Genomic DNA, 42687 nt, shown 5'->3' on the forward strand with positions numbered 1-42687 from the left:
TCGGGCCCGTGGCGAGCCAGGTCGCGATCAAGATGCTCGGCACCAACGGCGGCGGCTTCTTCAACGCCAACGCCGCGCACCCGTTCGAGAACCCGACCGCCCTGTCGAACTTCATCCAGATGGTCTCGATCTTCGTGATCGGCGCCGCGCTGACCAACGTCTTCGGCCGCATGGTCGGCGACGAGCGCCAGGGCTGGGCGATCCTCTCCGCCATGGGCGTGCTGTTCCTGGCCGGCGTCGTGGTCGCCTACGCCGCGGAAGGGTCCGGCACGCCGCTCCTGCACGGCCTCGGCCTGGAGGGCGGCAACATGGAGGGCAAGGAGGTTCGCTTCGGCATCGCCGCCTCGGCGCTGTTTGCGGTGATCACCACCGCCGCCTCCTGCGGCGCGGTCAACGCGATGCACGACTCGTTCACCGCGCTCGGCGGCATGATCCCGCTGATCAACATGCAGCTCGGCGAGATCATCATTGGCGGCGTCGGCGCCGGCCTCTACGGCATGCTGATCTTCGTCATCATCGCGATCTTCGTGGCCGGCCTGATGGTCGGGCGCACCCCCGAATACCTCGGCAAGAAGATCGAGGCGAAGGAGGTCAAGATGGCGATGCTCGGCATCCTGTGCCTGCCGCTGATGATGCTCGGCGGCACGGCGGTGGCGACGGTGGTCGCGGCGGGGCTTGCCGGTCCGGCCAATGCCGGCCCGCACGGCTTCTCGGAGATCCTCTACGCCTACACGTCGGTGGCGGCCAACAACGGCTCGGCCTTCGGCGGGCTGACCGCCAACACGCTGTTCTACAACACGACGCTCGCCGTCGGCATGCTGGTGGGGCGCTTCTTCGTGAAGATCCCGGTGCTGGCCATCGCCGGGGCGCTCGCCGCCAAGAAGACCGTGCCGGCGTCGGCCGGCACGTTCCCGACCCACGGCGGCCTGTTCATCGGCCTGCTCGTCGGCGTGATCCTGATCATCGGCGGGCTGACCTTCTTCCCGGCGCTGGCGCTCGGACCCATCGTCGAGCACCTCGCAGGCGCGACCGGCCAGACCTTCGCGACGGGGGGCTGAGATGCGCCATCTCCTGTCCCCCCGCGTCGCGGCGCGGCGGGCCACCATGCGCCGCGCGCTGGCCCTGCATCGGCCGCGGCCGCCGGTCTGGAGCAGGGTTCCGCAGGAGCAGGGGCGCGTGCGCCTCTCGGACATCGTCCTCGCCCTGCTGAGCCTGACCCTGCTCGGCGCCCTCGGCCTCATGGCGGGCGCAGCCCTCCTCGGCCACGCCCTGGCGCCCTGAACCCTCGGCTCGGCGCGACCCGCGCCGGCCCCTCCACGACCCTCATTCCGGACACCCGCAATGGCCCGCCAGAATTCGACCAGCCTCTTCAGCGCCGCCCTCGTCGGTCCGGCGCTCGTCGGCGCGCTCACCAAGCTCGACCCGCGCAAGATGATCAAGAACCCGGTGATGTTCGTGGTCGAGGTGGTGGCAGCCCTCACCACGATCCTGTTCGTGCGCGACGTGCTCACCGGGGGCGCCAACCTCGCCTTCTCCGGCCAGATCATCCTCTGGCTCTGGTTCACCGTGCTGTTTGCCAACTTCGCGGAAGCCGTCGCCGAGGGGCGCGGCAAGGCGCAGGCCGACAGCTTGCGGCGCACCCGCACCGAGACGATGGCCAAGCGCCTCAAGGGCGAGGGCCGGGACTACGACACCGTGCCGGGCAACGGCCTGAAGGTCGGCGACGTGGTGCTGGTCGAGGCCGGCGACATCATCCCGTCGGACGGCGAGGTGATCTGGGGCGTGGCCTCGGTCAACGAGGCGGCGATCACGGGCGAATCCGCCCCAGTGATCCGCGAATCCGGCGGCGACCGATCGGCGGTGACCGGCGGCACGCAGGTGCTTTCCGACGAGATCCGGGTGCGGATCACGGCGGCGGCCGGCTCGACCTTCGTCGACCGGATGATCGCCCTGGTCGAGGGCGCCTCCCGGCAGAAGACGCCCAACGAGATCGCGCTGAACATCCTGCTCGCCGGCCTGACCATCATCTTCGTCTTCGCGGTGGCCTCGATCCCGAGCTTCGCGTCCTACGCCGGCGGGTCGATCCCGCTCATCGTCCTCGTGGCGCTGTTCGTGACGCTGATCCCGACGACGATCGGCGCGCTACTCTCGGCCATCGGCATCGCCGGCATGGACCGGCTGGTGCGCTTCAACGTGCTCGCCATGTCGGGCCGCGCCGTCGAGGCGGCGGGCGACGTCGACACGCTGCTCCTGGACAAGACCGGCACGATCACGCTGGGCAACCGGCAGGCGACCGAGTTCCGCCCCGTGCGCGGCGTCACCGAGCAGGATCTGGCCGACGCCGCCCAGCTCGCCTCGCTGGCCGACGAGACGCCGGAGGGCCGCTCGATCGTCGTGCTCGCCAAGGACAAGTACGGCATCCGCGCCCGCGACATGGCGAGCCTGAGTGCGACCTTCGTGCCGTTCACCGCCCAGACCCGGATGAGCGGCGTCGACATGGAGGGTGCCTCGATCCGCAAGGGCGCGGTGGACTCGATCATCGCGTCCGTGAGCCCGCAGCCGGCCGCCACGCGGGGCTCGAACGCGGCGCTCGCCTTCAGCCCGGGCGTCGCCACCGAGACGGTCCGCGAGATCCAGGCCATCGCCGAGGACGTCGCCAAGGCCGGCGGCACGCCGCTGGCGGTCTCGCGCGACGGGCAACTGCTCGGCGTCATCTACCTCAAGGACATCGTGAAGGGCGGCATCCGCGAACGCTTCTCGGAATTGCGCCGCATGGGCATCCGCACGGTGATGATCACCGGCGACAACCCGATGACGGCAGCCGCCATCGCCGCCGAGGCCGGCGTCGACGACTTCCTCGCCCAGGCGACCCCCGAGGACAAGCTGGCGCTGATCCGCAAGGAGCAGGCGCAGGGCAAGCTCGTCGCGATGTGCGGCGACGGCACCAACGACGCGCCGGCGCTCGCCCAGGCCGATGTCGGCGTGGCGATGAACACCGGCACGGTGGCCGCCCGCGAGGCCGGCAACATGGTCGACCTCGATTCCGACCCGACCAAGCTCATCGAGATCGTCGAGATCGGCAAGCAACTGCTGATGACCCGCGGCGCGCTGACCACCTTCTCGATCGCCAACGACGTGGCGAAGTACTTCGCCATCATCCCGGCGATGTTCCTCGTGCTCTACCCCCAGCTCCAGTCGCTCAACGTCATGCGGCTGGCCTCGCCCGAGAGCGCGATCCTGTCGGCGATCATCTTCAATGCGCTGATCATCGTCGCGCTGATCCCGCTGGCCTTGCGCGGCGTGACCTACCGGGCGGTGGGCGCCGGCGCGCTGCTGCGGCGCAACCTCCTGATCTACGGCCTGGGCGGAATCCTCGTGCCCTTCGTCGGCATCAAGGCGATCGACCTCGCGGTCAGCGCCCTGCACCTCGTCTGAGCCGTCCCATCCTCCCGACACGCGAGACCCGTCCATGTTGAGCCAGCTCCGCCCCGCCCTGGTGCTCCTGATCGCCCTGACCCTGCTCACCGGCCTCGCCTACCCGCTCGCCATGACCGGCATCGCCGGGCTCCTGTTCCCGGCCAAGGCCGCGGGCAGCCTGGTGGAGCGGGACGGCAAGCCGGTCGGCTCCAGCCTGATCGGGCAGTCGTTCACCAGCGACCGCTACTTCCAGGGCCGGCCGTCGGCGACCAGCGCCGCCGACCCGGCCGATGCGACCAAGACCGTCTCGGCGCCCTACAACGCCGCCAACTCGTCCGGCTCGAACCTCGGCCCGACGAGCGCGGCGCTGGCCGAGCGCCTCAAGGGCGACGTCGACAGGCTCAAGGCCGAGAACCCGACCCGGCCGGTGCCGGTCGACCTCGTCACGACGAGCGGCTCGGGCCTCGACCCGGACATCTCGCCCGACGCCGCCCTGTTCCAGGTGCCGCGCGTGGCCAAGGCGCGGAGCCTTCCCGAGGACCGCATTCGCGACCTCGTCGGCACGCAGGTGCAGGGCCGCCTGCTCGGGCTTCTCGGCGAACCGCGCGTCAACGTGCTGGCCCTCAACCTCGCCCTGGACGGCCTTGGCCGGAAGTAGGCGGAGCGGGTAGGATCGCCGCGCATGCCGAACCCGTCCCGCGATCCGCAAAGACCCTCCCCCGACGCGCTGCTGGCGGCCGCGCGCCGGGAGAACCGGTCGCGCGGCCGGCTCAAGGTCTTCCTCGGCGCGGCGCCCGGGGTGGGCAAGACCTGGGAGATGCTCACGGTCGCCCAGGCCAAGCGGAAGGCGGGCCTCGACGTGGTGGTGGGCGTGGTCGAGACCCACGGCCGGGCGGAGACGGAAGGCTTGGTCGCGGGGCTGGAGATCGTCCCGCGCCGGGTGGTCGCGTACAAAGGCACCCGGCTCGACGAGATGGACCTCGACGCGCTCCTCGCCCGCCGGCCGGCCCTGGCGCTGGTCGACGAGCTCGCCCACACCAACGCCCCGGGCTCCCGCCACCCGAAGCGTTACCAGGACGTCGAGGAACTGCTCGATGCCGGCATCGACGTCGACACCACGCTCAACATCCAGCACGTCGAGAGCCTGAACGACGTCGTCGCCCAGATCACCCGCATCCGGGTGCGCGAGACGGTGCCCGACTCGATCCTCGACCGGGCCGACGACATCGAGGTGATCGACCTCAACCCCGACGACTTGATCCAGCGCCTGCAGGACGGCAAGGTCTACGTCGCCAAGCACGCCACTCGGGCGCTGCAGCACTACTTCTCCCGCGGCAACCTCACGGCCCTGCGCGAACTGGCGCTGCGCCGCACCGCCGAGCGGGTCGACGACGAACTCCTCAGCCACATGCGGGCGCACGCGATCGCCGGTCCGTGGGGGGCGGGCGAGCGGGTGCTGGTCTGCGTCGGCGAGGACCCGCGCGCGGCCGGGCTGGTGCGCTACGCCAAGCGCCTCGCCGACCGGCTGCACGCCCCCTGGACGGCTTTGTCCGTCGAGGGCCCACGCACCCTGCGGCTTACCGAGGTGCAGCGCGACCGCATCGCCGACACGCTGCGCCTCGCCGACCGGCTCGGGGGCGAGGCGGTGACGATCCCGGGGGGGCGGCGCATCGCCGACGACCTCGTCGCCTACGCGCAGGGCGCCAACGTCACGCACATCATCGTCGGCAAGTCGGCGCGCTCGCGCCTGTTCGTGCTCGTGCACGGGTCCGTCGTCGACGACCTCGTGCACCGCGCAGGCAGCATCAGCATCCACGTCATCGCCGGCGAGACGGCCGAGGCCGAGACGGTCCCGCGCAAGACCGTGCGCACGGCCGCCCCCGCCCCGGCGCGGAGCCCGTGGCCCTATGCCGTGGCGCTCGCCGCCGTCGCCGCGGCGCTCGGGATCGCGCTCGTCGTGCAGCCGATGCTCGGCATCGAGAACGCCGACCTCGTCCTGCTCACCGCCGTGGTCGCGGTGGCGGTGCGCTTCGGGCTCGGGCCCTCGCTCGCCGCGGTCGTGGCCGCCTCGCTGTCCTACAACTTCTTCTTCCTGCCGCCGATCTACACCTTCACCATCGCCGACCCGACCAACGTCGCCGCCTTCTGCCTGTTCACCGTCGTCGCCGTGCTGGTCTCGAACCTCGCCGCCCGGACCCGCCAGGAGGCGGTGGTCTCCCGGGCGCGGGCCGGGGCCAGCGAGCGGCTCTACGGCTTCAGCCGCAAGCTTGCCGGCTGCGGCACGCTGGACGACGTGCTCTGGGCCACCGCCTTCCAGATCGCGTCCATGCTCCAGGTCCGCGTCGTCCTGCTGCTGCCCGACGCGGGGACGGTGGCCGTCCGGGCGGGCTACCCGCCCGAGGACTTCATCGACGCGGCCGACCTCGCCGCCGCCAAGTGGGCCTTCGACAACGACCGGCCGGCGGGGCGCGGCGCCGACACGCTTCCGGGCGCCAAGCGGCTGTTCCTGCCGATGCGCACGGGCCGCGGCACGCTCGGCGTCGTCGGCCTGGACGCCGACAAGCCGGGGCCGATCCTCACCCCCGAGGAGCGCCGGCTGCTCGACGCGCTCTCCGACCAGGGCGGGCTCGCCATCGAGCGCGTCCGCCTCGTGGAGGACCTCGACCGGGCCGAGCGCGCTGCCGAGACCGACCGCCTGCGCCAGGCGCTTCTGACCTCGATCTCGCACGACCTGCGCACGCCGCTCGCCGCCGTGCTCGGCTCGGCGACGACGCTGCGCGACCTCGACGGCGCCCTCGATCCCGCCTCCAAGGCCGAGCTGCTCGCCACCATCATCGACGAGTCCGAGCGCCTCAACCGCTTCATCGTCAACCTGCTCGACATGACCCGCCTGGAGGCCGGCGCGGTGATCCCGACCTTCGGCCCGCACGACGTCGCCGAGATCGCCGACACGGCGCTCCGGCGGACCGAGAAGGTGCTGGCGGGTCACCGCGTCGTGGTCGACCTCGCACCCGGCCTGCCCCCCTTGAGCCTCGACCCGGTGCTGTTCGAGCAGGTCCTGGTCAACCTGTTCGACAACGCCGCCAAGTACGCCCCCGAGGGCTCGATGGTCCGCCTCCTCGGCTGGCGGCACGGCTCGGCCGTCTGCCTGCAGGTCTGGGACGAGGGCGACGGGTTGCCCGAGGACGACGTCGAGCGGGTCTTCGACAAGTTCTACCGCGCCCGCAAGGGCGACCGGGTCCGGGCGGGCACGGGTCTCGGTCTCGCCATCTCCCGCGGCTTCGTCGAGGCGATGGGCGGCACGATCGTGGCGGCCAACCGCACCGACCGGAGCGGCGCCGTCTTCACCGTGACCCTGCCGGTCCCGGCGACGTCCAGGAACACGGCCCCGGGCATCGCCGCATGAGCCTGAGCATCCTCGTCATCGACGACGAGCCGCCGATCCGCAAGCTCCTGCGCATGGGCCTGACCACGCAGGGCTACGCGGTCGTCGAGGCGCCCAACGGCCGGACCGCCCTCGACGTCCTGTCCCGCGAGAGCGTCGACCTCGTCATCCTGGACCTGGGCCTGCCCGACCTGCGCGGGCACGACCTCCTGCGCACCGTCCGCGAACGGCATCCGAGCCTGCCGGTGATCGTCCTGTCGAGCCGCGACGACGAGCCCGGCAAGGTCGAGGCGCTGGATCTCGGGGCCGACGACTACATCACCAAGCCCTTCGGCATGGGCGAGTTGCTCGCCCGCATCCGTGCGGCCCTGCGCCACCAACTCGCGGTGCAGGGGGAACGCCCGGTCTTCCAGGTCGACGGGCTGTTCGTCGACCTCGTGCGCCGCATCGTGCGGAAGGACGAGCACGAGGTGAAGCTGACCCCGCGCGAGTACGATTTCCTGCGCGTGCTGGTGCAGCATGCCGGCAAGGTCCTGACCCACGCGCAGTTGATGAGCGAGGTCTCGAACTCGTCCGACACGCAGTACCTCCGGGTCTACATGCGCCAGCTCCGGCAGAAGCTGGAGGCCGACCCCGAACGCCCGCGCCTGCTCCTCACCGAGACCGGCGTCGGCTACCGCCTGCGCGCGCCGGAATGAGGCCGTGTCCAGTCCTTCGCCTCGGGAGGCTCATCGGGTTGACGCACTGCATCCCTTTCTGCGACGGCCCGAGGCCATGACCATCACCGAACTGCTCGCGCCGGATCAGGTGTTGCCCGGCCTGCGGGCGTCCACCAAGGGCGCGGTTCTCGAGGACCTCGCCCGCCGTTCGGGCCTCGCCCTCGGCCTGGACAGCGACGCGATCCTCGCGGCCTTGCGCAAGCGCGAAGCCCTCGGCTCGACGGGCGTGGGCAACGGGCTCGCCATCCCGCACGCCCGTCTGGACGCGCTCGGCAAGCCGTTCGGATGCTTTGCCCGGTTGCGGTCGCCCATCGCGTTCGACGCGGTGGACGGGGGCGCGGTCGATCTGGTGTTCCTGCTGCTCCTTCCCGCCGCCGACGGCGGGCCGTTGCACGCGCTTGCCTGCGTATCCCGTCGCTTGCGCGACCCGGACGTGACGGCGACGGTCCGCGGCGCCCGCGACGCGGCGGGCTTGTACGCGGCGATTTGCGGGACCTGATACCGAGCCTCGATGCCGATGATGCATTAAGGCTCGGTATCAGCACGCGTCAGGTGATGGAGCGGCGCTGCCGCCGCCGGATCTTCGGGCTGGTCCCGGGGCGGGACCGCCACCGGCTCGGCGCTTGATCCGCCGCCTTCCGGTACGCCGGCGCGAACCGGGGCTGTCCGCGACGGCATTGTCGGGTAGGTCGTTCCGAACCGGCGCCGCATCCGCCTGCCGGGCATCCCCGGCCGCGACGCATGACCAACCCTTCCGCACCCTCGATCGGCCGCCTGATCCTCGTGCTCGCGGTCGCGGGCTTTGCCAGCACCTTCGCGTGGCGCTCGGTCGAGCCGCTCGTGGGCGTGCTGGCGCGCGACCTCGGGAGCGACGCCCACACCGTGGCGCTGCTCTCGACCGCCTTCGCGCTCCCCTACGCGCTGATCCAGCCGATCCTCGGGCCGGTGGGCGATGCGGTGGGCAAGGAGCGGATCGTCACCGCCTGCCTCGGGGTGCTCGTGATCGCGCTCGCCGGCTGCGCGCTCGCCACCGATCTGCGCCTCCTGTTCGGCCTGCGCATGATCGCCGGCGCGGCCGCCGGCGGCGTCATCCCGCTGGCACTCGCGCTGATGGGCGACCGGGTGGCGATGGAGCGCCGCCAGGTGGCGATCGGCCGGTTCCTCGTCGCGGTGATCCTCGGCCAGCTCTCGGGCTCGACCTTCGCCGGCCTGATCGAGGACAAGGTCGGCTGGCACGGGGTCTTCGCCATCAACGCCGCGGTCGCGGGCCTCGGCTGCGCCGCGAGCGTGTTCGGCTTCGAGCGGAGCGCCGGCGCGCCGGCGCGGCGGCCCGAATTCCGCCGGGCGCTCGCGCGCTACCGGGTCATCGTCGCCAACCCGCGGGCGCAGGTGCTGTTCGCGGCGGTCTTCGTCGAGGCGATCGCGGTGTTCGGCATCTTCCCGCACCTCGCGCCGCTGATCGAGGCGCGCGGCGAGGGCGGGCCGCGCGAGGCGGGGCTGGCGCTCGCTGGCTTCGCCATCGGCGGCCTGATCTACTCCGCCCTCGTCGGCCTGCTGGTCCGGCTGCTCGGGCTGTCGCGGATGCTGGTCGGCGGCGGCGTCATCTGCGCCGGGGCGCTGACGGCCATCGGCCTGGCCGGACGCTGGCAGCTCGACGCCGCGGCGCTCGTGGCCCTGGGGCTCGGCTTCTACATGCTGCACAACACCTACCAGGTTCAGGTCACCGAGGTGGCCCCCACCGCCCGCGCCTCGGCGGTGGCGCTGCACGCCTTCTCGTTCTTCTGCGGGCAGGCGCTCGGCGTCGCGGTGCTCGGCGCCGCCCTGCAGGGCGGCGGCCAGTTCGCGGCGCTCGCCGCCTGCGCCGTCACCATCCTCGCGGTCGGCATCAGTACAGCGGTGCTGCTGGCCCGCCCGATCCCGCGCGAGCGATAGGCCGGGCCACCCGGCGTCAGGCGGTGGCGCGGGGGTGGCCGGCCGCCTCCCGATCGGTCGCGGAGCCCGTGCGGGAGCGGGCCGCCACGGTCCGCGAGGCCGTCTCGCGCAGGTAGCGTTCGATGGCGCCGTTGGCGCGGGCCCGCAGCGCCCGGGTCGCCTCGGCCTCGTCGAACGTGTCGGGGAAGCGCCGCGCCAGCCAGAGATAGGCGGCGGCGAGTTTGACCGTGCGCTCCAGGTCGTCGAGTTCGCCCGCAGGATTTGCCCGCAGGGCCGGGACGGCGGCACCGGAAGCGCGCGCCTGGACCCAGCGGTCCAGGACGGCGGTCGAGGCCGGGTCGCGCCGGTCGATCGGGCAGACCGCGAAGGCGAACTTTTCGCGGATCGGCAGTGCCGCCCTGTCGACGGCGCGGGCGGCCTCCAGCGCCTCCTCCATCGCCGAGGGCTGGAACGGCGCGCCGTCGTAGAAAGTCGCGCGGGCGAAGTGCGTCAGCACCTCGGCGAGCGACCCGGTGCCGAGTTCGTCCGCCGCCGCCTCGATCGCGATCAGGTCCGGCCGGACGTAGAAGCGCGTGTCGGCGGCGGGCGCCGTCGGGGCGCCGACGAGCGCGTCGCGGATCGGCCCGAGGCTGGTTTCGTCGGTGGCCGAGACGTGGCCCTCGTCCTGGTGGCCGAAGCGGCCGGCGCGGCCGGCGATCTGCCGGATCTCGGGGTTGGTGAGCGCGCGGGTGGCGGTGCCGTCCCACTTGGCGAGCGCGGAGAAGATCACGCGCTTCAGCGGGCCGAGGTTGAGGCCCATGCCGATCGCGTCGGTGGTCACCAGCACCTCGGCCGCGCCGTCGCGGAAACGACTGGCCTCGGCGCGGCGCACCTCCGGAGAGAGCGCGCCGTAGATCGTGGCGACGCTGCGCCCGGCGGCCACCAGCGCCGCGCGGTTCTCGTGCACCGCGCGGCGCGAGAACGCGACCACGGCGTCCCCGGCCTGCACGGCGTCAAGCGGGACGGGCGCGTCGAGCGCCACCAGCGGGGTTTTCCGCACGAAGGGGACGACATCCAGCGATTCGCCCGCGGCTTCCGCCGCGCGGCGGACATGCGACAGCGCCTCGTCCGAACCGCAGACGATCACGGTGCGCGCCGGGATGCCAAACAGCGCGTTGGTCCAGGCCCAGCCGCGGTCGGGATCGGACAGCATCTGGATCTCGTCGATCACCGCGACCGCGACCGGGCGGCGCAGGTCCGCGGTCTCGATGGTGCGCGCGGTGTGGCTCGGGTCGGGCTCGCCCAGCACCTCCTCGCCGGTGACCATGCCGGCGCGAAGCCCCCGCTCCAGCAGCGCCTCGTAGTTCTCGAGGGCGAGCAGGCGCAGCGGCGCGAGGTAGGTGCCGCTCGGCGCCTGTGCCAGCGCCTCCAGAGCCGCGTAGGTCTTGCCGGAATTGGTCGGCCCCATGTGGAAGACGATCCGCCGGTTCAGCCGGCGGGCGGGCACGAACCTGTCGATGTAGCCGCCGAAGCCGGCCCGGTCGCGCAGGCGCCGCCGGCCGGATTCCTCCTGCGCCACCACCTTGGCGCGGGCCCGGACGCCCTTCAGGGTGTCGACGACGGCGTGGGCGAGGTTCGGCGACGGCGCGAAGACGCGCGCGCGCAGCGACCGGTTGAGATGCGCGATGTAGGTGGCCGCATCCGCCCCGATCGCGTGCAGGTCGTCGCGGATCTGCTCGCGCAGCCGCGCGATCGCCCGGTGCAGGGTCCGCTCGATGCCCGCCGCGGTGTCGGCCAGCGCCCCCCGCAGGGCGTCAAGGTGCCGGGCCGGGTCGTTTGCGAGCGCCATCGCCTCCAGGATCTCGGCGGCGGCCTCGCCCGGCAGCACGTCGAGGCGGAGATCGAGCCGGCCGTCGTCAAGCAGCGGCAGGCTCACCCGGAGCCGCCAGGCGAGGGCGCCGTCGCGCCCCGCCTCCGCCCGCAGCGCCGGCAGCGCCTTGGCCAGGGCCGCCACCCCGGTCTCGGCGAAGGCGCGGCGGGCGCCGCCGTCGCGGAGCGCGCGCGCCACGGCCGCGTCCTCGACGAACCCGTCCCGCTCCGGCAGGCCCAGGCGGTCGCGCAACGCCTCGCGATCGACGGCGCTCGCCGGGATGCCGAGCCGGTGCAGGGCGTCGGCGAGGATGTCGGTGGTCAGGTTGATGCGCTTGCGTGCCATGCCCCACCCTCCCGGCCCCGCGTCCGGGGATCAAGCACGCGCAGGGCGTCTCAACCGCCGCGCACGAGCAGGCGGGCGAGGCGGGGCCGCAGCGGCAGGAAGGCGCGGTAGGCCGCCTCGGCGACGGGCAGCACGGGCGGGAGCCGCGCGATCAGGCCGAGCCAGCGCCAGCCCGGCAGCACGCTCCAGAGCCGGGCGAAGGCGGCGGCCCCCGAGCGCAGCCGCCCGTCCGCGTCGCGGACGTGGAAGCGGCGGCGCGCCGCCGCGCGGTCGAGGCCGGGGCCGAGCCCTTGGTCGGGTCCGAGTTCTTGGCCGGGTCCAAGGTCTTGGCCGGGGCTGAATTCTTGGCCGGGCGCATCCGGCGCCACGTCGACGAAGGCGATGCGCTCGGCGCCGCGGCAGCGGCGATAATGCCCGATCTCGGCCCGGCAGAGCGGGCAGGCGCCATCGTAATAGACGGTCAGCGTCGCGTCTTGCACCGGAAAACCTCGCCGCTTTGATACCGGCGAGATAGGGCTTTCGGGGGTCGTCGGCAGCGCGTCCGGACGCCGCGACCACGAGGCAGGCCGGCCCTGCATCGGAGGGTTCGACGGTCCGAGCCCGCCCGAGAAGGAGGCCGGCACGAGGGCGGGCACCGGGCGTCCAGGCCGGCAAGGGCGGACGGCGCGCGGATCGTCCGGGCTTGCTGCCGTCCTGCGGTTCACCATGTCCCGGTTCGTGTCCCCCCGGTTCGCATCGCGGGCCGCGATGCCCCGAGCGCGCAGGAACCTGCACCGTGCCGCACTACTTCTTCAACATCCGGATCGGCTCCGACTGGGTCGCCGACCCGGACGGGACGGTCTTGCCGGACGCCGACGCGGCCTGGGAGACGGCCCGCGACACGATCCTGGCCGCCCTGCGCGCGGGACCGGACCAGGGCCGGCTGATGGCCGCGAGCCTCGTCGTCACCGATGCGGAGGGCGAGGTCGTGCTGGAATTCCCGTTCGCGGAAGCCGTGCCCCTGGAGCCCGGCTCGGACGGGACCGTCCACTGATCAACGCTCGGGATCGACGCCCGCCGCGCCCTTCTTCCGCAGCGGCCGCGTCACGCGCTCACCGGCCGCGACGAAGCCGGCCGCGGCGCAGAAGGCCCGCAGGTCCGGCTGGTCCGGCGGCATCAGCAGGTCCATCGCGTCGCATCCGGCGACGCGCGCGGCCTGAGCGGCGGCCTTGAGCAGCAGGCGGCCGAGGCCGCGCCGGCGATCCCCGGGGGCGACGAGGAGCGTGGTGATCTGCGCGCTCGGCGCGGCGGCGGTCAGGGTCCGGTACCAGTGCAGCACGACGAGCCCGCCCGGCGGGCCCCACTCGACCGCGACGAGGACGGCGCCGTGGTCCCCGCGCAGGGCCTCGATCCGCTCCGCGAGGTCCCGGACGGCGTCCCCGCGGCCCGCGATGCCGAGCAGCGCGGCGAGACCGGGCGCGTCGGCGGCGGCCGCCGCGCGGATCTCCAGTCCGTACCGTCGGCTCAAGCCCGGCTCCCGCTCTGCGCCGCCCGTGAGCGATCTTCCAGGCGGGCTCGCGTTGGCCTGCCAACACGAGCCCGCTTAAAGCATTTTCCAGTAAGGTGGACGCCGGCTCACGCGAAGAAACCGCTCTCGCCCTTCAAGCCGCGCGGGCTCCGGCGCACCCTCTCGCCCCGCCGACCGCCGATTGCGACTTCGACCCGCCGCGCTCCTCCGCACCGGTTCCGACGCCCTCGGCCTCGTGACCGAGCGCGCTCGCCATCAACCGAGCACGCCTCGCCCAGAGGTCACGCTCCTCGATCAACCGCTCGGCACGCGCGTGGCTTGCGGCGAGCGCGACGCGCAGATCGTCCAAGTCATTGCGCAGATCGGTCGTGCGCTGCCGCTCATCGGCGAGCGCCGCCTTGAAGACGGCGAGTGCGGCCACCGATGCCGTGCTCGGCTCCACGCTCCCGGCCTGGAAGGGCTGCGGCGTCCCGGCGGCGGCTTCTCCGGCGGGACGAAGCGATGGGGATGTCGATGCGGCCTGGCCCGGCCACGCAAGTTCCGCCCTGACGCGATCGACGTCGAATGCGCCGACGCCGGAGGCGTCGGCCGGGGCTACTGAGGCGGGGCCGGCGGCGGCCGGCTGGATTTCCTCCTCCAGGATCAGGCTGTGCAGGGCAGTGAAGATCTGGTCGCCGTCCAGGCGCGCAAGATCGAACCCGCTATCCGCGGCCAGGCTGTGCCAGAGCGCGTGTCCGGTTGCGGATTGGCCGACGAAGGCCATCGACCAGTTCGGGAAACCGCGGCTTTCGGCCGGCCCGCACTGCAGCACGGTCACGTCGGTATGGCGCTCGTCGCGTTGGATGCGCTCGAAGGTGGCCTCCACCGCGCGACGGGGGCCCTCCAGCACCTGCGCGAAGGCGCCCGCGTTGAACATCAGCGCCCCCGTCACGTCGACCTTCGCGTTGTTGCGCTGGGACGTTTCCAGGATCTGGATCACCGCCGCGGCGATCTCGCTCTCGGAGCCCCGCAGCAGGTTCTTGCTGGCGTAAACGAGACGATAGAGGCTGGTCACGGCATGGCTCCGAAGGATCAGGGCTTTGGTCAGGCGGCGTTCCGTGCGGCCGTCAGGAGCGCCAGGATGTCCGAGGCCGGGATGGGCTTGCTCAGGAAGTAGCCCTGCATGTCCGTGCAGCCCTCGGCTCGGATACACTGCATCTGGTCGGCGGTCTCGACGCCTTCGGCAACGGTGGTCATGCCGAGGCTCCTGCCGAGCCCGGCGATCGCCCGGATGATCGCGTTGCCGTCCGGTCTGCCCGAGAGGTCGCTGACGAACGAGCGGTCGATCTTGATCTTGTCGAACGGGAACGAACGCAGGTAGCTCAGCGACGAGTACCCGGTGCCGAAGTCGTCCATCGAGACGCGGATGCCGAGGTCGCGCAGCCGATGCAGCGTCTGGAGCGTGGTCTCGCTCTCCTGCAGCAGGACGCCCTCGGTGATCTCCAGTTCGAGCCTGCGGGCATCGAGCCCCGCGGTCGCGAGGGCGGACACGATCATCTCCACGAGGCGCTCGCTCTTGAACTGGGCGGGCGAGAGGTTGACCGCGACCGAGACCGTCGACGGCCAGGTCGCGGCATCCCGGCAGGCCTGCCGCAGCACCCACTCTCCGATGGACACGATCAGACCGATCTCTTCGGCGAGCGGGATGAAGTCGAGGGGCGAGACCATCCCGCGCACCGGATGCCGCCAGCGGATCAGCGCCTCGCAGCCGACGAGCTGGTTGGTCTCCAGGTTGAGCTGTGGCTGGTAGTGCAGCTCGAACTCGCGCCGGGCGAGGGCTTGGCGCATGTCGAGCTCGAGTGCGCGTCGCGCCCGCATGCGTGCATTCATGCTCGGCTCGAAGGAACGGAACGTGCCTCGTCCGTCGATCTTGGCCCTGTAGAGCGCCAGATCGGCGTTCTTGAGAAGCGTGCCGGCATCGGCGGCATCCGTCGGGGCGAGGGCGATGCCGACGCTGCAGCCGATGCTGATGAGATGTCCCTCGACGATGTAGGAGCGGCCGACGAGGTCGATGATGCGCCGTGCCAGGGCCTGCGGGTTCGCGGGACTGCTGACGCCGGCCTGGACGATCACGAACTCGTCGCCGCCGATGCGGGCCACCGTGTCGACGGGCCTCAAGGTCGAGCGCAGGCGGTCGGCGACGATTTTCAGGAGTGCGTCACCGATCGGGTGGCCGAGGGTGTCGTTGATGGGCTTGAAGCGGTCCAGATCGATCAGCAGCACCGCGCAGGCTTCCCCCCGGCGCAGACGCTCCAGCGCCTGGTCGAGGCGCTCGCGCAGGTGCAGGCGGTTGGGCAGGCCGGTCAGCGGGTCCAGGCGGGCCATCTCGGCCGCGTCGGCCTCGGCGACCTTGCGCGCGCTCACATCCGCGATGGTCGCCGCCCAGCCTCCCCCGATCACCGGATAGAGGCCCACCTCCACGAACCGCTCCCGCACGGACAGCTCCAGCGAGACCGGACTGCCTTGCCTCACGGCATGGTGAAGCCGGGCCAGGGTCGCGCGCCCGGATCGTTGCAGATGGGATCGCACGGCATGCAGGATCCGCCGAACCGGCCAGGTCTCGACGGACCGCAGGTCCGGCAGGCCAAGGAGGCACCGGGCTTGGCGGGTGCAGAGGATCACCCGTCCGGCGCCGTCAACCAGCAGGAGGCCCGGCTGAACCGCGTTGAGGTAGGGCGTCAGGTCAGGGGCGGAGGCCGGGTGTGGTCTCGATGCGCGTGCGGTGGCGGCTTCGTCGATAAGGGGGCGACCCAGACGTGAGACGGCGGACATAGATGTGCGATCTCGCTCAGCCATGAAGCGCCTATGGAAACCTTAAGCGCGATCCAAGCTTCACTAATGCCTCCAGAACATTGATAATTTGTAAAACACGGTCGTCGCTGACCTAATTTGCCAGATCAAGGAATATGAGTATTAGAATTTACGTCGATCATTAGCGTAAGGGATATATAAATTTTCTTTTCATGGAGCATCGTCCAGCCAAGCAGATGCCCGCTCGCGTGAAGAAAATCCGACCACGCAAGGAATCCGGAGCGGTTTCATGACCCGAAGATCATGGACATGGTTCCAGCCTGCAGATGGGCGACGCGGCGCCAGCCCCGACCAAAGCTCTTCCGTCACTGCGGACCGCGTTCGCGCGCTGAAGGTTTGCGGCTCGCTGACGAGGATGTCCGGTGCCCCGCGCTTCGTCGACGATCGCACGGAATCCGCTGGAAATCGAAAACCCGTCGGACCCGTCGGAACGATCCGTATTTCTCTCGGGAACACGGAATGAATCGTGGCGGAAGGGGTGGGATTCGAACCCACGGTGGAGTCGCCCCCACGGCGGTTTTCAAGACCGCTGCCTTAAACCACTCGGCCACCCTTCCGGAGGATCGGCTTGTAGCGGAGTTCGCGCCGGGCGGACACACGGAAAATCGGGTCAGGGCCTGAGGCGGGCGAGGCGGGCGAGGAGGGTGCGGTCGTGGAGGACGGCCATGCGCTCCTTGGACGAAAGCCAGGCGCGGGTCTCGTCGATGGTCTCGGCCTCGACGACCTTGGCCTGGGCCAGCGCGTGATCGCGGTCGATCCGGCCGCGGGGGCGCGGCGCGGCTGCGGGGAGCATGCGGATATGAGCCGCGGCGAAGGCCGGGTCGGCATGAAGGGCGCAGAGGGCGTCCGCCGCGTCGAGGCCGTGCGCGGCGTTGCGGGCGGCGAGCTGGCCGGCGCGGGTCGCGATCGCCGGCGGGTCGCGCTCCTCCGGGGTCATCAGCAGGCCGCGGCGCTTCAGGGCGAGGCCGAGGGCCAGTTGCCCGCTCGCCCAGGAGATCGGGATCGCCAGCACGAGGCCGAGGATCGTCGGCGACATCCACAGGAACAGCGAGGTGGCGATGGCGATGGCGGCGACGCCCGAGACCAGCCCCAGCACGGTGTGCCAGCAGTGGCGGCGGACGATGTCGGAGAGCGGGATCGAGCCGTCGTCGCGCCGCTGCGGGTTCCAGCCGGTGTCGCGGCCCACAAGGATGCCGAACACGGAGCCCGACTGGATCACCATCGCGATCGGCGCGATCAGCGCCGAGAGCAGGATCTCGATGAGGCCGGAGAGCAGCAGCCGGCCCGCGCCGCCGCAGGCTCGCCGCACGGGCGCATCGATCAGCGCAACGGCAAGTCCCAGGAATTTCGGGGCGAGCAGGATGGCCATGGTCAGCCCGAAGAGCTGGAGCGCGCGCACGGGATCGAAGCGCGGGAACACCGGGTAGAACCCGAGCTCGCTGGTGAAATATTCCGGGCGGACATAGGCGGTCTGGAGCACCAGCGCGATGCCGACCACGAGCTGGCACAGCCAGAACGGCGACGCGGCGTAGCCCGCGATGCCGGTGGCGAAGTGCTGGCGCGAGGCGGGGTTCAGGCTCGCGGCCCCGATGATCCGCGCGTGCTGGAGGTTGCCCTGCGCCCAGCGCCGGTCGCGGACCGCCACGTCGATCAGCGAGGGCGGGCTCTCCTCGTAGGAACCGGGCAGGGTGGGGAGCATGGTCACCGCCCAGCCGGCGCGGCGGATGAGCGCCGCCTCGACGAAGTCGTGGCTCAGCACGTGGCCGCCGAAGGGCGGCTTGCCGGGCAGGTCAGGCAGGCCGCAAGCCTGCGCGAAGGCCCGCGTGCGGATGATCGCGTTGTGGCCCCAGTAGTTGCCGTCGCGGCCCGACCAGTGGCTTAAGCCCGCGGCGATGACCGGCCCGTAGATCCGGGCGGCGAATTGCTGCACCCGGGCAAACAACGTGTTGCGGTTGATGATGAGCGGCAGCGTCTGGACGATGCCGGCATCGGGGTCGGCCTCCATCGCGCCGGCCAGCCGCACCACGGCATCGCCGGTCATCAGGCTGTCGGCGTCGAGCACCAGCATGTGGTCGTAGGAGGCCCCCCAGCGGGTGACGAAGTCGCCGATGTTGCCGGCCTTGCGGTGGTGGTTCTCGGGCCGGTGGCGGTAGTACAGGCGCGCGTCGGTCCCGAGCCGGGCGCGCAGGGCCAGGAAGGCGCGCTCTTCGGCGATCCAGGCGTCGGGTCGGGTCGAGTCCGAGAGCACGAACCAGTCGAAGGCGGGGCCGAGCCCCGTGGCGTCGACCGCCTCGCGCATCGCCTCGATGGCGGCGAAGGTGCGCGCGGTGCCCTCGTTGTAGACCGGCATCAGGATGGCGGTGCGGGTGGAGAGTCCCGTCGGCACCGGCGGCAGCCGCGGACGGCCGAGCAGCACGGCAAAGCCCAGGATCGCACTGGTGAAGGCCAGCGCGATCCAGGAGAAGGTCAGCAGGAACAGCGCGACGAGCGCGTACTGCAGCGCGGTGGGCGAGCCGGAGACCGAGACGGTCTCGTACATCTGCCAGCCGCCATGGGCCGTGAGCAGGGCGGCGGCGCCGAAGACGAAGGTGCGGGCGGCCCGGGGGCGGGGATGGAGCCGGGCCGGCCGGTGCCCGGCGACGGGGTCCCAGGCGGAGAGGTCCTGCACCGGCATCGCCAGCGGCGCCTCCGCCGGCATCGCCGCCGGGAGGCCGTCCGGATCCGGATCGCCCGCGGGCGCGTCGGACCGGGCCGCGGCGGGGAGGGTGGCGGAATCGTCCATGCGCACGGCCAAGAAGGGAACCTCGGATCGAAGGTAAGCTCAGGGGGTCCAGCGGTAGAGCCAGGTCTCGGTGACCGCGCGCCCGGCCCGCCGGAGGGCGAGGCGCAGCTCGCTCGCGCGCTCGCCGCCCGGGTCGAGCTCGAAGGCGACCCGGACGGTCTCGCGTTCCGGGTAGCTGAAAAGCTGCCGGCGGGCGATGGTGCCGGGGCCGGCCGACAGGGCGATGTCGAGGCCGCCCTCGGCAAACAGCCCCGCGCCGGTGAAGTCCACCAGGAACAGGCGCCGCGTGCCGGAGCTGCCGCGCCCGCTGCGGCTGCCCGTCACCGTCGCGACGGGATCGGTGCCGGGCGCGGGGAGCGGCGGCTGCCAGCACCAGTGCTGGCGATAGCGGAACGTGGTCTCGCCCCCCGCCGCCACGGCCTCCTTCGGGCGCCAGTAGGCCAGCACGTTCTCGTTGAGCTCGGCATCGCTCGGGATCTCGATCAGCGTCACCGCGCCGGCGGCCCAGGCGTCGCCCGGCTCCAGCCAGAGGGAGGGACGCCACTCCCAGTGCTGCACGTCGTCCGCGAAGGCGTCGTAGGCGCGCACCCGCTGCGTCAGCCCGAAGCCCTTCGGGTTCTCGTCCAGGAAGGACGAGACCTGCAGGGTGTCGGGGTTGCGCACCGGGCGCCAGATCGCCTCCCCGGCGCCGTTGCGGATCTGCAGCCCGTCGGCGGAGAAGGCCGCGGCCCGCGCGTCGTCCACGCCGCGCCGGTCCAGGGGGCCGAACAGGGAGCTCGCCTGCATGCCGCCGAGCCCGAGGTGGTCGAGCGCCTTGCGGGCGAAGACGGTCGTCTCGACGTCGGCGGTGGAGGCCTCCGTGCCGGGCCGGAGGACCATGCGCAGCGCCCCCGAGGCGGAATCGGAATCGATCAAGGCGTGCAGGACGAGGGCGCCGCCGCCCGTCGGGCGCTCGATGAACACCGCCCGGAACAGCGGGAACTCCTCCCCGCGGGCATCGGCCGGGCGCAGGGTCAGCGCGCGGGCGTTGATGCCGAAGCCCTGGCCCCTGGCGATCAGGCGGAAGAACGAGGCGCCCTGGAACACCGCGAAGTCGGAAAGCCCGGCCTCGCCGGGAAAGCGTGCGCGCAGGCGAAAGCCGGAGAAACCCGGGTCCTCGGCGAAGTCCGGCAGCGCCGGGCCGGCGGTCTCGAACGCCGCCGGATCGTAGGCGAGGGGCCGGACTTGCCCCCCCTCCACCAGGAACAGCGCGACGCGCCCCGTGAAGATCGCGCCGCGGTGCAGCGGCTCGACCGCGAAGCCGAGGTCGTCGCCCTCCCAGATCGCGGCGCCGGGCCTGACCCGGATGGCGCCGTACTGCTCGCGGCTGAGGCCCTTGAGCGCGGCGGGCAGGTCGTCGGTGCGCGGTGCCGCGTAGGCGGCCTTGGCGAAGGCGCGGGCGAGGTCCGGCACGGTGGCCGCGTCGAAGGGCGCGCCGGCAGCCGGCAGGGTGGGGGCGTCCTGCGCGCGCGCCGGGCCGATCCGCAGCCCGGTGCCGGCGAGGAGGCCGCCGGCGGCCGCGAGGCGGATCAGGTCGCGGCGGGTGTGATCGCGTGATCCGGCAAAGCCCGGGTCGCGGGCGGCGTTCGGGGCGGAGCGGGGCTCGGTCGGCAGCGTCGTGCCCTCGTGCGGGAGTATCGTCCCCCCGGCCGGCTGGCCGGGGATCGGCGGAAACGGCGAGACCGCGGAAACGGTTCGTCCGGAAAACAGTCCGTCCGGAAACAGTTCGCAACGATCACGCCTCCTCTACCATCCCCGCGCCTGAACCCGGGGTTAAAGGCGTCGGCCACGCCGCGCGCCGAACCAGTTCGCTGGGCGGCACGGCATTTTGCGTGGCGCGCGCGATCGGCTAACGCATCCCCGAACGCGGCCGTGCGCAGAGACTTAAGGCGGGCGGCCCGTCGGCGACGGCGACGCGCCCCGAGGAGTCCAGGCGATGACCACAGCAGACGATGTGCGGCGCAGCCTGACGGCGATCGTGCTCGCGGCGGGCAAGGGCACGCGGATGCGTTCCGACCTGCCGAAGGTGCTGCACCGGCTGGCCGGCCGGAGCATGCTCGGCCACGTGCTCGCCGCGGTCCAGGCCGCGGGCGCCGCGCGCATCGCCGTGGTGGCCGAGCCCGGTCGCGACGACGTCGCCCGCGAGATCGCCGCGCTCGCGCCGGGCTCCGACGTCTATCCGCAGGTCGAGCGCCTCGGCACGGCGCACGCGGTGCTCGCCGCCCGCGCGGCGCTGGGGGCGGGCGACGACGTGATCGTCGCGTTCGCCGACACGCCGCTGGTCAGCGGCGAGACCCTGGCGCGGCTGCGCGCGCCGCTGGCCGACGGGGCCGCCGTGGCGGTGCTCGCCTTCGAGACCGACCATCCGGAGGGCTACGGCCGGGTGCTGACCGAGGGGGGGCGGGTGCTGGCGATCCGCGAGGAGAAGGATGCGAGCCTCGACGAGCGCCGGGTGCGCCTGTGCAATGCCGGGCTGATGGCGCTCGCGGGCGCCCACGCGCTTTCGCTGCTGACGCGGATCGGCAACGACAACGCAGCCGGCGAGTACTACCTGCCCGACGCCGTGGCGCTGGCCGTCGGCGACGGCCTGCCCGTCGCGGTGGTGCCGGTGGCGGAAGCGGAGGCGCAAGGGGTCAACGACCGGATGCAGCTCGGGGTGGCGGAAGCCGCGATCCAGGCGCGCCTGCGCCGCCTCGCGCAGCTCGGCGGCGCGACGCTGATCGCCCCCGAGACGGTCTTCCTCAGCCACGACACGATCCTCGGGCGGGACGTCCTGGTCGAGCCGCACGTGGTGTTCGACACCGGCGTGCGGGTCGACGACGGTTGCGTCGTCCACGCCTTCTGCCACCTCAAGGACGTGCGGCTGGAGGCGGGCTCCCGCGTCGGCCCGTTCGCGCGCCTGCGCGGCGGCGCGGTGCTGGAGCCCGGCGCCGCCATCGGCAACTTCGTCGAGGTGAAGAACGCCCGGCTCGGCCCCGGCGCCAAGGCCGCCCACCTGACCTATCTCGGCGACGCCGAGATCGGGGGACGCGCCAACATCGGGGCCGGCACTATCACCTGCAACTACGACGGCGTCTCGAAGCACCGCACGGTGATCGGCGCGGGCGCCTTCATCGGCTCGAACGCGGCGCTCGTCGCCCCCGTCAGCATCGGCGCCGGCGCCTTCGTCGCCTCGGGCTCGGTGATCACCGAGGACGTGCCCGACGGCGCGCTCGCCGTCGCCCGCGGGCGCCAGGCGGTCAAACCCGGCTGGGCGGAGACCAAGCGGACGGCGCTGAAGGCGGACAACGCAGCTCGACCCGTAAAACCTTAACCAAGCCTGGGGTTTGTCGCAGGACCTTCGAGTCCACGGTGAAGGACTGCGCCGGTCCTCCTGTCGCGCCGCGCGCCGCGAATCCGGTCGGGGCTGGCCCTGCGCCGCCTCGATCCGATACAAGCCGGGGCCACGGCGGCCACCCGACGGTCCCCTGGGCGCCGGGGTGCCGCCTGGCGGCGAAGCGGTTCGGCGACACGAGAGACATCCACCATGTGCGGCATCGTCGGCATCGTCGGGAACGGAGCGGTGGCGGGCCCGCTGGTCGAGGCTCTGCGCCGCCTCGAATACCGCGGCTACGATTCGGCCGGCATCGCCACGCTGGAGCACGGGCGGCTGGAGCGGCGGCGGGCGTCGGGCAAGCTCGTCAACCTCGAGGCGCGCCTGCGCGAGGCGCCGCTCGGCGGTTCGATCGGCATCGGCCACACCCGATGGGCGACGCACGGGCGCCCGAACGAAACCAACGCCCACCCGCACGCCACCGCGCGGCTCGCCGTCGTCCACAACGGCATCATCGAGAATTTTCGCGCGCTGAAGGCCGAGCTCGAGGCGAAGGGCGTCCGCTTCGAGAGCGAGACCGACACCGAGGTCGTGGCGCAACTCGTCAGCCACGCGATGGACCAGGGCCTCGGCCCGGTCGAGGCGGTGGCCGAGACCCTGCCGCGCCTGCGCGGCGCCTTCGCGCTCGGTTTCCTGTTCTCCGGCTACGACGACCTGCTGATCGGCGCCCGCCACGGCGCGCCGCTGGCCATCGGCTACGGCCGGGCCGAGACCTATCTCGGCTCGGACGCGCTCGCGCTCGCGCCCTTCACCGACGCGCTGACCTACCTGGAGGAGGGCGACTGGGCGATCCTGTCGCGCGAAGGCGCCGAGATCCGCGACATCCACGGGACCACCGTCGCGCGCCCGCGCCAGACGATCGCCACGCAGGCCTACCGGATCGACAAGGGCAACCACCGCCACTTCATGGCGAAAGAGATCCACGAGCAGCCGGAGGTGGTGGGGCGCACGCTCAGCCACTACGTCGACCTCGCCGCCGGCCGCGTCGCGCTGCCCGAGGCCCTGCCGTTCGACTTCGCCAAGCTGACCCGCATCTCCATCACCGCCTGCGGCACCGCCTTCTATGCCGGGCTCGTCGCCCGCTACTGGTTCGAGCGGATCGCGCGCCTGCCGGTGGAGATCGACGTGGCCTCGGAGGCCCGCTACCGCGAGGCGCCGCTGGAGCGCGACGGGCTGACGCTGGTGATCTCGCAATCGGGCGAGACCGCCGACACGCTGGCCAGCTTGCGCTACGCCAAGGCGCAAGGCCAGCACACGCTCTGCGTCGTCAACGTGCCGACCTCGACGATCGCGCGGGAATCCTCCGTCGTGCTGCCGACGCTGGCCGGCCCCGAGATCGGGGTCGCCTCGACCAAGGCGTTCTCCTGCCAGCTTACCGTGCTGCTGTGCCTGGCCATCGCCGCGGGGCGGGCACGCGGCACGATCGACGCCGCGGAGGAGCGCCGCCTCGTCGACGCGCTGATCACCGTGCCGGGCCTGATGGCCGACGCGCTCGGCCGCGAGGGCGAGATCGAGGGCCTCGCCCGCGAGCTCTCGAAGGCGCGCGACGTGCTCTATCTCGGCCGCGGCACCAGCTACCCGATGGCGCTGGAGGGCGCGCTGAAGCTGAAGGAGATCAGCTACATCCACGCGGAAGGTTACGCGGCGGGCGAGCTCAAGCACGGCCCGATCGCACTGATCGACGAGAACGTGCCGGTGATCGTCGTCGCCCCCCACGACGCGGTGTTCGAGAAGACCGTGTCGAACATGCAGGAGGTGGCCGCCCGCGGCGGCCGGATCGTGCTGATCGGCGACGCCAAGGGCGCGGCCGAGCACGGCCTCGACACGATGGCGACGGTGACGATGCCAGACCTCGACGCCACGGTCGCGCCGATCGTCTACGCGGTGCCGATCCAGCTCGTCGCCTACCACACCGCCGTCTTCATGGGGAAGGACGTCGACCAGCCGCGCAACCTCGCCAAATCCGTGACAGTGGAGTAGGCGGCCGGCGAGCCCCCCGGCCTCAGATCACGGCTTCGATCAGTCCGAGCGTCCGTGCCTCCTCGGCCTCGATGTACCAGTTTGACGGCGCGCGCTGCAGCACCTCGTCCATCGTCACCTGCGACCCGTGGACGAGGTTGGCGAAGCCCTCGTTCTGGATCGCGATCGAGCACTCGATCTCGTGCAGGGTCGCCCTGACCGTGGCGATGCAGGTGGTGAGCGGGCCGTTGATCGTCAGCTCCTTGGCGAGCTTGCGCTCGTGGATCATCAGCCGGGTTCCCCGGGTGAGGTAGCGGTTGTGCCGGGCAAAGAAGCTCATGAAGGTCGTCCCGGCCGAGTAGATCGCCGCCTTGCCGAGGAAGACGTAGCGGTGGTCCGGGTTCATCGCGCTCCGGAAGCGGATGTCCTCGCCCATCATCCGCGCCACCTCCGGATCGCCGCCCAGCGTGGTCAGTTCGACGATGACGCGGTTCTCGTGCGTGGCCTCGGTGAGCTGCCGCCGAAAGTCCCGGTACATGTCGTCATCGACCGTTCCGGCGAGGAGGATGACGGGGGCCTTGAAGGCGGAGGCCGAAAGCGTCGTCGTATCCATGAAGGCTCCTGGCCCGGGGATGGGGTGACGGTCCGCGTGCCGGGCCCCACAACCCCTCGCACAACCCCGTGCCGGGCCGTTCGTTCATGCCGAAGGGGCTTGGTCACCGAAAAGCCCGGTGAGCGTTCGCGCCGCGGCCACGCGCTCCGCCGGGGACAGGACGGCCGAGGAGATGCCGGCGTCGAGGCCCGATGCGCTCGGCCGACGCGCTCGCCGCGAGCCGGAGAATGGCCGGGGCCGGCGCATCCGTGCGGGAAGAGGGGGCCGCCGTCCGCATAAGGATCTCATAAAGATCGGACGGGTCCGTATTAGGCCGGACGCGAGTTCGATCCTCGGAGGAAGTGTGGTTTTCCGGCAGGACGGGGCGGATTTATGCGTCGCCGGATGCATCTAACGATTGCATTTCTGTTGTGCACGGTTCAATAGCGCATCATCGGCATCCCCGACCGACCCCGACGGCTCCGGAGCAGTCCCGATGATGAGGAAGGCGGAACAGAAGAAACCCACCGGTGCCGACCACAGCGTCGGCAGCCGCATCGCGCTGCTGCGGACCGCCCGCGGCATGAGCCAGACCGCCCTCGGGCAGGCCCTCGGGGTCAGCTTCCAGCAGGTCCAGAAATACGAGAAGGGCCGCAACCGGGTCGGTGCCGGCCGTCTCCAGACGATCGCCGACCATCTCGGCGTCCCGGTCTCGACCTTCTTCGAGGACGAGTCCGACGAGGCCCGGCCGCTCGACGAATCCGCGAGCCTGTCCTTCCTCGGCCTCGCCGGCGCCGCCGAGTTGCTGAGGGCCTACGCCGCGATCTCCGACGCGCAGATGCGGCGCGACGTGCTCGCGGTCGTCAAGTCCGCCGCCCGGCTCGCGCGGGCCGGCGACCCGGCCGGGGTCTCCGACGCGGCCTGAAGCCGGCCGGGCCGCGCTCGCCGACAGGCCGTGATCCGCCTATCTTCCCGAGCGCGGCCCATGCCGGGCTCGCCCAGAGAGGGAGGATTCGATGATCCGTACCGTCCGCAGCGGCTTTGCCGCAAAATCGCCGGCCGCAAAATCGCCGGCCGCACTGAGCCTCGCCGCCATCGCGCTGTCCGCCCTCGTCTCGGGCGCGTCGGTTGCCGCCGAGGGCATGGCGTACACGGCCGCGATGACGGGCGCGAGCGAGGTGCCCGCCAACGACGCCAAGGGCACCGGCGCGGTCAGCGCGACCTACGACCCGGCGAGCAAGACGCTCACCTGGAAGGGTAGCTATGACGGGCTCACCGGCCCCGTGACGGCCGCGCATTTCCACGGTCCCGCCGCGGCCGGCGACAACGCCGGCGTGCTGATTCCGGTGACCGCCGCGGCGAGCCCGTTCGAGGGCTCGGCCAAGATCGACGACGCCAAGGCCGCCGATCTCGCCGCGGGCAAGCTCTACGTCAACATCCACACCGCCGCGAACCCGAAGGGCGAGATCCGCGGACAGGTGATGCGGGCGCCGTAGCCCCTTTCCGGCGCGCCCCCGCTTCTGTAGGCCGCTCGCCACGGGCGGCATGCGGAGGCGGGCGGTGAAGCAGGTGGAGGCCATCATCGCCTGGACGCCGTCGCGCTGGGCGGACCTGCGCCCCGACACCGCGGGGCAGGTCGCGGTGCTGCCGTTGCCCGACGCGGACGGCGCGGCCAAGCGGTTCATGATGCGCGCCGGCGCGCGTTCCCCGGCCCTCCACGACCTGTCGGAGGAGGGCCGGATCGCGCGGCTGTTCATCGACTTCCAGACCCTGGTGGTGCGCGACGGGCTCGACCCGCAGGCCGTGCACCGGGCGTTCCTCGCCATCGACGAGTACCGCTTCCGCATCGCCCCCGACACGGAGGGCGCGGAGTTCGAGGACCCGCCGGAGGAGGATTGACGGGTTCGATCGTCGCCTGCCAACGGCGTCGTGATCGGGAAAAAGCCGGCGCCGCGCCGGCGCCGCCCTAACTGACATCCGGCCTGCCTCGCGCCACGGAGCCTCCCTCGATGCCCCCTTCGCCTCATGGCCTGTCCCGCCGCGCCCTCGTCGCCGCCGCGGGCCTGATACCGTTCGCCCAGACCCTCTCCGCCGTGGAGGCGGGGCTGATCCGCCGGCCGATCCCATCGTCCGGCGAGATGCTGCCGGTGCTCGGCATCGGCACCTCGCGCCGCTACGAGGTGGAGCCGACGCCCGACAAGATCGCGCCGCTGAAGGAGGCCGTCGAGCGATTCGTGGCGCTCGGCGGCTCGGTGATCGACACCGCCCCGAGCTACGGCACGGCGGAGGAGGTGCTCGGCTTCATCCTCCCCGAAGGGTCCTTGCGCGAGAAGGTGTTCCTGGCAACCAAGGTGGACACGACGGGCAGGGCGGCGACGCGGGCCGAGTTCGACCGCTCGCTGACGCGGATGAAGGTCGGGACCATCGATCTCGTGGCGGTGCACAACCTGATCGACACGGCCGAGAACCTTGCGGTGCTGCGCGACCTCAAGGCCGAGGGCAAGATCCGCTACGTCGGGGTCACGGTCTGGCGCGACGGGCAGTTCGACGGGCTGGAGGAGGTAATGCGCCGCGAGACCCTCGACGCGATCCAGGTCAACTACGCGATCGACAACCGCGAGGCCGCCGCGCGCATCCTGCCGCTCGCCGCCGACCGCGGGCAGGCGGTGATGGTCAACGTCCCGTTCGGGCGCGACCGGCTGTTCAAGGCGGTGCAGGGCAAGGCGGTGCCCGACTTCGCCAAGGGCTTCGGCTGCGCGACCTGGCCGCAATTCTTCCTGAAATACGTCCTCGGCCATCCGGCCGTGACCTGCCCGATCCCCGGCATGGCCAAGGCGGCCTACGTCGAGGACAACCTCGCCGCCGCCCGCGGACGCCTGCCCGATCCGGCCGAGCGGAAACAGATGGAGGCCTTCATCGATGCGCTCTGACCTCTTGGACCTCACCCGTCGCGCCGCGCTCGTCGCCGGCATCGCGTTCCTGAGCGTGCCCGCCATGGCGCAGGAAACACCCAGAAAGATCCGGATCGGCGTGATCGGCTCGGGCAACATCGGCGGCACGATCGGCACCCTCTGGGTGAAGGACGGGCACGAGGTGATGTTCTCCTCCCGCCATCCCGAGAGCCTGAAGCCGATGATCGAGGGCCTGGGCGACAAGGCCAGGGCCGGCACGCCCGAGGAGGCGATCGCCTTCGGCGACGCGGTGTTCGTGGCGGTGCCCTACAAGGCCTATCCGGAGCTCTCGAAGTCCTACGCGGAATCGCTCAAGGGCAAGGTCGTGCTGGACGCGGGCAACGCCACCAAGGCGCGCGACGGCGAACTCTACGACGAGGTCCAGGCCAACGGCATCGGCGCGACCTCGGAGAAGTACTTCCCTGGCGCCAAGCTGGTGCGGGCGTTCAACGCGGCGAGCTCCAAGGTCTTCGCCAAGGCGGGCGCCGACGGCGGCAGGGACCGGGCGGGCGGACGCATGGCGATCCCGATCGCCGGCGACGATCGGGCCGCCCTGACGGTCGCCGAGGGCCTGGTGCGCGATGCCGGCTTCGACCCGGTGGTGGTCGGCGGCCTCAAGGATGCCGCCAGGTTTGCCATGGGCTCGCCCGGCTTCGGCCACGAGCAGACCGCGCCGGAACTGCGCAAGACGCTCGGGCTGACGCCGTGAGGGCGGTCGCGACGCGACGCCCGTTCCGCACGCGGGTCCCTGCCGGACGCGCGTTCCCTCCCCCCTCTGCGGGGGAGGGTGGCCCCCGTGAGGGGGTCGGGAGAGTGGCGGCGCGGCGGTGGCGAATATGGCTGGCGGCACCACCTCTCCGGCTGCGGCGTTCCCCTCTCCCGACCCCTGCCGACGCAGGGGCCACCCTCCCCCGCGGAGGGGGGAGGGCGTGCGCGACGTTCGTTCCCGCGCGATCCGTGGAGACGACAACTCCCGAACGGATGAGGGGAGCCGGGTCCGCGACCGGGCCGAACGCCCGATGATGCCTGCCTCAAGGCCCGCGGCGGCGGCCGCGTCCGAAAACCCCTTCGCCCGCCTGATCGGCGTCCGGCCCGGGGAGGGGCCGGCGCTGGCGTGGTCCTGGGCCTACATCTTCTCGATCCTGGCGGCCTATTACGTGCTGCGGCCGATCCGCGACCAGATGGGGGTGGCCGGCGGCATCGAGAACCTGCCCTGGCTGTTCACAGCGACGCTCGTCGGCATGCTCGCGCTCAACCTGCCCTTCGCATGGCTGGTCAAGCGCATGCCGCGGGCGCGCTTCGTGCCGCTGACCTACCGCTTCTTCGCGAGCAACATCCTGCTCTTCGCGCTGACGCTCTACCTCGCGCCGCCGGACTGGGAGGTGTGGATCGGGCGGGTGTTCTTCGTCTGGCTATCGATCTTCAACCTGTTCGTGGTGTCGATCTTCTGGGCGACGATCGTCGACGTGTTCTCGACCGAACAGGGCAAGCGCCTGTTCGGCTTCATCGCGGCGGGCGCGACGCTCGGCGCCATCGCCGGCTCCGCCACCACGGCGCTGCTCGCCAGGAACGTGCCCACCTGGGGCCTGATGCTCTGCGCCGTCGTGCTGCTGGAGGCGGCGGTGTTCAGCATGCGCGGCCTCGCCCGGCTCTCGGAGCGCCTGCGGCAGGCGCCGTCGGCCGGGACCGGGCAAGGATCAGGGCAAGGAACTGGACAAGAGACCGGACAGGGAACCGGTCACGTGATCGGCGGCAGCGTGTTCGCCGGCATCACCCGGACGCTGGCCTCGCCCTACCTGCTCAACATCTGCCTGTTCCTGCTCCTGTTCTCGGTGACCTCGACCTACCTGTATTTCGAGCAGGCCGGCATCGCCAAGCGCAGCTTCCCGGACCGCGCGGCGCAGACCGCGTTCTTCGCCAGCGTCGACCTTGCCGTGAACGTGCTGACGCTCGGCGTGCAGGTCTTCCTCACCGGCCGCATCGTGGCCCGCCTCGGCGTCGGGCTGACGCTGGCGATCCTGCCCGCGCTCAGCATCCTCGGCTTCGCGGCGCTCGCGGCTTTCCCGACCATCGCCGCGATCGTCGGCTTCCAGGTGCTGCGGCGGGCAGGCAACTTCGCGATCAGCCGGCCGATCCGCGAGGTGCTGTTCACGGTGGTGGCGCGGGAGGACCGCTACAAGGCCAAGAGCTTCATCGACACGGTGGTCTACCGGCTCGGCGACCAGCTCGGCGCGTGGTCGTTCACCGGGCTCGCGGCTCTGGGCCTCGGCTCGGCCGCGGTCTCGCTGGTCGCGGTGCCGCTGTCGGCGGCGTGGCTCGCCAGCAGCCTCTGGCTCGGGCGGGCGCAGGAGAAACGGCACGCGGCCGCCGTGAGGGACGACGCGTCGGGTTACGCCGACGGGATCTGATAAGCGTCGCGGGCGTCCGGTCCGTGCCTCAGCGGCGTGCGCGAACCCGGACCGGCCTCGGAGCAGGCGCACCCGCCTCGCGGACCGCCAGCGCCAGGGCGGTCGCGCCGACCAGCGCCCATCCGGAAGGAGCTTGGCCGAGCACCTGCCCCAGTCCTTCGACAAGCCCGAGGATCGTCATGGAACCGCCCTCCGAATCGCCCCTCAAGCTGGCCGGGCGAAGGTTGACGAAAGGTTAACGCGGCCGTGTCGGCGGCGAGGCGGGGGATGCCGGGGACAGGGCGCCGCCGGTGTGGGGGATCGATCCGTCGCGGTCCCGCGGGAGCCGTTCCGCCCCGCAATCGTTAAGCCGTAATTAACCGCGATGCTTCGATCCTCCGGCGGACGCGGTCAAGCCCGAGGGAGGCTCTTGAGGGCATGAGGTGCCGTTCCCATCGGTCGCTCCTGCTCGGCCTGGCCGCGGGCTGCGTCGCCTCGGCGAGCCCGTCCGCCTCGGCGCAGGAGCCGCTGTTCCTGCGCATCCGGCCGGCGGGCGCCCCCCTCGGCGCTCTCGTGCCGGAGATCGGCGGGTCCGGCCGCTCGGAGGCCGAGATCGCCCGGGCCGCGCGCGAGGCGGTGTGGGAGCGGAGCGCCGTGCGCGCCCGGCTCGCCATCGCCTCGGTCTGCACCGGCTGCCTCGGGCCGGCGCCGCCGCACCCGCCCGTCAGGCCCCCCGCTCCGATGCCTGCAAACCCGCCGGACGGCGCGCAGATCGCGCTCGTCCCGCCCGAACCGTCCCCGGCGGGGCCGCAAACCCCGCAGCCATCGACCCGAGGTGATCCATGACCCAAGCCCATCCGACCAGCGGCGCCGAGCCCGATGCGGCCTGCCCCGTCTCCCTGGAACTCCTCGGCGCGGTCTACCGGGCCGACGAGTACGACTTTCCCGAGATCGTCGAACGCATCGCGCCGCTCAAGCGCGCGCAGCTCGCGGCCTACCTTTACGGCAAGAGCCACATGCACCAGCTCGGCCTGAAGGTGGCTCGCGCCTGCGAGCGCGAGGACCTGATCCGCGCCGCCGGCGAGGTCGGTTCGGTGATCCACGGGCAGGCGCACCTGAAGCCCGCCCCGGCGCCGGCCCCGGTCGTCGAGGCCGGGGCGCCGAAGCCGAAGAAGGTCAGCCTCGGCGGCGCCCCGAAGAAGATCAGCCTCGGCGGCGCCGCCGCCAAAGGGCGCAGCTTCGATTGAGGCGCAGCCGCGATCGATCCGGACAGCCGTCGGGCAGGCGTGACGGCGCGTCGCCGCCGGTGCGGCGGACGCCTTCAACCGGCCCGGTGGCAGACCGCCCATGAGGGCGGCTGCAAGCTCCGGGCGGACGCGCGCCGGCTGTCGAACGGGTGATCCGACGCGCTGGACCGCGCGGGAATCCCGGTGCTTTCGCACCGCAAAATCCCGTTAACCGCGTCTTAACCGTGCGCTTCCATCGTTTCCCCGGGACAGCGACGGGAGACGGGACATGGACCTCATCGAGCATCGGGTGCGCGAGCGCGCCTATTACATCTGGGAAGACGAGGGCCGCGTGCACGGCCGGGCCGACGCCCACTGGCTGCGCGCCGAGGCCGAGGTCGTCGCGCCGGCGATCCTGACCGTGCAGGCTGTCGCCGAGGCGAGCCTCGCCCCGAGCCCGGCCAGGACCCTCAAGCCGAAGGCCGCGCGCGCCGCCAAGGCCGCCGTCGCGGCAGCGCCGGGCGAGGTCGCCGCGAAGGTCGCCGCCAAACCCCAGCCGAAGGGCGCCACGCCCAAGGCCCCGAAGGCCCTGGCCGCTGCCGGGCTCGCCAAGGCGAAGGGCGCCCGCGCCTCCGCGACGGCCGCCGGCCTGCACTGAGCCGCATCGCAAGACCCCGATCGACCGCAAGAGCCCGCCCCTCGCCGAGGGGCGGGCTCTTGCCGTTGCCGAGGCCGGGCTTTTGCCGTTTCGGATACCGCGCGCTTCGGGATATGCGGTCGCACCGACGCGATCGGCGGATCTCGGAACGAAGGACCCGGCGCGCATGCCACACGAGATCGCGCGGGGCGGTTCGGGCAAGCCCTCCCTGCTCAGCCACCTCGCCGACCGCCGCATCGCCGCGATGCTCGGCCTCGGCTTCAGTTCCGGCATCCCGTTCCTGCTGGTCTACGTCACGCAGTCGGCGTGGCTGTCGGAGGCGCGTGTGCCGATCGGCATCCTCGGGCTGCTGAGCGAACTGACGCTCGCCTACAAGTTCAAGTTCCTCTGGGCGCCGTTCCTCGACCGCTACGACGCCCCCGTCCTCGGCCGGCTCCTCGGGCGCCGCCGCGGCTGGATCGTCGCCTCGCAGGCCCTGGTGATGGCGACGCTCGCCGGCGTCGCCTTCGGCGATCCGGCGCACTGGCTCGCCTGGACGGTGGTGTTCTCCCTGGCGCTGGGATTTGCCGGCGCGACGCAGGACGTGGTGATCGACGGCTGGCGCATCACCGTGGCGCCGCCCGAGCGCCAGGCGCTGATGTCGTCCGTCGCCGAGGTCGGCTGGCGGGTCGGCAACCTCGCGGCCGGCGCCGGCGCGCTCTACCTCGCCGACGCCTACGGCTGGCGCGCCGCCTATCTCTGCATGGCCGCCCTGATGGCGCCGGGCATGATCGCGGCGCTCATGGCGCCGGAGCCGGATTCCGACAGGCACGCCACGCACCACCACGCCGGCTTCGTCGAGACCGTGGTCGCGCCGATCCGCGAGCTGGTCGCGCGGCTCGGGCCGATGGCGGTGCCGATCCTGCTGATGGTCGCGGGCTTCCGCATGCCGGGCTACGTGTCGAGCGCGATGGCGATGCCGCTGTTCAAGAGCCTGCACTACTCCAACACCGACATCGCCACGGTGACGAAGCTGTTCGGCTTCGGCGTCGCGCTCGGCGGCACCTTCCTGGCGAGCTTCGTCGTGCCGCGGATCGGCATCCTGGCGAGCCTCGTCGTCGGCACCGTGTTCGGCTCCGCCTCGCACCTCGCGCTCGCCTACCTCGCAATCCACGGCGGCGACGGCGGCGGGGCGTTCTGGACCTTCGCCGTGGCGGTCGGCATCGACAGCTTCGCCTACGCCTTCGCCTCGATCGTGCTGATCACCTACATGTCCTCGCTGGCCTCCACCGAGCACGCCGCGAGCCAGTACGCGCTCCTGACCTCGCTCTGCGCGCTGCCCGGCAGCCTGCTCGCCGGCACGTCCGGCTTCGTCATCGAAGCGACGGGCTTCGCCTGGTTCTTCGTCGCGACCGCGCTCATCGGCGTGCCGGTGGCGGTTTTATGCTGGTACGTCTGGCGCACCGTTCCGCGCACCGCCTGACCCCCGAGGCGCGGAACGGGGGCGAACCTGTGCCGTTGTCCGGGGAGAAGCCTTCGCCGGCCAGGCTGCGCGGGACGCCGTCGCGCCCGGGCCCGACTCGCACGAGGACGCCATGACGCTCCCGAAAGCCTTCCTTCTCGCCACGCTGCTCGCCGTCCCGGCCGCGGCGCAGGCACAGGTCCACCGCGACCGGCCGGCGGCGGTCCCACCCGGCGCTACCAGCCCGATCGCCGCCGATGGGCGGGCGCCGTGGAACGCGGCCTGGGCCTACGATTCCGGCGGCGACAACGATCGCCACCCGGAACTGCCATATTATCAGCAGGGCCGCGGCCAGCAGACCGGCGGCCCCGCCCGCAACCTGCTGCCCGACGACGGCCTGCGCCTCGTCCCGATCCCGCGCTGACGCCATGAAGGCCGTGATCTTCGACATCGACGGGACGCTGCTCGACAGCGTCGACCTGCACGCGGCGGCCTGGGTCGAGGCCTTCCGCCATTTCGGCATCGAGACCGACGGGCGGACGGTGCGGAGCCAGATCGGCAAGGGCAGCGACGAACTGATGCCGGTCTTCCTGTCGGAGACGCAAATTCGGGAGCAGGGCGAGGCGATCGCGGCCTACCGCTCCGACCTGTTCAAGGAACGCTATCTCGACCGGGTGAAGCCGTTTCCGGGGGTCCGCGCCCTGTTCGAGCGCCTCCGCGCCGACGGCACGACGATCGCGCTCGCCTCCTCCGGCAAGCGCGCGGAGGTGGAGCGTTACCAGGAGATCCTCGGCATCGCGGATCTCGTCGACGTGGCCACGAGCGCGGACGACGCCGAGCGGTCCAAGCCGCATCCGGACATCTTCCAGGCGGCGCTGAAGCGGCTTCCCGGCATCGCCCGGGAAGCGGTCGTCGTGGTCGGCGACACGCCCTACGATGCCGAGGCCGCGTCGAAGGCCGGGCTCGCGACGGTCGGCGTGCTCTGCGGCGGATTCCCCGAGGCCGACCTGTCGGCGGCGGGCTGCATCGCGATCTACCGCGATCCGCAGGACCTGCTCGAAGGCTACGCCTCTTCGCCTCTGGCAGAACGCAAGACGCCCTCGGCTTGAATGCGACGCACGCCTCCGGTCATCCCCGCATTCCCCGCATGCGTGTGGCCCGGAGGCGACGCGGTCTTGCGCCGGCTGTGGAACGGTCGTGGAAAGACTGGCGCTGGCGATGCGGAAGGCGTAGCTCCCGCCCGGCAGTTTCTGGATTCCTCCGAGGACGAGGGCGGATCATGCGGCAGACGGCCGAGACCAGCGTGCAGGACTGGAACCCAGGCATCGACAAGCCGCTCCACGAGCGGATCGCGGAAGCGGTTCAGAGTCGCGCCACGCCGATCAGCCAACTTTTGCGCCTGATGGCGGCGCTGGACGCGGAGGCCGGTGCCAACGAGAACCTGCGCCTCCAGCTTCGCGCGCGAATCGGGGCGCCGCTCGGGGCCTGATGTCCCTTCCCGACACGGTCCGTGCGCCTTCGGGGAGGCCAAGCTAAGGACGCTGGTGCAGGTCTCCACGCCAAAGATGCGTGGCCGGCATGCGTCAGGGCTGGACCCAGAGACAGGTGGGCTCGCCCCTTATAGCCAGACACTCGAACGGCGCGCCGCCGATCATCGCACGATGCTCGACGGCCCCGACATCGGCGCGGGGGACCACTTTGCAGCCGGGCCCTCCCGCATCGGCATGCGCCAGGGGCCCCGCCTGACCAGGCGCGACCGCCATGAGCAGGCGCAGCGACACCAGTGTCCCGCAGGCCACGGCCGGACGGTTCTCCTGCCCGGTCGATCGACCGTTCCCGTCCTCAGACCCTTGCGCGAAGGCGGGCGCGCCGCAGGTCAGCGCGAGGACGGCAAGGAGCATCCGTACGGGCACCCCGTCGTACCTGCCCAGGGTCCGCCGGCAGCGCGTCGGTTCCGGGAAACGGCGACGCCGTCCGTTGCGAGCGGACGGCGCCATGTCGGGCGTTCGGCATGATCGCGGGATGGGCATGGCGCGCGGTCCCTCAACGCTTGCCCTTCACCTTCGCCTTGCGGGCGGCGTAGCGCGCATCGCGCGATTCCTTCTTGGCGGCGAGTTCCATCGCCTTGCGCTCCTGGAGCGCGGCGGCCTCTGCAGTCTCGCGGGCGATCTGGGCGGCGAGCTCGGCCTCTTCGCGGATGCGCTTCTCTTCCGCGGCCCGCTTCTCGGCGGCGATGCGGGCGGCTTCGCGCTCGCGGATGCGGGTCTCACGGGCCTGGACGAGTTCGGCGCGGGCCTTGGCCTTCGCGATCATCTCAGGGTCGTCGGCAGGCGCGCGCGCCTTGAACTTGGCGAGCAGCGCGGCCTTGGCGTTCGCGGAATTCTGGCGGCGGTCGTCGAAACTGCGATAGTCGAATGCGCTCATCTGACCTTTCTCGTACGGTGTCTCACTTCGGGGTTTCGGGAACGTCCCGGTCGGATCAATCCGCGGGACGGGGGCCGGGGGAACGGGCCCGCTCGGAACGTGCGTTCCGCGTCGCCGCGGATCGGAAAAGCCAATGCCGGAGGCGCCGCCGCCGTGCAACCTGGATTGCGGCAGAGGCGGGACGCGTTTCGCGGCAAGCGTGGTCGTGCGCCCAGAAATCCGGCGACGGATGCGGAAATGCCGCAGCGCGCGGGTCGTCGGGCCCGCGCGTCCCCGAACAAGCGCGTGCGGGGACGCGGAGCGCGCGCCTTTAGACGGCCTGGAGGTTGCCGGCCGACTGCTTGCCGGTACGCCGGTCGTTCTCGATCTCGTAGGACAGCTTCTGGCCCTCGATCAGGTTGCGCATCCCGGCGCGCTCCACGGCGGAGATGTGGACGAACACGTCCTTGCCGCCGTCATCCGGCTGGATGAAGCCGTAACCCTTGGTCTCGTTGAACCACTTCACGGTGCCCGTGCTCATGGCGCCTACCTCCGTCGTATCGATGCGTTGAGCCTGCCGGCCCGAGCGGCTGTCCACGCGCGGGCATGGGCGAGGCAGGTTGATGTCGAGATGGAATGTCAGTCGAAGCGACGCCCTTGGAAACAGGCTTAAGGGACAGCGGGCGGAGCGACCCGGCGAAGGCCGGCAAGCATCGACGCAAGGCTGGAGTTAGGTCGCGCGCGGGCTCCTGACAAGAGTCCGGGCGATCGTCGCCGCGAACCGGCGGCCGTCGCTCCGGTTGCCGAACCGGCGGCGGCGCGGATCGGGGAGCCCGGGCGCGTCTCGGGAGGCCGTCGTCAGTGGCAGATCAAGCCGGCTTTCTTGGGCCCGATCGCCCGCGCGAGGCGGCGGCCGACATGGAGCATCCCCTGCTCGATCAGCGCAAGGGTGAGCGGGTCCTTGTCGGCCTTGGCGTATTCGTAGGCGACGATCAGGCCGTCCGCGATCCCAGCGAGGAGGCCGATATCGTCGATCGCCCCCTCGGCCAGGGCGTCGGCGACCGAGGCGGTGCAGCGATCGCGGATGACCTGCCAAGCCTCGATCGCCTTCCGGGTTTCCACGATCGTCTCGCGCATCTCGGCGACGAGCGAGGGCGGCCCGGGAATCTCAGGATGTTCGATGCCCATGGCCAAAAACACCTCCTGCGACGCGATCAATTTGCATCTTCAGGTTGAGATCCGTCAACAGCTTTCACACCATCGGTTTGCCGCACCTGTTGCTGCGCGATGGGACGGCGTGCGGGCGGTTCTCGGCTCGGAGCGATGAAACGAAAGCGAGCCGCCCCAGGCCGTGGGGCGGCTCGCACCGAAGGGTGGACGACGATCTTTGAGGAGAGGACCGAAGGATTCTACTTGATCAGCATCAGGAGCGCCTTGCCGGCCGGCGACTTCAGTTCCTTGGCCTCCAGCACGCCGTCGCCGTCCGGATCGGCGGCCTTGAAGCGGTCGGCGACGGCGGCGAGGTATTCCTTCTTGTCGATGGTGCCGTCGCCGTCCGGATCGGCCTGCTTCATCCCGGCCTTGCCCAGGCGGCCCTTGAGCTCCTTCGTATCGAGGGTGCCGTCGGCATCCTTTTCGAGACGATCGAAGGTCGCGGACGCCGTCGCCTCGATCTCCTTCATGTCGACGGTGCCGTCGTTGTCGGTATCGATCATCCTGATCGCGGCGGCGCCGCTCATCGGCTTGGCCCACGCGACCGGCGCCGCCAGGGCTGAGGCCACGATGGTGAAAACGGCCACGTTACGAAAAAGATGAACGCGCATTGTCGGATTCTCCAATCGATATGGTTCTAACACACCGTCTTAACACAATCTTCTTCCGACAGGCGGGTATCCGCCTTCGTCGGGAATCGCCCCAAGACATCCTCCGATGCGCACCATCGCGCGTCGCGCCCGAACCCTTCGCGGGGCCCGCCATCGCCGCAGACCTGCGAACGCCGTTCGAGCGGGGCGACGCGGATCGGACAGGCCGCATGAAAAGGGGCCGGTCGCCCGGCCCCTTCCCGTGTCGTCGTCGCAGCGATCGCTCAGTAATCGTTGCCGCGGCGGCGCATCCCGCGGCGATCGTCGTAACGCTCGGTGCGATAGAGGGCGCGGCGATCACCGTCGCGGTCGCGGCGATATTCCCTGCGGCGGAAATCGCGCTCGCGCTCGCCGCGGGACCGCAGGTCGACGCTCGGGCCGCCGGGACCGATGTCGATCCGCTGGGCGGCGGCCGGGGCGATGCTCGCTACGGAGGCGGCCAGCATGGCTCCGATCAGAAAGGTCTTCATGGGAATCTCCTTCAAACGTTCCGATGCCAACACCGCGCCACCGCGATCGTTCCGCTTTTTTCCGCCCCACCGCCGCGATCAGCCACCTGCGAGACCAGGACATGCGCAGCACATCCGCGCCTGCGTATCGCAGACACGCGAAACCGATCGTGCCAGACAAGTCACGTATCGACACCTCCAGCAGGAAAAGCTTGTCTGATGGTCGCGCGCCCATTGATCTTCTACCCGGACCCGCGCCTGAACCTGTGCGCCGAACCGGTCGCCGCCTTCGATGCGACCCTGCGCACGCTGGCGCAGGACGTGACCGACACCCTCGACGCCGCCGCCGCCGCCGGGCTGACCGCCCCGCATGTCGGCGTGCTCCGGCGCCTCGTCGTGTTGCGGCCCGTGCCGGGCGGGCCGGCCACGGTCTACGTCGATCCCGAAATCGTCGACCGCTCGCCCGAACGCGCGGCGGCGCGCGAGGGCAGCGTCTCGATGCCGGGCGTCTCCGAGGTCGTCGAGCGGGCGATCTCGATCCGGGTGCGGTTTCGCGACCTCGACGGCGTCGCGCGGGACGCGACGGCCGAAGGCTTCTGCGCGGCCTGCCTCCAGCACGAGATCGACCAGCTCGACGGCATCTTCTGGACCGCGCGCCTGTCGCGCCTGCGCCGGGAGCGCGTGCTGAAGCGGTTCGCCAAGTTGCAGGCCCGACCTTGAGCCCGCCGCCGAAGCCTCATCGGCGACGCGCCCGGCCATGGTAGGGGAGGGGATGCGCTTCGCGATCCTGCCGACCCTGCTCGCCGCCGTCCTGTCCGCAGCGTTTCCGCGGCCCGCATGCCCCCAGGTGTCGGCCAAGCCCGCCCCGAAGGCCGCGCCCGCGGTGCAGGGCCCGGTTTCGGCCCCGGTGATCGGTTGCCCATCCCTGGCGAACTACCGCCTCCTGCGGCGTGAGACGGCCGGGGCCGCCGCCGCGGCGCGCCTCGCCGACCCGAAGGCGGACCACCTCGGCTGCGTGGCGTTCCCACGGGACCGCGTCGCGGCGCTCGCCGACCACGTCGCGCTCGGGGGCGAGGCCTACGACTGCCTCAGCCTGCAGGGCACCGCGGTCTGCCACTGGACCGCCGCCGGCACCGTGAGCCCGCCCGCCCGCACCGCGCCGAAGCCGCCGCCCGCCGACAGGACCCGGCGCTGATGCCGGGCTAGACGGGGCAGGCCGCCGCGGTCGTCGCGTTCTGACCGGCCGGCGCCCGCCGAAGCTTCGGCGGGCGCCGGTCAGTGCTCCGTGCCGGGGCGGTTGGGGCGCGGCGCCTCACCGTGGTTCTCGGTGAAGCTCGAGCGTGCGGGATCGCCCTTGGACTTGGCGACCCGCCCGCGCATGACCACGGCGGCAACGATGACGATCACCAACGTCGTCACGGCGAGGCCGATAATCAGGTACTCATTGCTTGGCATGGGAGCGCCCTCAGAACCATCGTTCACCGGACATCGCGCGGGCGGCGATAAAGTTCAATCCGGTCGATCGGCGCCCGCGTCGGCAAGCCGGCGCGGCGCTTCGGCGAAAAGGCCAGGGAAGAGGAGAGCGCCGTCGCGAAGCGGTCGATGCCCGCGTGATCCGCGCGCCGCCTCCGTCCGCGTCGTCAGAACCGCGCGGTCAGGAACACCCGCACGTTGCGGCCCGGCAGCAGGATCTCGTCCTTCTTGAACGAGGCCGCGTTGCGGATGTCGTCGTCGAGCAGGTTGCGGCCCTGGAGGCCGATCGTCACCTCGGCCGCACCGTAGACCGTCGGATCGAGCGACCGGGTGTAGCTCACCTCCGCGCGCAGGTCGTCGTAGCCGGGCGTGTCCGTCTCGAAGGCCGCGATCTCGGTATGCGCGAAGGCGTGGAGTAGGTTCACCCGCGCGAACCAGCCGTCGGCGCGCACGAACACGCCGCCGCCGAGGCGGTAGGGCGGGATGCGCGGCACGTTGGTGCCGTCGTCGAACTGCGCGCGCACGACGTCGAACTGGCCCTCGACGCCGAACCAGCCGTTGCCGACCGGGATGGCGTCGAATTGCGCCGCGATCTCGGCGCCGTAGAAGGTCGCGTTCTGCTGGCTGTAGACGATCTGCCGGTTCTCGGTTCCCGCGCCGCAGGAGGCGAAGTCGTCGTCGCACAGCAAGCCGGTGTAGTTGCGGTAGATGAAGCCGGTGTAACGGGTGACGTAGCCGGTCGCGTCGAGCCGCAGCGGCCCGTCGCCCTTGCGGAGACCGACCTCGACGGTGCGGGCCCGCTCCAGCTTCAGGTTCGGATTGCCGATCTCGAAGGTCGCGGTGGCGTCGTGGGGGCCGTTCGAGAACAGCTCGTAGGAGGTTGGCCCGCGCTCGACGTAGGAGCCGTTGAGGCTCGCCACGAAGCCGTAGGGCAGGTCCTGGAGCGCGCCGACGCTGGCGCTCTTGGGCGCGAACCGGCGCGTCAGGGCGTATTGCAGCGGGTCCTGGCCCGGCACGGGCAGGTAATCGCCAGGGAACCGCGTCGCGGTGCTGTTCAGGCGGTCGCCCTCGATGCGGCCGGCCGCCTGCACCCGCGTGCCGGGCCGCAGTTCCAGCTCCTCGAACAGGTAGACCGCGTTCGCGCGCGACTCGGCCGGCGGCACGAAGGACTCCAACTGGCTGTTGAGCACGCGCCGTCCGGTCTGGAAGCCGAGCGCGCCGGTGAGCCTGCCGAAATCGGTGAACACCGGCACGTGCTGCAATTCGATCCGCGCCTCCGCCTCGCGGTTCTTGAAGATCGCCTGGATGCCCTCGACCCCGTCCCCGCCGATGCCGATCTCGTCGTGGCGGTAGACCGAATAGCCGGCCCAGTACCGGATCACCTCGAGGGGGCCGTCGAGCGGGCGGTACTCGCCGCGCGACGTCACCTTGTCCTGGTTCGGATCGAGCCGGGTGCGGTTCTGCTCCGCCACCCCGCCGGGGATCGCGTAGAGGCTGTCGTAGTGGCTGAACGAGACGCCGACGAAACCGTGGTCGCCGATCGCCGAGATGCCGACCGCGCCGCCCTGCGACGCGGTGTAGGAATTGCGCTGGATGCCGCCCGGGATCGCGTAGCTGTCGTTGGCCGTCTTGAAACCGTCGGCGTGGACCGCGATCCCGTCGCCGCCGGCATCGACGGTGGCCGCGCCGAGCCGTCCGTTGTCGACGCTGGAGAAGCCGCTGGTGACCTGGCCGGAAGAGCCGCCCGCCGGGATGAAGGTCGGGACCCGGTTGTTCTCGGACGAGACCACGCCGCCGATCGAGCCGGAGCCGTAGCGCAGCGTCGCGGGGCCGCGGATCACCTCGATGCGGTCGGAGACCAGCGGGTTGATCGGGACCGCGTGGTCCTCGCCGAGGTCGGAGACGTCGCCGATGACGACGCCGTTCTCCTGGATGCGCACCCGCGCGTTGTCGAGGCCGCGGATGATCGGCCGCGAGGCGCCGCCCGGCGCGTAGGTCGAGGACGAGATGCCGGGCCGGTCGAACAGCGCGTCGCCGAGCGTGCGCGGCTGATCGCGGGCGATCTGCTCGCGGGTGACCACCGTGACGGGCGCGTAGGTGTCGGTCACGACCGGCAGCACGCCGGTCGGGACGTTCACGGTGGCGACCGGCCGGCCGGTCGCAGGCTGGATCGGACTGGGCGAGGTGACGCTGAGTTCCCCGAGCGTCACGGACGACTCCGCCTGCGCCGCGCCCGGCAGGAGGGCAAGACCCAGCGCCGGGCCGCCCCAGAAACTCGCCCGCCTGCGCCGCATCGCATCCCCTCACACCACGTTATAATGTTTCATCACCTATCTGTTACATGATAACAAGACACAACCTGATGCGCTCGATCGTGCCGGAAAGGCGTTGCGGCGCGGCAACAGGTGCGATCGCCGGGCGGAGGGGGTGACGCGTCGCCGATCAACCGGATGAAAGGCCGGCCGCCCCGATTTCGTGCTCCCGCGTCGTCCGGGCCGGGATCGTCCGGCGCCGGGTCCGAGCACCACGGTTGCCTGCCGCGCGGCGGGGCGTCTCACCGGCGGCGCGGAACGGCCGATGCCCGATCCGTAATAATTCCGCCACACTGTTGTGGCCCGGCATCAGCCATGCCGTTTCTGCGATCCAGGACTTCGGAGGTGCCGTCCGCTGGCCCCGATGCCGTCGGTGCCGCCGTCCCGGATGCGATGTGGGCCGGCCCGCGCGGGCCCGGCTGGGTCGGGGCGGCCGTGGTGGTCACCGCGCTCGTCTCGGCGATCGCCACCTTCCTGATCCTGGCCGGCGTCATCCGCGTCACGCCGACGCCGGCCATCGGCGTGACGCTGCTGGCGATCAACGTCGCGCTCGTGCTCGGGCTTGCGGTGATCATCGCCTGGGAGGCGCGGGTGTTCCTGCATGCGCGCCGCGCCAACGCGGCGGTGGCGCGGCTCCACACCCGCATCGTCGGCCTGTTCTCGCTGATCGCGATCCTGCCCACCATCCTGCTCGCCGTCGTCGCCTCGGTGACGATCGACCGCGGCCTGTCGCTCGGCTTCACCGACCGGGTGCGCGACGTGGTGCTGAAATCCGT

General features: G+C 71.6%; 44 protein-coding genes, 1 tRNA gene and 1 pseudogene. 28 read left to right on the plus strand and 18 right to left on the minus strand.

Going from position 1 to position 42687, the window contains the following annotated elements:
- The 8 genes from kdpA to ACFE86_RS04895 form a co-directional block, all read left to right on the plus strand.
- A partial coding sequence (kdpA, locus tag ACFE86_RS04860) for a potassium-transporting ATPase subunit KdpA (RefSeq protein ID WP_375454195.1) occupies nucleotides 1–1058 on the plus strand: 1058 nt, incomplete at its 5' end.
- Between the two features lies 1 nt (nucleotide 1059).
- Complete coding sequence (locus ACFE86_RS04865) at nucleotides 1060–1281, plus strand: hypothetical protein (RefSeq protein WP_375454196.1); 222 nt, start codon at nucleotides 1060–1062, stop codon at nucleotides 1279–1281.
- Between the two features lie 60 nt (nucleotides 1282–1341).
- A complete protein-coding gene (gene kdpB, locus ACFE86_RS04870; protein WP_375454197.1) occupies nucleotides 1342–3435 on the plus strand; it encodes a potassium-transporting ATPase subunit KdpB in 2094 nt (697 codons plus the stop codon).
- Between the two features lie 34 nt (nucleotides 3436–3469).
- Nucleotides 3470–4075 carry a K(+)-transporting ATPase subunit C gene (locus ACFE86_RS04875; protein WP_375454198.1) on the plus strand — a complete coding sequence of 202 codons (606 nt, stop codon included), beginning with the start codon at nucleotides 3470–3472 and terminating at the stop codon, nucleotides 4073–4075.
- Nucleotides 4076–4099: 24 nt separating this feature from the next.
- The gene (locus tag ACFE86_RS04880; RefSeq protein WP_375454199.1) at nucleotides 4100–6823 is read left to right on the plus strand and encodes a DUF4118 domain-containing protein; all 2724 of its coding nucleotides are present in this window, start codon (nucleotides 4100–4102) and stop codon (nucleotides 6821–6823) included.
- Nucleotides 6820–7500: a response regulator gene (locus ACFE86_RS04885; protein WP_375454200.1), complete on the plus strand. Its 681-nt coding sequence runs from the start codon at nucleotides 6820–6822 to the stop codon at nucleotides 7498–7500. The genes ACFE86_RS04880 and ACFE86_RS04885 overlap by 4 nt, the downstream gene beginning before the upstream one ends.
- 4 nt (nucleotides 7501–7504) lie before the next feature.
- The gene (locus tag ACFE86_RS04890; RefSeq protein WP_375454201.1) at nucleotides 7505–8020 is read left to right on the plus strand and encodes a PTS sugar transporter subunit IIA; all 516 of its coding nucleotides are present in this window, start codon (nucleotides 7505–7507) and stop codon (nucleotides 8018–8020) included.
- Nucleotides 8021–8262: 242 nt separating this feature from the next.
- Complete coding sequence (locus tag ACFE86_RS04895) at nucleotides 8263–9453, plus strand: MFS transporter (RefSeq protein WP_375454202.1); 1191 nt, start codon at nucleotides 8263–8265, stop codon at nucleotides 9451–9453.
- Between the two features lie 16 nt (nucleotides 9454–9469).
- Here the strand turns inward: ACFE86_RS04895 and ACFE86_RS04900 are convergent, their stop codons facing one another.
- Both ACFE86_RS04900 and ACFE86_RS04905 read right to left on the minus strand, forming a co-directional pair.
- The gene (locus ACFE86_RS04900; protein ID WP_375454203.1) at nucleotides 9470–11647 is read right to left on the minus strand and encodes a helicase-related protein; all 2178 of its coding nucleotides are present in this window, start codon (nucleotides 11645–11647) and stop codon (nucleotides 9470–9472) included.
- A gap of 50 nt (nucleotides 11648–11697) precedes the next feature.
- Nucleotides 11698–12126: a thiol-disulfide oxidoreductase DCC family protein gene (locus ACFE86_RS04905; protein WP_375454204.1), complete on the minus strand. Its 429-nt coding sequence runs from the start codon at nucleotides 12124–12126 to the stop codon at nucleotides 11698–11700.
- A 296-nt stretch (nucleotides 12127–12422) separates the two neighbouring features.
- On the opposite strand from ACFE86_RS04905, the gene ACFE86_RS04910 reads away from it, so the two are divergent.
- Nucleotides 12423–12680: a DUF6894 family protein gene (locus ACFE86_RS04910; protein ID WP_375454205.1), complete on the plus strand. Its 258-nt coding sequence runs from the start codon at nucleotides 12423–12425 to the stop codon at nucleotides 12678–12680.
- Here ACFE86_RS04910 and ACFE86_RS04915 read toward each other — a convergent pair whose 3' ends face one another.
- From ACFE86_RS04915 to ACFE86_RS04940, 6 genes are all read right to left on the minus strand, one after another.
- The gene (locus ACFE86_RS04915) at nucleotides 12681–13154 is read right to left on the minus strand and encodes a GNAT family N-acetyltransferase (RefSeq protein ID WP_375454206.1); all 474 of its coding nucleotides are present in this window, start codon (nucleotides 13152–13154) and stop codon (nucleotides 12681–12683) included. It abuts the gene before it with no gap.
- A gap of 133 nt (nucleotides 13155–13287) precedes the next feature.
- Nucleotides 13288–14208 carry a BLUF domain-containing protein gene (locus tag ACFE86_RS04920; protein WP_375454207.1) on the minus strand — a complete coding sequence of 307 codons (921 nt, stop codon included), beginning with the start codon at nucleotides 14206–14208 and terminating at the stop codon, nucleotides 13288–13290.
- A 29-nt stretch (nucleotides 14209–14237) separates the two neighbouring features.
- Nucleotides 14238–15947 (minus strand): putative bifunctional diguanylate cyclase/phosphodiesterase, encoded by a 1710-nt coding sequence (locus ACFE86_RS04925; protein WP_375454235.1) that lies wholly within the window; start codon nucleotides 15945–15947, stop codon nucleotides 14238–14240.
- A gap of 524 nt (nucleotides 15948–16471) precedes the next feature.
- Nucleotides 16472–16561: transfer RNA gene (locus ACFE86_RS04930), tRNA-Ser, on the minus strand.
- Nucleotides 16562–16614: 53 nt separating this feature from the next.
- Nucleotides 16615–18786 (minus strand): glucans biosynthesis glucosyltransferase MdoH, encoded by a 2172-nt coding sequence (mdoH, locus tag ACFE86_RS04935; RefSeq protein ID WP_375454236.1) that lies wholly within the window; start codon nucleotides 18784–18786, stop codon nucleotides 16615–16617.
- Nucleotides 18787–18825: 39 nt separating this feature from the next.
- The gene (locus tag ACFE86_RS04940) at nucleotides 18826–20439 is read right to left on the minus strand and encodes a glucan biosynthesis protein (RefSeq protein ID WP_375454237.1); all 1614 of its coding nucleotides are present in this window, start codon (nucleotides 20437–20439) and stop codon (nucleotides 18826–18828) included.
- Between the two features lie 322 nt (nucleotides 20440–20761).
- Between ACFE86_RS04940 and glmU the strand changes: the two genes are divergently transcribed.
- Nucleotides 20762–22138 (plus strand): bifunctional UDP-N-acetylglucosamine diphosphorylase/glucosamine-1-phosphate N-acetyltransferase GlmU, encoded by a 1377-nt coding sequence (gene glmU / locus ACFE86_RS04945; protein WP_375454208.1) that lies wholly within the window; start codon nucleotides 20762–20764, stop codon nucleotides 22136–22138.
- 213 nt (nucleotides 22139–22351) lie between these two features.
- Entirely contained in the window at nucleotides 22352–24178 is a 1827-nt protein-coding gene (glmS, locus tag ACFE86_RS04950) for a glutamine--fructose-6-phosphate transaminase (isomerizing) (protein WP_375454209.1), read from the plus strand.
- 22 nt (nucleotides 24179–24200) lie between these two features.
- On the opposite strand, the gene ACFE86_RS04955 is transcribed toward glmS, so the two are convergent.
- Entirely contained in the window at nucleotides 24201–24770 is a 570-nt protein-coding gene (locus tag ACFE86_RS04955; RefSeq protein WP_375454210.1) for an ATP-dependent Clp protease proteolytic subunit, read from the minus strand.
- A 478-nt stretch (nucleotides 24771–25248) separates the two neighbouring features.
- Between ACFE86_RS04955 and ACFE86_RS04960 the strand changes: the two genes are divergently transcribed.
- The 6 genes from ACFE86_RS04960 to ACFE86_RS04985 all read left to right on the plus strand — a co-directional run bounded on the left by ACFE86_RS04960 (nucleotide 25249) and on the right by ACFE86_RS04985 (nucleotide 30108).
- Entirely contained in the window at nucleotides 25249–25674 is a 426-nt protein-coding gene (locus tag ACFE86_RS04960; RefSeq protein ID WP_375454211.1) for a helix-turn-helix domain-containing protein, read from the plus strand.
- A 91-nt stretch (nucleotides 25675–25765) separates the two neighbouring features.
- Nucleotides 25766–26245: a CHRD domain-containing protein gene (locus ACFE86_RS04965; protein WP_375454212.1), complete on the plus strand. Its 480-nt coding sequence runs from the start codon at nucleotides 25766–25768 to the stop codon at nucleotides 26243–26245.
- A 64-nt stretch (nucleotides 26246–26309) separates the two neighbouring features.
- The gene (locus tag ACFE86_RS04970) at nucleotides 26310–26648 is read left to right on the plus strand and encodes a hypothetical protein (RefSeq protein WP_375454213.1); all 339 of its coding nucleotides are present in this window, start codon (nucleotides 26310–26312) and stop codon (nucleotides 26646–26648) included.
- Nucleotides 26649–26758: 110 nt separating this feature from the next.
- Nucleotides 26759–27679 carry an aldo/keto reductase gene (locus ACFE86_RS04975; protein ID WP_375454214.1) on the plus strand — a complete coding sequence of 307 codons (921 nt, stop codon included), beginning with the start codon at nucleotides 26759–26761 and terminating at the stop codon, nucleotides 27677–27679.
- Entirely contained in the window at nucleotides 27669–28409 is a 741-nt protein-coding gene (locus ACFE86_RS04980) for an NADPH-dependent F420 reductase (RefSeq protein ID WP_375454215.1), read from the plus strand. The genes ACFE86_RS04975 and ACFE86_RS04980 overlap by 11 nt, the downstream gene beginning before the upstream one ends.
- Before the next feature lie 313 nt (nucleotides 28410–28722).
- Nucleotides 28723–30108 carry an NTP/NDP exchange transporter gene (locus ACFE86_RS04985; RefSeq protein ID WP_375454238.1) on the plus strand — a complete coding sequence of 462 codons (1386 nt, stop codon included), beginning with the start codon at nucleotides 28723–28725 and terminating at the stop codon, nucleotides 30106–30108.
- A 28-nt stretch (nucleotides 30109–30136) separates the two neighbouring features.
- Here the strand turns inward: ACFE86_RS04985 and ACFE86_RS04990 are convergent, their stop codons facing one another.
- Nucleotides 30137–30289, minus strand: a complete 153-nt coding sequence (locus ACFE86_RS04990; RefSeq protein ID WP_375454216.1) for a hypothetical protein — start codon at nucleotides 30287–30289, stop codon at nucleotides 30137–30139.
- Nucleotides 30290–30525: 236 nt separating this feature from the next.
- On the opposite strand from ACFE86_RS04990, the gene ACFE86_RS04995 reads away from it, so the two are divergent.
- From ACFE86_RS04995 to ACFE86_RS05025, 7 genes are all read left to right on the plus strand, one after another.
- Nucleotides 30526–30933, plus strand: a complete 408-nt coding sequence (locus ACFE86_RS04995) for a hypothetical protein (protein ID WP_375454217.1) — start codon at nucleotides 30526–30528, stop codon at nucleotides 30931–30933.
- A complete protein-coding gene (locus tag ACFE86_RS05000; protein ID WP_375454218.1) occupies nucleotides 30930–31334 on the plus strand; it encodes a hypothetical protein in 405 nt (134 codons plus the stop codon). The genes ACFE86_RS04995 and ACFE86_RS05000 overlap by 4 nt, the downstream gene beginning before the upstream one ends.
- A gap of 268 nt (nucleotides 31335–31602) precedes the next feature.
- Nucleotides 31603–31971, plus strand: a complete 369-nt coding sequence (locus ACFE86_RS05005) for a DUF2934 domain-containing protein (RefSeq protein WP_375454219.1) — start codon at nucleotides 31603–31605, stop codon at nucleotides 31969–31971.
- 166 nt (nucleotides 31972–32137) lie between these two features.
- Nucleotides 32138–33433 carry an MFS transporter gene (locus ACFE86_RS05010; RefSeq protein WP_375454220.1) on the plus strand — a complete coding sequence of 432 codons (1296 nt, stop codon included), beginning with the start codon at nucleotides 32138–32140 and terminating at the stop codon, nucleotides 33431–33433.
- 112 nt (nucleotides 33434–33545) lie between these two features.
- Nucleotides 33546–33836, plus strand: a complete 291-nt coding sequence (locus ACFE86_RS05015) for a hypothetical protein (protein ID WP_375454221.1) — start codon at nucleotides 33546–33548, stop codon at nucleotides 33834–33836.
- Between the two features lie 4 nt (nucleotides 33837–33840).
- A complete protein-coding gene (locus ACFE86_RS05020) occupies nucleotides 33841–34521 on the plus strand; it encodes an HAD family hydrolase (RefSeq protein WP_375454222.1) in 681 nt (226 codons plus the stop codon).
- Nucleotides 34522–34691: 170 nt separating this feature from the next.
- Nucleotides 34692–34901 carry a hypothetical protein gene (locus ACFE86_RS05025; RefSeq protein ID WP_375454223.1) on the plus strand — a complete coding sequence of 70 codons (210 nt, stop codon included), beginning with the start codon at nucleotides 34692–34694 and terminating at the stop codon, nucleotides 34899–34901.
- A gap of 94 nt (nucleotides 34902–34995) precedes the next feature.
- Here ACFE86_RS05025 and ACFE86_RS05030 read toward each other — a convergent pair whose 3' ends face one another.
- The 4 genes from ACFE86_RS05030 to ACFE86_RS05045 all read right to left on the minus strand — a co-directional run bounded on the left by ACFE86_RS05030 (nucleotide 34996) and on the right by ACFE86_RS05045 (nucleotide 37003).
- Nucleotides 34996–35313: a hypothetical protein gene (locus tag ACFE86_RS05030; RefSeq protein ID WP_375454224.1), complete on the minus strand. Its 318-nt coding sequence runs from the start codon at nucleotides 35311–35313 to the stop codon at nucleotides 34996–34998.
- Between the two features lie 142 nt (nucleotides 35314–35455).
- Nucleotides 35456–35836, minus strand: coding sequence for a DUF6481 family protein (locus ACFE86_RS05035; protein ID WP_375454225.1), 381 nt, complete (start codon nucleotides 35834–35836; stop codon nucleotides 35456–35458).
- 310 nt (nucleotides 35837–36146) lie between these two features.
- Nucleotides 36147–36356 (minus strand): cold-shock protein, encoded by a 210-nt coding sequence (locus ACFE86_RS05040; protein ID WP_375454226.1) that lies wholly within the window; start codon nucleotides 36354–36356, stop codon nucleotides 36147–36149.
- Nucleotides 36357–36673: 317 nt separating this feature from the next.
- Nucleotides 36674–37003 carry a hypothetical protein gene (locus ACFE86_RS05045; protein ID WP_375454227.1) on the minus strand — a complete coding sequence of 110 codons (330 nt, stop codon included), beginning with the start codon at nucleotides 37001–37003 and terminating at the stop codon, nucleotides 36674–36676.
- On the opposite strand from ACFE86_RS05045, the gene ACFE86_RS05050 reads away from it, so the two are divergent.
- Nucleotides 37002–37142, plus strand: coding sequence for a hypothetical protein (locus tag ACFE86_RS05050; protein WP_375454228.1), 141 nt, complete (start codon nucleotides 37002–37004; stop codon nucleotides 37140–37142). The genes ACFE86_RS05045 and ACFE86_RS05050 overlap by 2 nt on opposite strands.
- An 82-nt stretch (nucleotides 37143–37224) precedes the next feature.
- Here the strand turns inward: ACFE86_RS05050 and ACFE86_RS05055 are convergent, their stop codons facing one another.
- Entirely contained in the window at nucleotides 37225–37638 is a 414-nt protein-coding gene (locus tag ACFE86_RS05055) for an EF-hand domain-containing protein (RefSeq protein ID WP_375454229.1), read from the minus strand.
- A 263-nt stretch (nucleotides 37639–37901) separates the two neighbouring features.
- A complete protein-coding gene (locus tag ACFE86_RS05060; protein WP_375454230.1) occupies nucleotides 37902–38147 on the minus strand; it encodes a hypothetical protein in 246 nt (81 codons plus the stop codon).
- A gap of 198 nt (nucleotides 38148–38345) precedes the next feature.
- Between ACFE86_RS05060 and ACFE86_RS05065 the strand changes: the two genes are divergently transcribed.
- The gene (locus tag ACFE86_RS05065; RefSeq protein ID WP_375454231.1) at nucleotides 38346–38846 is read left to right on the plus strand and encodes a peptide deformylase; all 501 of its coding nucleotides are present in this window, start codon (nucleotides 38346–38348) and stop codon (nucleotides 38844–38846) included.
- A 52-nt stretch (nucleotides 38847–38898) separates the two neighbouring features.
- Complete coding sequence (locus ACFE86_RS05070; RefSeq protein ID WP_375454232.1) at nucleotides 38899–39321, plus strand: hypothetical protein; 423 nt, start codon at nucleotides 38899–38901, stop codon at nucleotides 39319–39321.
- An 80-nt stretch (nucleotides 39322–39401) separates the two neighbouring features.
- On the opposite strand, the gene ACFE86_RS05075 is transcribed toward ACFE86_RS05070, so the two are convergent.
- On the minus strand, nucleotides 39402–39581 hold the full coding sequence (locus ACFE86_RS05075) for a hypothetical protein (protein ID WP_375454233.1): 180 nt from the start codon (nucleotides 39579–39581) through the stop codon (nucleotides 39402–39404).
- Between the two features lie 185 nt (nucleotides 39582–39766).
- Nucleotides 39767–41893: a TonB-dependent receptor gene (locus ACFE86_RS05080; RefSeq protein ID WP_375454234.1), complete on the minus strand. Its 2127-nt coding sequence runs from the start codon at nucleotides 41891–41893 to the stop codon at nucleotides 39767–39769.
- A gap of 333 nt (nucleotides 41894–42226) precedes the next feature.
- Between ACFE86_RS05080 and ACFE86_RS05085 the strand changes: the two are divergent.
- A pseudogene (locus ACFE86_RS05085) lies at nucleotides 42227–42687 on the plus strand (PAS domain-containing sensor histidine kinase); the annotation flags it as partial.

It is taken from the genome of uncultured Methylobacterium sp. (assembly GCF_964244095.1).
Classification (GTDB): domain Bacteria; phylum Pseudomonadota; class Alphaproteobacteria; order Rhizobiales; family Beijerinckiaceae; genus Methylobacterium.

Coding starts and splice junctions, on each gene's coding strand:
- ACFE86_RS05070 (WP_375454232.1), top strand. CDS start 38,899: ATGCGCTTCGCGATCCTGCCGACCCTGCTCGCCGCCGTCCTGTCCGCA.
- ACFE86_RS05060 (WP_375454230.1), bottom strand. CDS start 38,147: ATGAAGACCTTTCTGATCGGAGCCATGCTGGCCGCCTCCGTAGCGAGC.
- ACFE86_RS05010 (WP_375454220.1), top strand. CDS start 32,138: ATGCCACACGAGATCGCGCGGGGCGGTTCGGGCAAGCCCTCCCTGCTC.
- ACFE86_RS04975 (WP_375454214.1), top strand. CDS start 26,759: ATGCCCCCTTCGCCTCATGGCCTGTCCCGCCGCGCCCTCGTCGCCGCC.
- ACFE86_RS04885 (WP_375454200.1), top strand. CDS start 6,820: ATGAGCCTGAGCATCCTCGTCATCGACGACGAGCCGCCGATCCGCAAG.
- ACFE86_RS05040 (WP_375454226.1), bottom strand. CDS start 36,356: ATGAGCACGGGCACCGTGAAGTGGTTCAACGAGACCAAGGGTTACGGC.
- ACFE86_RS04990 (WP_375454216.1), bottom strand. CDS start 30,289: ATGACGATCCTCGGGCTTGTCGAAGGACTGGGGCAGGTGCTCGGCCAA.
- ACFE86_RS04960 (WP_375454211.1), top strand. CDS start 25,249: ATGAGGAAGGCGGAACAGAAGAAACCCACCGGTGCCGACCACAGCGTC.
- ACFE86_RS04865 (WP_375454196.1), top strand. CDS start 1,060: ATGCGCCATCTCCTGTCCCCCCGCGTCGCGGCGCGGCGGGCCACCATG.
- ACFE86_RS05065 (WP_375454231.1), top strand. CDS start 38,346: ATGGTCGCGCGCCCATTGATCTTCTACCCGGACCCGCGCCTGAACCTG.
- ACFE86_RS04955 (WP_375454210.1), bottom strand. CDS start 24,770: ATGGATACGACGACGCTTTCGGCCTCCGCCTTCAAGGCCCCCGTCATC.
- ACFE86_RS05000 (WP_375454218.1), top strand. CDS start 30,930: ATGACCCAAGCCCATCCGACCAGCGGCGCCGAGCCCGATGCGGCCTGC.
- glmS (WP_375454209.1), top strand. CDS start 22,352: ATGTGCGGCATCGTCGGCATCGTCGGGAACGGAGCGGTGGCGGGCCCG.
- ACFE86_RS04895 (WP_375454202.1), top strand. CDS start 8,263: ATGACCAACCCTTCCGCACCCTCGATCGGCCGCCTGATCCTCGTGCTC.
- glmU (WP_375454208.1), top strand. CDS start 20,762: ATGACCACAGCAGACGATGTGCGGCGCAGCCTGACGGCGATCGTGCTC.
- ACFE86_RS04965 (WP_375454212.1), top strand. CDS start 25,766: ATGATCCGTACCGTCCGCAGCGGCTTTGCCGCAAAATCGCCGGCCGCA.
- mdoH (WP_375454236.1), bottom strand. CDS start 18,786: ATGGACGATTCCGCCACCCTCCCCGCCGCGGCCCGGTCCGACGCGCCC.
- ACFE86_RS05035 (WP_375454225.1), bottom strand. CDS start 35,836: ATGAGCGCATTCGACTATCGCAGTTTCGACGACCGCCGCCAGAATTCC.
- ACFE86_RS04880 (WP_375454199.1), top strand. CDS start 4,100: ATGCCGAACCCGTCCCGCGATCCGCAAAGACCCTCCCCCGACGCGCTG.
- ACFE86_RS05020 (WP_375454222.1), top strand. CDS start 33,841: ATGAAGGCCGTGATCTTCGACATCGACGGGACGCTGCTCGACAGCGTC.
- ACFE86_RS05050 (WP_375454228.1), top strand. CDS start 37,002: ATGGCCAAAAACACCTCCTGCGACGCGATCAATTTGCATCTTCAGGTT.
- ACFE86_RS05080 (WP_375454234.1), bottom strand. CDS start 41,893: ATGCGGCGCAGGCGGGCGAGTTTCTGGGGCGGCCCGGCGCTGGGTCTT.
- ACFE86_RS04980 (WP_375454215.1), top strand. CDS start 27,669: ATGCGCTCTGACCTCTTGGACCTCACCCGTCGCGCCGCGCTCGTCGCC.
- ACFE86_RS04995 (WP_375454217.1), top strand. CDS start 30,526: ATGAGGTGCCGTTCCCATCGGTCGCTCCTGCTCGGCCTGGCCGCGGGC.
- ACFE86_RS05030 (WP_375454224.1), bottom strand. CDS start 35,313: ATGCTCCTTGCCGTCCTCGCGCTGACCTGCGGCGCGCCCGCCTTCGCG.
- ACFE86_RS04875 (WP_375454198.1), top strand. CDS start 3,470: ATGTTGAGCCAGCTCCGCCCCGCCCTGGTGCTCCTGATCGCCCTGACC.
- kdpB (WP_375454197.1), top strand. CDS start 1,342: ATGGCCCGCCAGAATTCGACCAGCCTCTTCAGCGCCGCCCTCGTCGGT.
- ACFE86_RS05075 (WP_375454233.1), bottom strand. CDS start 39,581: ATGCCAAGCAATGAGTACCTGATTATCGGCCTCGCCGTGACGACGTTG.
- ACFE86_RS04900 (WP_375454203.1), bottom strand. CDS start 11,647: ATGGCACGCAAGCGCATCAACCTGACCACCGACATCCTCGCCGACGCC.
- ACFE86_RS05045 (WP_375454227.1), bottom strand. CDS start 37,003: ATGGGCATCGAACATCCTGAGATTCCCGGGCCGCCCTCGCTCGTCGCC.
- ACFE86_RS04985 (WP_375454238.1), top strand. CDS start 28,723: ATGCCTGCCTCAAGGCCCGCGGCGGCGGCCGCGTCCGAAAACCCCTTC.
- ACFE86_RS05015 (WP_375454221.1), top strand. CDS start 33,546: ATGACGCTCCCGAAAGCCTTCCTTCTCGCCACGCTGCTCGCCGTCCCG.
- ACFE86_RS05025 (WP_375454223.1), top strand. CDS start 34,692: ATGCGGCAGACGGCCGAGACCAGCGTGCAGGACTGGAACCCAGGCATC.
- ACFE86_RS05055 (WP_375454229.1), bottom strand. CDS start 37,638: ATGCGCGTTCATCTTTTTCGTAACGTGGCCGTTTTCACCATCGTGGCC.
- ACFE86_RS05005 (WP_375454219.1), top strand. CDS start 31,603: ATGGACCTCATCGAGCATCGGGTGCGCGAGCGCGCCTATTACATCTGG.